Annotated in this window: 50 protein-coding genes and 2 pseudogenes (2 of these 52 running past the window's edge); 30 read left to right on the top strand and 22 right to left on the bottom strand. The window is 73.2% G+C overall.

Features of this window, described 5'->3' with window-relative positions:
• Together H4F90_RS00515 and H4F90_RS00510 are read left to right on the top strand one after the other, a co-directional pair.
• Positions 1-1,197: the 3' portion of a tryptophan--tRNA ligase gene (locus H4F90_RS00515; RefSeq protein WP_182660444.1), read on the top strand. 138 nt of this gene lie to the left of the window's left edge; 1,197 of the gene's 1,335 nt are visible here — the last part of the coding sequence; its start codon lies beyond the left edge, outside the window; its stop codon occupies positions 1,195-1,197.
• Positions 1,198-1,210: 13 nt separating this feature from the next.
• Complete coding sequence (locus tag H4F90_RS00510) at positions 1,211-1,690, top strand: DUF3717 domain-containing protein (protein ID WP_182660442.1); 480 nt, start codon at positions 1,211-1,213, stop codon at positions 1,688-1,690.
• A 10-nt stretch (positions 1,691-1,700) separates the two neighbouring features.
• On the opposite strand, the gene H4F90_RS00505 is transcribed toward H4F90_RS00510, so the two are convergent.
• The 3 genes from H4F90_RS00505 to H4F90_RS00495 all read right to left on the bottom strand — a co-directional run bounded on the left by H4F90_RS00505 (position 1,701) and on the right by H4F90_RS00495 (position 4,629).
• Complete coding sequence (locus H4F90_RS00505) at positions 1,701-3,149, bottom strand: HAMP domain-containing sensor histidine kinase (RefSeq protein ID WP_182660440.1); 1,449 nt, start codon at positions 3,147-3,149, stop codon at positions 1,701-1,703.
• A gap of 13 nt (positions 3,150-3,162) precedes the next feature.
• Entirely contained in the window at positions 3,163-3,870 is a 708-nt protein-coding gene (locus tag H4F90_RS00500; RefSeq protein ID WP_182660438.1) for a response regulator, read from the bottom strand.
• Positions 3,871-4,032: 162 nt separating this feature from the next.
• Complete coding sequence (locus H4F90_RS00495; protein WP_182660436.1) at positions 4,033-4,629, bottom strand: Spy/CpxP family protein refolding chaperone; 597 nt, start codon at positions 4,627-4,629, stop codon at positions 4,033-4,035.
• Between the two features lie 208 nt (positions 4,630-4,837).
• Here H4F90_RS00495 and H4F90_RS00490 point away from each other — a divergent pair, with 208 nt between their 5' ends.
• From H4F90_RS00490 to H4F90_RS00470, 5 genes are all read left to right on the top strand, one after another.
• Complete coding sequence (locus H4F90_RS00490; RefSeq protein WP_182660435.1) at positions 4,838-5,323, top strand: four-helix bundle copper-binding protein; 486 nt, start codon at positions 4,838-4,840, stop codon at positions 5,321-5,323.
• A gap of 25 nt (positions 5,324-5,348) precedes the next feature.
• Positions 5,349-5,822, top strand: a complete 474-nt coding sequence (locus tag H4F90_RS00485) for a cupin domain-containing protein (protein ID WP_182660433.1) — start codon at positions 5,349-5,351, stop codon at positions 5,820-5,822.
• 119 nt (positions 5,823-5,941) lie between these two features.
• Positions 5,942-6,625 (top strand): transporter, encoded by a 684-nt coding sequence (locus tag H4F90_RS00480; protein ID WP_182660431.1) that lies wholly within the window; start codon positions 5,942-5,944, stop codon positions 6,623-6,625.
• Positions 6,622-7,401, top strand: coding sequence for a DUF2189 domain-containing protein (locus H4F90_RS00475; protein WP_182660429.1), 780 nt, complete (start codon positions 6,622-6,624; stop codon positions 7,399-7,401). Before H4F90_RS00480 ends, H4F90_RS00475 begins: the two co-directional genes overlap by 4 nt.
• Entirely contained in the window at positions 7,398-7,829 is a 432-nt protein-coding gene (locus tag H4F90_RS00470) for a hypothetical protein (protein WP_182660426.1), read from the top strand. The genes H4F90_RS00475 and H4F90_RS00470 overlap by 4 nt, the downstream gene beginning before the upstream one ends.
• A 39-nt stretch (positions 7,830-7,868) precedes the next feature.
• On the opposite strand, the gene sbcB is transcribed toward H4F90_RS00470, so the two are convergent.
• On the bottom strand, positions 7,869-9,344 hold the full coding sequence (gene sbcB / locus H4F90_RS00465; protein ID WP_182660424.1) for an exodeoxyribonuclease I: 1,476 nt from the start codon (positions 9,342-9,344) through the stop codon (positions 7,869-7,871).
• 35 nt (positions 9,345-9,379) lie between these two features.
• Positions 9,380-10,960 carry a M48 family metalloprotease gene (locus tag H4F90_RS00460; protein ID WP_182660422.1) on the bottom strand — a complete coding sequence of 527 codons (1,581 nt, stop codon included), beginning with the start codon at positions 10,958-10,960 and terminating at the stop codon, positions 9,380-9,382.
• Positions 10,961-11,006: 46 nt separating this feature from the next.
• Here H4F90_RS00460 and H4F90_RS00455 point away from each other — a divergent pair, with 46 nt between their 5' ends.
• Together H4F90_RS00455 and H4F90_RS00450 are read left to right on the top strand one after the other, a co-directional pair.
• Positions 11,007-11,657, top strand: coding sequence for a DUF1415 domain-containing protein (locus tag H4F90_RS00455; RefSeq protein WP_182660420.1), 651 nt, complete (start codon positions 11,007-11,009; stop codon positions 11,655-11,657).
• A 276-nt stretch (positions 11,658-11,933) separates the two neighbouring features.
• Positions 11,934-13,199, top strand: a complete 1,266-nt coding sequence (locus H4F90_RS00450) for a glycoside hydrolase family protein (RefSeq protein ID WP_182660418.1) — start codon at positions 11,934-11,936, stop codon at positions 13,197-13,199.
• On the opposite strand, the gene H4F90_RS00445 is transcribed toward H4F90_RS00450, so the two are convergent.
• Positions 13,166-14,134 (bottom strand): tRNA dihydrouridine synthase, encoded by a 969-nt coding sequence (locus H4F90_RS00445; protein WP_182662921.1) that lies wholly within the window; start codon positions 14,132-14,134, stop codon positions 13,166-13,168. The two genes, H4F90_RS00450 and H4F90_RS00445, sit on opposite strands and share 34 nt — an antisense overlap.
• Positions 14,135-14,265: 131 nt before the next feature.
• Here H4F90_RS00445 and H4F90_RS00440 point away from each other — a divergent pair, with 131 nt between their 5' ends.
• The 4 genes from H4F90_RS00440 to H4F90_RS00425 all read left to right on the top strand — a co-directional run bounded on the left by H4F90_RS00440 (position 14,266) and on the right by H4F90_RS00425 (position 18,234).
• Positions 14,266-14,748 (top strand): FKBP-type peptidyl-prolyl cis-trans isomerase, encoded by a 483-nt coding sequence (locus H4F90_RS00440; RefSeq protein ID WP_407926149.1) that lies wholly within the window; start codon positions 14,266-14,268, stop codon positions 14,746-14,748.
• A gap of 355 nt (positions 14,749-15,103) precedes the next feature.
• Positions 15,104-16,594 (top strand): ricin-type beta-trefoil lectin domain protein, encoded by a 1,491-nt coding sequence (locus H4F90_RS00435; RefSeq protein WP_182660414.1) that lies wholly within the window; start codon positions 15,104-15,106, stop codon positions 16,592-16,594.
• Positions 16,595-16,664: 70 nt separating this feature from the next.
• On the top strand, positions 16,665-17,735 hold the full coding sequence (locus H4F90_RS00430; protein WP_182660412.1) for an endonuclease/exonuclease/phosphatase family protein: 1,071 nt from the start codon (positions 16,665-16,667) through the stop codon (positions 17,733-17,735).
• Positions 17,736-17,847: 112 nt separating this feature from the next.
• The gene (locus H4F90_RS00425) at positions 17,848-18,234 is read left to right on the top strand and encodes a hypothetical protein (RefSeq protein WP_220486026.1); all 387 of its coding nucleotides are present in this window, start codon (positions 17,848-17,850) and stop codon (positions 18,232-18,234) included.
• Positions 18,235-18,259: 25 nt separating this feature from the next.
• Here the strand turns inward: H4F90_RS00425 and H4F90_RS00420 are convergent, their stop codons facing one another.
• The 5 genes from H4F90_RS00420 to H4F90_RS00400 form a co-directional block, all read right to left on the bottom strand.
• Positions 18,260-18,661, bottom strand: a complete 402-nt coding sequence (locus H4F90_RS00420; protein WP_182660408.1) for a hypothetical protein — start codon at positions 18,659-18,661, stop codon at positions 18,260-18,262.
• Between the two features lie 66 nt (positions 18,662-18,727).
• Positions 18,728-20,677, bottom strand: coding sequence for an ABC transporter ATP-binding protein (locus tag H4F90_RS00415; RefSeq protein ID WP_235971890.1), 1,950 nt, complete (start codon positions 20,675-20,677; stop codon positions 18,728-18,730).
• Between the two features lie 70 nt (positions 20,678-20,747).
• Entirely contained in the window at positions 20,748-21,311 is a 564-nt protein-coding gene (locus H4F90_RS00410) for a thioredoxin family protein (protein WP_235971889.1), read from the bottom strand.
• Between the two features lie 50 nt (positions 21,312-21,361).
• Positions 21,362-22,222, bottom strand: a complete 861-nt coding sequence (locus tag H4F90_RS00405; protein WP_182660406.1) for a quinoprotein dehydrogenase-associated SoxYZ-like carrier — start codon at positions 22,220-22,222, stop codon at positions 21,362-21,364.
• 29 nt (positions 22,223-22,251) lie between these two features.
• Positions 22,252-23,136: an MBL fold metallo-hydrolase gene (locus H4F90_RS00400; protein ID WP_328700782.1), complete on the bottom strand. Its 885-nt coding sequence runs from the start codon at positions 23,134-23,136 to the stop codon at positions 22,252-22,254.
• 468 nt (positions 23,137-23,604) lie between these two features.
• Here H4F90_RS00400 and H4F90_RS00395 point away from each other — a divergent pair, with 468 nt between their 5' ends.
• The 10 genes and pseudogenes from H4F90_RS00395 to H4F90_RS00355 all read left to right on the top strand — a co-directional run bounded on the left by H4F90_RS00395 (position 23,605) and on the right by H4F90_RS00355 (position 34,122).
• On the top strand, positions 23,605-24,138 hold the full coding sequence (locus H4F90_RS00395; RefSeq protein ID WP_182660402.1) for a PepSY domain-containing protein: 534 nt from the start codon (positions 23,605-23,607) through the stop codon (positions 24,136-24,138).
• Positions 24,139-24,358: 220 nt separating this feature from the next.
• A pseudogene (locus tag H4F90_RS15445) lies at positions 24,359-25,117 on the top strand (DUF4394 domain-containing protein); the annotation flags it as partial.
• 24 nt (positions 25,118-25,141) lie between these two features.
• A pseudogene (locus H4F90_RS15825) lies at positions 25,142-25,246 on the top strand (PEP-CTERM sorting domain-containing protein); the annotation flags it as partial.
• A gap of 224 nt (positions 25,247-25,470) precedes the next feature.
• Entirely contained in the window at positions 25,471-26,451 is a 981-nt protein-coding gene (locus H4F90_RS00385) for a Tim44 domain-containing protein (RefSeq protein ID WP_220486025.1), read from the top strand.
• A 91-nt stretch (positions 26,452-26,542) separates the two neighbouring features.
• Entirely contained in the window at positions 26,543-27,136 is a 594-nt protein-coding gene (locus H4F90_RS00380) for an RluA family pseudouridine synthase (protein WP_182662913.1), read from the top strand.
• Positions 27,137-27,310: 174 nt separating this feature from the next.
• Positions 27,311-28,675 carry an NAD(P)/FAD-dependent oxidoreductase gene (locus H4F90_RS00375; protein ID WP_182660398.1) on the top strand — a complete coding sequence of 455 codons (1,365 nt, stop codon included), beginning with the start codon at positions 27,311-27,313 and terminating at the stop codon, positions 28,673-28,675.
• Between the two features lie 31 nt (positions 28,676-28,706).
• On the top strand, positions 28,707-29,975 hold the full coding sequence (locus tag H4F90_RS00370) for an MFS transporter (RefSeq protein WP_235971888.1): 1,269 nt from the start codon (positions 28,707-28,709) through the stop codon (positions 29,973-29,975).
• A 108-nt stretch (positions 29,976-30,083) separates the two neighbouring features.
• Positions 30,084-30,893: an SDR family NAD(P)-dependent oxidoreductase gene (locus H4F90_RS00365; RefSeq protein ID WP_182660394.1), complete on the top strand. Its 810-nt coding sequence runs from the start codon at positions 30,084-30,086 to the stop codon at positions 30,891-30,893.
• A 179-nt stretch (positions 30,894-31,072) separates the two neighbouring features.
• Positions 31,073-32,671, top strand: coding sequence for a sensor histidine kinase (locus H4F90_RS00360; RefSeq protein WP_182660392.1), 1,599 nt, complete (start codon positions 31,073-31,075; stop codon positions 32,669-32,671).
• Complete coding sequence (locus tag H4F90_RS00355; RefSeq protein WP_182660391.1) at positions 32,668-34,122, top strand: sigma-54-dependent transcriptional regulator; 1,455 nt, start codon at positions 32,668-32,670, stop codon at positions 34,120-34,122. Before H4F90_RS00360 ends, H4F90_RS00355 begins: the two co-directional genes overlap by 4 nt.
• Positions 34,123-34,224: 102 nt before the next feature.
• Here the strand turns inward: H4F90_RS00355 and H4F90_RS00350 are convergent, their stop codons facing one another.
• Positions 34,225-35,541 carry a hypothetical protein gene (locus H4F90_RS00350; RefSeq protein WP_182660389.1) on the bottom strand — a complete coding sequence of 439 codons (1,317 nt, stop codon included), beginning with the start codon at positions 35,539-35,541 and terminating at the stop codon, positions 34,225-34,227.
• Positions 35,542-36,040: 499 nt separating this feature from the next.
• On the opposite strand from H4F90_RS00350, the gene H4F90_RS00345 reads away from it, so the two are divergent.
• The 5 genes from H4F90_RS00345 (at position 36,041) to H4F90_RS00325 (ending at position 41,213) form a co-directional block, all read left to right on the top strand.
• A complete protein-coding gene (locus tag H4F90_RS00345; protein WP_182660387.1) occupies positions 36,041-36,403 on the top strand; it encodes a Flp family type IVb pilin in 363 nt (120 codons plus the stop codon).
• Between the two features lie 124 nt (positions 36,404-36,527).
• Complete coding sequence (locus tag H4F90_RS00340) at positions 36,528-37,145, top strand: prepilin peptidase (protein ID WP_182660385.1); 618 nt, start codon at positions 36,528-36,530, stop codon at positions 37,143-37,145.
• 4 nt (positions 37,146-37,149) lie between these two features.
• On the top strand, positions 37,150-38,412 hold the full coding sequence (locus H4F90_RS00335; RefSeq protein ID WP_182660383.1) for a TadE/TadG family type IV pilus assembly protein: 1,263 nt from the start codon (positions 37,150-37,152) through the stop codon (positions 38,410-38,412).
• A 39-nt stretch (positions 38,413-38,451) separates the two neighbouring features.
• On the top strand, positions 38,452-39,378 hold the full coding sequence (gene cpaB, locus H4F90_RS00330) for a Flp pilus assembly protein CpaB (protein WP_182660381.1): 927 nt from the start codon (positions 38,452-38,454) through the stop codon (positions 39,376-39,378).
• Positions 39,378-41,213 (top strand): O-antigen ligase family protein, encoded by a 1,836-nt coding sequence (locus tag H4F90_RS00325; protein ID WP_182660379.1) that lies wholly within the window; start codon positions 39,378-39,380, stop codon positions 41,211-41,213. The genes cpaB and H4F90_RS00325 overlap by 1 nt, the downstream gene beginning before the upstream one ends.
• A 102-nt stretch (positions 41,214-41,315) precedes the next feature.
• On the opposite strand, the gene H4F90_RS00320 is transcribed toward H4F90_RS00325, so the two are convergent.
• From H4F90_RS00320 to H4F90_RS00275, 10 genes are all read right to left on the bottom strand, one after another.
• On the bottom strand, positions 41,316-43,124 hold the full coding sequence (locus H4F90_RS00320) for an O-antigen ligase family protein (RefSeq protein WP_182660377.1): 1,809 nt from the start codon (positions 43,122-43,124) through the stop codon (positions 41,316-41,318).
• Complete coding sequence (locus H4F90_RS00315; protein WP_182660375.1) at positions 43,121-43,471, bottom strand: DUF192 domain-containing protein; 351 nt, start codon at positions 43,469-43,471, stop codon at positions 43,121-43,123. Before H4F90_RS00315 ends, H4F90_RS00320 begins: the two co-directional genes overlap by 4 nt.
• A gap of 14 nt (positions 43,472-43,485) precedes the next feature.
• The gene (locus tag H4F90_RS00310) at positions 43,486-45,063 is read right to left on the bottom strand and encodes a type II secretion system F family protein (protein WP_182660373.1); all 1,578 of its coding nucleotides are present in this window, start codon (positions 45,061-45,063) and stop codon (positions 43,486-43,488) included.
• Between the two features lie 22 nt (positions 45,064-45,085).
• A complete protein-coding gene (locus tag H4F90_RS00305; RefSeq protein ID WP_182660371.1) occupies positions 45,086-46,495 on the bottom strand; it encodes a CpaF family protein in 1,410 nt (469 codons plus the stop codon).
• A 13-nt stretch (positions 46,496-46,508) separates the two neighbouring features.
• Entirely contained in the window at positions 46,509-47,702 is a 1,194-nt protein-coding gene (locus H4F90_RS00300; RefSeq protein ID WP_182660369.1) for an AAA family ATPase, read from the bottom strand.
• 7 nt (positions 47,703-47,709) lie between these two features.
• On the bottom strand, positions 47,710-48,387 hold the full coding sequence (locus H4F90_RS00295; protein WP_182660367.1) for a FlgO family outer membrane protein: 678 nt from the start codon (positions 48,385-48,387) through the stop codon (positions 47,710-47,712).
• 15 nt (positions 48,388-48,402) lie between these two features.
• On the bottom strand, positions 48,403-48,975 hold the full coding sequence (locus H4F90_RS00290; protein ID WP_182660365.1) for a hypothetical protein: 573 nt from the start codon (positions 48,973-48,975) through the stop codon (positions 48,403-48,405).
• Positions 48,972-49,673, bottom strand: coding sequence for a tetratricopeptide repeat protein (locus tag H4F90_RS00285; RefSeq protein ID WP_182660363.1), 702 nt, complete (start codon positions 49,671-49,673; stop codon positions 48,972-48,974). The genes H4F90_RS00290 and H4F90_RS00285 overlap by 4 nt, the downstream gene beginning before the upstream one ends.
• The gene (locus H4F90_RS00280) at positions 49,670-52,129 is read right to left on the bottom strand and encodes a pilus assembly protein N-terminal domain-containing protein (RefSeq protein ID WP_182660361.1); all 2,460 of its coding nucleotides are present in this window, start codon (positions 52,127-52,129) and stop codon (positions 49,670-49,672) included. Before H4F90_RS00280 ends, H4F90_RS00285 begins: the two co-directional genes overlap by 4 nt.
• 212 nt (positions 52,130-52,341) lie before the next feature.
• Complete coding sequence (locus H4F90_RS00275; protein ID WP_182660359.1) at positions 52,342-52,722, bottom strand: ArsR/SmtB family transcription factor; 381 nt, start codon at positions 52,720-52,722, stop codon at positions 52,342-52,344.
• Positions 52,723-52,973: 251 nt separating this feature from the next.
• On the opposite strand from H4F90_RS00275, the gene soxC reads away from it, so the two are divergent.
• Both soxC and H4F90_RS00265 read left to right on the top strand, forming a co-directional pair.
• Positions 52,974-54,353 (top strand): sulfite dehydrogenase, encoded by a 1,380-nt coding sequence (gene soxC / locus H4F90_RS00270; protein ID WP_182660357.1) that lies wholly within the window; start codon positions 52,974-52,976, stop codon positions 54,351-54,353.
• 7 nt (positions 54,354-54,360) lie between these two features.
• Positions 54,361-55,067: the 5' portion of a c-type cytochrome gene (locus H4F90_RS00265; protein WP_182662911.1), read on the top strand. 391 nt of this gene lie beyond the right edge of the window; 707 of the gene's 1,098 nt are visible here — the first part of the coding sequence; the start codon lies at positions 54,361-54,363; the stop codon falls past the right edge of the window.

Genomic DNA, 55,067 nt, shown 5'->3' with positions numbered 1-55,067 from the left:
GCGCTGATCAAGTGCGAGGACCCGGCGCGCATCGAGCGCTCGCGGCGCGAGATCGCCGCCACCTGGCTGGCCGCCGGGCTCGACCCGGCGCGGGTGGTCTTCTACCGCCAGAGCGACGTGCCCGAGATTCCCGAGCTGTCCTGGCTGCTGACCTGCGTCACCGGCAAGGGCCAGATGAACCGCGCCCACGCCTACAAGGCCGCGCTGGATGCCAACGTCGCCGCGGGCGAGGACGCGGATGCCGGCATCACCATGGGCCTCTACAGCTACCCCATCCTGATGGCGGCCGACATCCTGCTGTTCGGCGCCCAGCGCGTGCCGGTGGGCCGCGACCAGGTGCAGCACATCGAGATGGCGCGCGACGTGGCCGCGCGCTTCAACCACCTCTTCGGCGCGGGCCGCGAGCTGCTGGTGCTGCCCGAGGCGGCGGTGGACGACGAGGTCGCCACCCTGCCCGGCCTGGACGGCCGCAAGATGAGCAAGAGCTACGACAACACCGTGCCCCTGTTCGAAGGCGGCCCCGAGGCGCTGCGTGCCGCGGTGGCGCGCATCGTCACCGACTCGCGCGGCCCGGGCGAGCCCAAGCCGACCGAGGACGTGGCCCTGGTCACCCTCTTCGACGCCTTCGCCACCCCGCCCGAACGGGCGGACTTCCGCGCCGCGCTGCAGGCCGGCCTGGCCTGGGGCGAGGCCAAGGCCCGGCTGGTCGCGCAGATCGAGGCCCAGGTCGGCCCGATGCGGGCGCGCTATGCCGAGCTGATGGCCCGGCCCGATGAGCTGGAGGCGGTGCTGCAGGCCGGCGCCACCAAGGCCCGCGCGCTGGCCGCGCCCCTGATGGCCACGCTGCGCCAGGCCGTGGGCCTGCGCGCCATGGTGGCCGCGGCCGCACCGGCCGCCGCCGCTGCGGCCGCCAAGGCCGCGCTGCCGGTCTTCAAGCAATACCGCGAGAGCGACGGCCGCTTCCGTTTCAAGCTGGTCGCCGCCGACGGCCAGCAGGTGCTGCTGATCAGCGAGGGCTTCGACGAGGGCCGCGAAGCCGGTGCCTGGGTCAAGCGCCTGAAGACCGAGGGCGCAGCCGCCCTGCCCGGCGCGCCCCTGACCCTGGGCGAGGGCATGGACACGGCCCGCGTGGCGGCGGCCCTGCAGGCCCTGGTCGATGCGGCGGCGGCCGAGGCCGCCGACAAGCTCAAGCCCTGAGCCTGGAGCCGGCATGGCTGCGATCCACATCACCGACATCGAGGCCGCGATCAACTGGTGGCGGCAGCGCTCGCCCTCGCCCGACGGCATCAGCGCCTGCCCGGAGGTGCGTGCGCTGGCCGAGGTCTACGCCCTGATGGTCTATTACCGCGAGGCGCTGTGCGACGAGACCAGCATGCCGGCACGCGCCCGCGAGGCCTGGCTGGGCTGGTATGCCAGCACACCGGACTCGCCCTGCATCGCGATCTGCTCGACCAGCCAGGGCGATGCCGTCTGCAAGGGCTGCGGCCGCAGCTTCGACGAGGTGCAGCACTGGACGGCGATGGGGCCGGCCGAGAAGCGCGCGACCTGGCGCCGCATCACGCAGGAGGCCAGCGCCTGGCGCTTCAACCGCTATGCCGAGCGCGCCCAGGGCGACGGCCCCAGCGAGCGGCCGGCGCCACCGCCGGACGATGCCGCCGCGGGCGGCCCGGCACCGGCGGCCGCCGGCTGATCCGCCGGGCTCAGCCGGCCACCGGCAGACGCAGCACGAAGCGGCTGCCGCCGCCCTCGCGCGCCTCGCAGTCCACGCGGCCGCCGTGCAGGCGGGCGATCTGCCGCACCAGGCTCAGCCCCAGGCCGACGCCGCCGGCCCGCTCGGCATGGCCGGGCAGACGGTAGAAGGGCTCGAAGATGCGCTCGCGCTCGGCCGCCGGCACGCCGGGGCCGCGGTCGTCGACGCAGAAGCAGATCCACGACCCCTCGCGGTGCAGGCGCAGTTCGGGGGCCGACTGGCCCCCGTAGCGGCGGGCGTTCTCCAGCAGATTGCGCAGCGCGCGCCGCAGCAGGCGCTCGTCGCCGTGCAGCGGGGCTTCGGTGCCGGCCGGGACCAGATCCCAGGCGCTGTCGTCGAGCACGGCATCCGTCTCGGCAGCGATCTCGGTGGCCAGGGCCAGCGGGTCCAGCGCTTCGCGCTGCGGCTCGGGGCGGGCGTCGAGGCGGCTGGCGAGTAGCACCTCCTCGACCAGGGCATCAAGCTCCGCGATGTTGCGGCGGGCCTCCTCGCGCAAGGGCAGGGCGCGCTCGGGGCCCGCCTCCTCGGCCAGGGCCAGGGCCATCTTCAGCCGGGCCAGCGGCGAGCGCAGCTCGTGGCTGGCATTGGCCAGGAGGCTGCGGTGGGCGTCGATCAGGCCCTCGATGCGCTCGGCCGCCTCGTTGAAGCTGCGCGCCAGCGCGGCCACTTCGTCCTTGCCCTGGGCATCGACCCGGCGGCGCAGCTGGCCCGCGCCGAAGGCTTCCACCCCCGCCTGCAGCGCCTCCAGCCGCCGCGTGAGGCGACGCACCACCGGATAGGCGCCGGCCGCGACGGCAACGAAGAGCAGGGCCAGCGCGATCAGCAGGCCGCGGCCGTCCAGCCACGGCAGGCCGCCGAACAAGCGCGGTGGCGGCGGGCCGAAGCCGGGCCCGCCGCCCGGGCCGCGATCGGCCCCGGACGCTCCCTCGCGCGGGCCCCCGCCGGGCAGGCCCAGCGCCTCGCGCAGCAGCCGCGGCGGACGCCAGATCCACAGGCCGCGGCCGTCGCGCAGGTTCAGGCGCACCGGGCCGCGGTCCTCGCGCAGCGGCCGCTCGGCGCGGTGGCGCAGGTCCTCGAGCCGGTCGTAGAGCGGGCTGGTGACCACGCGCACGCCATCGGCCCGGTCCAGCGCCATCGGCAGCCGCAGGCGCTCGGACCAGCTGACCAGGGCCGCGGCCTGCTCCAGCTCGGGCGCTTCGTCGGGCGGCAGCACGGCCTCGATCAGCTCGGCCCAGGCCAGGGTGCGGTCGCTGGCGTTCTGCTCGTAGCGGCTGCGCTCCTGGTCGAAGCGCTCGCGCTCCTCGTCGAGCTTGAGCTTGGCCAGGCCACCGCCGACCAGGGCGAAGGCCGCCAGCACGGCCAGCACCGTCAGGTAGATGCGCAGGTAGAGGGTCTTCATCGCGCGGCGGGCTTCAGGCTTCGTCCTGCTTGCGCGCGAAGAGGTAGCCGGCGCCGCGCACGGTGAGGATGCGGCGTGGCGCCTTGGGATCGTCCTCGATGGCCGCGCGGATGCGCGAGACATGCACGTCGATCGAGCGGTCGAAGGCCTCCAGGGCGTGGCCGCGCAGCGCGTCCATGATCTGGTCGCGGCTCAGCACGCGGCCGGCGGCGCGAGCCAGCACCAGCAGCAGGTCGAACTGGTAGCTGGTCAGCTCGCAGGGGCGCCCGGCGACGCGGGCCTGGCGGGCGCCGAGGTCGATCTCCAGGCGGCCGAAGCGCAGCAGCTCGCTGGCCGGCTCACCGGGCGCGGCACGGCGCAGCAAGGCCTTCAGGCGGGCCAGCAGCTCGCGCGGCTCGAAGGGTTTGGGCAGGTAGTCGTCGGCCCCGAGTTCCAGGCCGACGACGCGGTCCATGGGTTCGCCACGCGCGGTCAGCATCAGCAGGGGCAGGCCGCGGGTGCGCGGCTCGGCGCGCAGCTCGCGGGTCAGGTCCAGGCCGTTGCCGTCGGGCAGCATCAGGTCGAGGATGAGCGCATCCCAGCGCGCGCGGGCCAGCTGGCTGCGGCCCTCGGCCAGGCTGGCGGCCACGGTCACGTCCAGCCCGGCCTGGCGCAGGTAGTCGCCCAGCATCTCGGCCAGGCGAGCGTCGTCGTCGATCAACAGCAAGTGGGTGGCGCTCATCGCAGGCAGCATTCCACAAAAAGAGGGCCGCCCCGGGCGCAGGCCGCGCGGGCGGCCTGCCGGGACGGCCGAAGTCCGCCGACCCGGCGGGAGGGAGGGGCCGGCGGCCCCCCCGCGGACCGCAGGTCCCGGGAGGCCAGGCTCAGGACGAGCGCCTGCCGTTCACAGCAGGGGCGCGGCCCGATCCGCCGCCTGCCCGTGGCGCTCGGGGCGCGGCCCTTCGCCGCGACCCTCGCCCCGCGGCCCGCCGCGCAAGCCCTCGTGACGCGCCTCCAGCCGGCGGGCGATCTGGGCCCGCTGCCCGGGGTTCAGCACCCGGCTGGCCTCGACCAGGGCCTGGGTGCTGCGACGCGACATCTGTTCATGCTGGACCAGCATCTGCTGACGCAGCTGCTCGATGGCGGCGGCATCCACCGTCGGCTGGGCGAGCAGCTGGCGCTGGCGCTCGCGCAGCTTGTGAGCGGCCTCGCGCTGGCCGGCCAGATCGCGCAGGGCCTCGCGGCCGATGCTGACCAGCTGGCTGCGCTGCTGGGCCGTGACGTCGTCGACGCCCATCAGCAGCCGGTCGACCATGCGCTCGGCATGCTCGGGCTGGGGCAGCTGCGCCGGCCCGTGGCGATGCGCCCCGCGCTCGGCCGGGCTGGCCTGGGCGGCCGGCAGGTTCAGCAAGGCGACGCTGCCGGCCACCGCCAGCAGCAGCGCGGGCAGCCAGGCCTGGCGGGCCAGGCGGCGGGAGGACACCGGGGAGAGGGAAGACATCGCGAACTCCTTGGGGGGTAAGGCAGCGGGCTGCGGAGGCCTTCACTGTGGTCGCCGGGCATGTCGGGTCCGCCCGCATCCGGTAAAGAAACTTGAAGCCTGCGGAGTGGCCCGCATGTCCGGACCGGCGCGGCTGTGCGAAGCTCAGCCGCAAGGTGCCGCCCTCGCCGGCGGCTTTGCATCCCGTCAAGCCTCTCGGAGCCCCTCGATGAACCCGCTCACCCCGCCCTCCCGCCGCCGGCTGATCGGCCTGGGCCTGGCCGGCCTGGCCGCCAGCCTTCCCGGCCTGGCCGCGGCGACCGACGGCCAGGCCCACGCCGGCCATGGCGGCCATGGTGGCGACAGCGGCCGCGATGCCGCCCCGGCCGGCCGCTACCGCGGACTGATCAAGTCCTACCAGGCCTGCACCAGCGCCATCTCGGCCTGCATCGCGCACTGCCAGGTGCTGCTGGCCCAGGGCGACAAGTCGGTGGGGGACTGCCTTCGCACCGCCCTCGACTGCGATGTGACCTGCGGCGCGACGCTGAAGGCCGCAGGCCTGAACTCGGCCTACACCCCGGCGCTGGCACGCACCGCCGTGCAGTCGATGCAGGCCTGCGTCGAGGCCTGCAAGCCGCACCTCGAGCACCACGCCGAGTGCAAGGCCTGCCATGACGCCTGCCTGGCCGCGATCCGCGCCAGCAAGCGCGCCTGAGCCCCGTCGTCGCCGGATCCGGCCCATGAGCACCCCCTCCGATCACAGCCCCCACTGGAAGCACGACGGCGTGCGGGTCGTGCCCGGCGATCGCCTGGACGCGAACACGGCCCAGACCCCCGGCATGGACCGCAAGGCGGCCATCAACTTCGCGCGGGTCGGTGCCCAGAAACTCTGGGCGGGCACCGTGCACATCCACCCGAACGCCAAGACCGGCGCCCACCACCACGGGCCGCTGGAGAGCGTGATCTACATCGTCAAGGGCCGGGCGCGGATGCGCTGGGGCGAACGGCTGGAGTTCACGGCCGAAGCCGGTCCGGGCGACTTCATCTACGTGCCGCCCTTCGTCCCTCACCAGGAAATCAACGCCAGCCCGACCGAGGTGCTGGAGTGCGTGCTGGTGCGAAGTGACGGCGAGGCGGTGGCGGTCAATCTCGACATCGCCCCCGCGGAAGCGCCGGAGGATGTCGCATGGATCGATCCTACGCACCCAGGCTGAGGCCGAACGATCACTGGGTTCACCCTGGGGGCAGAACAGCCCTCGGCTGGCTGCTCGCACTCGTCGGAGGAGCCGGCCTCGCGCAGGAGGGGCCCTCGGTCACGCCCTACCGGCCGACGGTGTCGGCACCGGCCGCCCTGTCCGCCCCGGGCTGGGTGGAGATCGAGACCGGCCTGCAGCGCAGCCGGGCCGGCGGGGCCAGCCAGCGGGACAACCTGAACTACGCACTGAAGTACGCCTTCAGCGAGGACTGGGGCCTGCGTCTGCAGGGCGAAGGCTGGGTACACGAGCAACCCGGCCCTGGCCACCGAGGGCTGGGCGACAGCAGCCTCGTGCTGAAGCACCGGCACAGCCTGGACGAGGACGCTGCCCTTGGCCTCGAACTCAGCCTCAAGCTGCCGACGGCCCGTCGCGGACTGGGCAGCGGCCGGCGCGATGCCGGACTGCTCGGCATCTACAGCCTGGACTTCGGCGAGGGTCGGGTCTGGCACACCGACGTCAATCTCGGCCTGACCCAGCTGGGCCGGCTCGAGACCAAGCAGGGCCACTGGCAGCGGGCCTGGGCCGTGGACCTGGCCCGCCAGCTGGGTCCCGACTGGACGGTGGCGGCCGAGCTCTCGGGCCTGGGGCAACGCGGCACCCGCTCCACGCATCGCGGCCTGCTGGCCGCCAGCTACGCGCTTTCGCCGAGCGTGGTGATCGACTTCGGCAGCAGCCGGGGCCTGAATCGCATTTCCGGCGGATGGGCGGTCTTCGCGGGGCTCACCTTCCTGGCCGGCCGAATCGACACGCCCTCGCCATGAGCTCCGCCCCCACCCCGCCGACCGGGGCCTTCGACCTGCCCCTGCGCCCGCTGGGCCTGGCCGCGCCCTTTCACTGGCTCGTCCTGGGCCTGGGCGACTTCCGGCGCGCACCCGGCATCGGCCTGTTCTACGGGGCCTGCTTCGCCGGCATGGGCTGGGCCCTGCTGCGGGTCTTCGAGCAGGCGCCGGCCTGGGTGCTGGCCCTGTCGGCCGGCTTCCTGCTGATGGGCCCCTTCCTCTGCATGGGCCTGTACCGCGTCAGCCAGCAGCTGGAGGCCGGTCGCCGGCCGGACTTCGGCGATTCACTCTTCGCCTGGGACCGCCGCACCGGGGCACTGGCCCTGTTCGGCCTGGTGCTGCTCGCGCTGGAGCTGCTGTGGGGCCGCGCGGCGCTGGTGATCTTCGCCGTGAGCTTCCAGGGCATGCCGGACTTCAAGGGCTCGCTGCTGAAGCTGCTGGACCCCAGCCACCTCGGCTTCATCACCGCCTACCTGGCGGTGGGCGCGGTGTTCGCGGGGCTGATCTACGCGATCAGCGTGATCTCGATCCCCATGATCCTGGATCGCCCGGTCGATGCCGTCACCGCCGGCCTGTGCAGCCTGCGGCTGGTGCTGACGCAGGGGCCGGTGATGCTGCTGTGGGGCGGGCTCATCACCGGCCTGGTCGTGCTGGCCATGCTGCCGGGCTTCCTCGGCCTGCTGCTGGTCGGGCCGGTGCTCGGCCATGCCAGCTGGCATGCCTACCGGGCCGCACTCGGCCCGGCCCCTGCGGCATGAGCGGGGCGCTGGAGCTTCAGCTGGCCGAGGCCGAGGTGGCCGGCCTGCAGGCGGAGGCCGACGGATGGCAGCTGCGCCTGTCGACCGCCTGGGTTCGCCCTGGACCGGATGCACCCGAGGGCGGCTGGGCCCGGCCGCTGCTGCTGCGCCTGCAGCAGGTGCGGCGCCTGGCGCCGGACGACGGCCGGCCCCGGCCGCTGGGCGATGGCGACTGGCTGGGCCGTTTGCGCGAGGCGCGGCTCGGCCGGCCGGCGGCCGCGGCCGGAGGCTGGCAGTGGCAGGCCTGCCTGCCCCTGCCGGGGCGCCTGGCCGGCCCGCTGCGGCTGGAGCTGGACTTCGCGCATGGCAGCGTGCTGCATCTGCACCTGGCCGGCTTGGCCTGCGACTGGGCCGGCGAAGCGGGCCTGCGCCCGGCCTGGCAGTGCTGAGCCGGCCGCCCTCCGGCTGAGTCCGGTGACCGTGCCGGCTCAGTCCGCGTCCGGCGCGATCTCGGTGGCCCAGTCGACCAGGGCTTCCAGCAGGCCTTGCGCGCGCTCGTCGCCGGCGGTCTCGGCGGCCTCGGCCAGGCCGTCGATCTCGGCGAGGAAGGCCTCCAGCGTCAGCGCGCCAGCCGCGCCATGGTGCAGGCGGGCGGCGCGGTGGGCCTCCCAGCGGGCCTGGGCCTCGGCATCCAGGGTGTCGGGGAAGTTGCGCGCACGGTAGCGGAACAGCAGCTCGTCGAGCCGGCCGTCGTGGAAGGCCGGCTGGCGGCCGCCGGCCAGGCGCCCGGCGCGTTCGTCCGCCGGCAGCGCCAGCAGGCGGGCCAGGCTGCGGCGGTCCTCCTCGGCCAGGAAGCCGCCGTAGAGGTCTTCATCGACATCGGTGTCGGCAGCGGCTTCGGGCCGTCGGTAGACCTCGGGCCAGAGCCCGGCCAGGCGGGGCGCCAGCGTGGCGGCGGCCTCGGCATGGCGCTGGGCGGCGTCGAGGTCGATGCCCCAGCGCGCGGCCTGGGCGGCGCCCAGCGCGCCGAGGTGGCTGACGACGATGGGCGACTTGTTCAGGTGCACGCCCTTGATCGGCAGGCGACTGAGGCCCTCGGGCAGCGCCTCGCGGCGGGTGAAGAGGCGCTGGCGCAGGCCCTCCACGTCGAGCGTGCCGAGCACGGCCGGGTCCTCCGCACAGTCCCAGACCAGCACCTCGTTGCCATTCGTCGGGTGCGGCGCCAGCGGCCAGACCAGGGCCAGGCCGCCACGCTCGGCACCGTACATGCCGGAGATGTGCAGCAGCGGCCGGCCGGCACGTTCGGCCGCGGCGAACTCGTCCTTCACCGCCTGCTTGCTGCGCAGCTTGAGGCAGAAGGCCCAGAGCCGCGGCTGGGCGGCGTGCAGCTTGCGGGCCAGGGCCAGGGTGGCGCGCACGTCGGACAGTGCGTCGTGCGCGCTGGCGTGGGCGATGCCGTTGGCAGCCGTCAGGTCCTCCAGCCGGAAGGAGGTGTGGCCGTCCTCGCGCCGGGGCCAGACCAGGCCTTCGGGCCGCAGGGCATGGCAGGCCCGCATCACGTCGAGCAGGTCCCAGCGGCCGCAGCGGTTCTGCCACTCGCGGGCATAGGGATCCATCAGGTTGCGCCAGAACAGGAAGCGGGTGACCTCGTCGTCGTAGCGGATCGAGTTGTAGCCCACGCCCACCGTGCCGGGCCGGGCGAGCTGGGCCTCGATGGCAGCTGCGAAGGCGTGCTCGGGCAGGCCGCGGGCCGCGCAGAGCTGGGGCGTGATGCCGGTCAGCAGCACCGCGCCGGGTTCGGGCAGCAGGTCGGTGGGCGGCTGGCAGTGGATCGAGACCGGCTCGTCGATCTCGTTCAGGTCGGCATCGGTGCGGACGCCGGCGAACTGGGCCGGTCGGGTGCGGCGCGGGTCGCGGCCCCAGGCCTCGTAGTCGTGCCAGAAGAAGCTGAAGTCGTCGTGCATGCGGGCACGATAACCGGCGCGGCGGGCCGCTGGCTTCAGTCGGCGCGCACGGTCTTCACGCGGTCGCCGGGCCGCGGCGCGGGCCGGGTGTCGCCGTCGACCGGGTCGGCCCCGTTCAACAGGCGCAGCAGGGCCTCGGCTTCACCCGGCGGCAGCGGGGTGTCGGCTGCCAGCCGGGCCCAGCCGCCCGGCGGCAGCACGGCCGCACGCAGCTTCCAGGGCCGGGCCAGCTGGCGGTCGGCCTCACTCATCGGCCGGAAGCTGGCCGCCGCCTCGCGCAGTGCAGCCTGCTCGCGGCGCACGGCTTCGGCGGCCCCGGCCTGCTGCAGCAGGTAGAGCTTGTCCTGAGGCCCGTCGACCACCAGCAGCTCGAAGGGCTGGCTGCCACCGTTCGGCAGCTTGCGGCGGCCCTGCACCAGGGTCGCGTCCAGGCCGTGCAGGGTGCGTGCCTCGGTGTGCAGCTCGACAGGCTCGTAGAGCTTGCGCGCCAGCGCGCGCGGGTCGCGGCCGGCCTGTGGCGGCACCGGGCGCAGCAGCAGGCCGACCTGGCCGTCGGGATGGGCGGCGAGCAGGGTGGAGGGGGTGTTGCGCAGCTGCCAGCCGGCAGGGGCGGTCAGCGCGATGCCAAGACCGCCGTGCACGAAGACGCGGCCCCGCACCAGGCCCTGGGCCGGGCTGTCGCCGAAGTCCAGGCCGTCGATCGCGGCCAGGTAGGCGCTGCGGCCTTCGACCGGCTTGTCGGGCGTCGGGTAGCCGTCGGCGATGCGGCGGATCTGGTCCAGGCGCTGCGCATTGCTGGGATGCGAGGCCAGCCAGTTGCCCCCGCTGGCGGGCTCGCGGCCGGCCGCACGGGCCTGGGCCGCGGCGTACTGCTCCTGACGCTTGAGGGCGGCGATGACATCGATCATGCGCTGCGGCGCATAGTCGTTGCGGGCCAGGTATTCGGCGCCGAGCTGGTCGGCCTGCAGTTCCTGCTCGCGGCCGTAGGAAGCCACCACGCCGGCCGCCGCGGCCGAGGACAGCTGCTGCGCGACATCGCCCAGGCCGAAGGCCGCGCCGAAGACGGTGGCCGCCAGCACGCCGAGGCCGGCCGTCTGCTGGCGGGTGGCGCGCTGCGCGCCGTGGCGTGCGGTGACATGGCCGATCTCGTGGCCGAGCACGCCGGCCAGTTCGGCCTCGTCGCGCAGCACGGCCAGGATGCCGCGGGTCACATAGACATAGCCGCCCGGCAGCGCGAAGGCATTGACCTCGGGGCTGTCGAGCACGGTGAAGGTCCAGCGCAGCTGGGCGCGGTGCGACTGCGCAGCCAGGCGTTGGCCGACCCGGTCCACATAGGCCGCCAGGGCCGGATCGTCGACCACGCCCTGCTGGGCCAGGATCTGCCGGTGCTCCTTCGCACCGAGCGCGACCTCGTCCGCCTCGCTCATCACCGTCAGCTCGCTGCGGCCACTGACCGGGTTGACGACGCTCGCACAGCCGGCGGCCAGCAGGCCCGCCAGCAACAGCGGCGTCAGGCGGACACGGAGGCCGCGCAGGGCGGACGGACGGCGCGGGGCGGGGCCAGGATCGGCCGGGTCGGTCGAGGGCAGCGGGGCAGGGGCAGGCGGGCGGTGCATGGCGACAACGATAGCGCGGCCGGCCGGCATCGATACTGCGTGCGCCATGGTCCGTCCCCGCCCGCTCCCCCGCCCCGGCCCGCGCTTCCGGCGCGCCGTCGGCCTGGACACGCCGGAAGCCCCGGCCGGCGGCCCCGAGGACGAAGCCACCCGCGCCCGCGTGCTGGCCCAGAGCCAGGCCTGGATGGAGGCGGCGGTGATCGGCCTGAACCTCTGTCCCTTCGCCAAGGCGGTGGCCGCACGCGGCCAGATCCGCTGGCAGCTCAGCCCGGCGCGCCAGCCCGAGGCCTTGCTGGCGGAGCTGGTCGAGGCCCTGCAGACCCTGGCCGCCGCCGACCCGGCCCAGCACGACACCACGCTGATCGTGCATCCCTGGGTGCTCGGCCGCTTCGACGACTTCAATGCCTTCCTCGGGGTGGCCGAGACGGCGATCGAGGCCGCCGGCCTGCGCGGCGTGCTGCAGCTCGCCGCCTTCCACCCGCGCTGGCGCTTTGCCGAGCATGCACCCGGCGACCCGGCCCATGCGAGCAACCGCGCGCCCTGGCCCACCCTGCATCTGCTGCGCGAGGCCAGCGTGGCCCGCGCGGTGGCGGCCGTGCCCGAGGCCGCGACCATCTTCGAGCGCAACATCGCGACGCTGCGCCGCCTGGGAACGGCGGGCTGGGACGCGCTCCGCGAGCGCTGGCAGGCCGACTGAGCCGACGCGCGCCCACCCGGGCACCCGCCGCGGACCGAGGCCTGCGGCCGACACCGCGCCGGGGGACGCGCGCATCGCGATACATCCGACGTGTTTTGTTACATCGAACCGGCGCGGCAAGAACGTGACCCCCGGGTAAGCCAGTACACCTCGGCCCCCAAGAAGTCCCGTTCAAGGACCAACCAGCTCGTCGACCGCCCTGTGGCGGCCCATGAACTGCGTACGCACCTGGCCGATGGGAGGTCAGGCCGGGCAGCGCGCCCCGTCCCCTCCTCCATGAACCGACCGTCCCGCCTGCATGTCCTGGGCACTGCCGCCCTGCTGAGCACCCTGTTCGTCGCCCACGAGAGTCGCGCCGACCTTGGCAGCTTCCTCGCGTCGCTGTTTGCTCCGGCGCCCGCACCGGCTCCCGCCCCGGCTCCTTCGCCGGCTCCTGCTCCTGCGCCGGCTCCTGCTCCCGCCCCGGCGCCTGCGCCGGCCCCTGCACCGGCCCCTGCACCGGCCCCAACGCCGGCTCCGGCGCCCGCTCCCGCACCGGCCCCTGGCGACCCCCTGCCCGCGCCGCCGGCACCGGGGGGCCGCAGCACGACGGTCTCGACGCCCGGCTGGGCCCCCTGGACGAAGTGGCTGGACCCCGTCTTCAGCGGCCCCTACTCGGTGATCGGCGATCCCAGCGTGCGGCTGGAGAACGGCCTCTTCCAGATGGTCTACAACTGCTACGACACGACCCGGCAGCGCGGGGCGATTTGTCTGGCGACGTCGCCGGACGGCATCGGCTGGACCGATGCCGCCACGGGCGACACCCAGGTGCCCGGCCGCATCCTCAAGACCCGTGCCGGCCAGTTCGACGACGCCCACGAGACGCCGACCATCGTCCGCTTCCGCGGCGAATACCTGCTGTACTTCACGGCCTACCGGGACCGCGGCGGCTTCTTCAACTCGATGCCGGCGTCCTTCGGACTGGCCACCTCCACCGACGGCCTGCGCTTCACGCTGGCCAACGGCGGCCAGCCGGTGATGCAGGTCAGCCCGGGCAACTACGACAACGACACGATGAGCAGCCCGAGCCTGATCGAGTACCAGGGCAAGCTGCTGATGTTCTACACGGCCTACTGCTTCACGAACTGTCCGAAGGGCTACGGAGTGACGGTGCTGGCGGCCAGCTCCAGCGACGGTCGCAGCTGGACCAAGATCCCCACACCGGTGCTGACCCGGGCCGATGTGCCGCACGCCAAGGACGGCGCGGGCGAGGTGGAGATCGTGCAGGGGCCGGACGGGCTGTACTACCTCTTCCACACCCTGCTGCAGGGCGACCAGGGACACGAGATCGGCATCGCCCAGGCACCGACGCCCTACGGGCCGTGGACGATCAACCCGCAGTCCATCGTCCGCAAATCGGCCAGCGGCTTCGACGACATCGGGCCGATCGCGCCGACCGTGGTCTTCGCCAATGGCAAGGCGCGGATGTGGTTCCACGGCTTCAGCCGGGCCCGCACCATCCGCATCGGCTATGCGGAGGCGCCGCTGCCGCTGCGCCGCTGAGCGGCCTCGCCCAGCACCCGCGCGGCCACGGCCGCCGGATCGTTGAGGGTGCGGACGGCGTCGTAGAGCCCCTGCGCCGCCGGATGCACGCGGCGCAGGTAGTTCAGCCACTGCTTGAGCCGGCCGGCGCGGTGGCGCGCCTCGATGCGCGCGTTCACGCACTGCCAGAAGTGCGCGATCTGCGGCTGCAGGGCATCCCAGCCCAGGGCGGGGGCGGGCAGGCCGGCCTCGGCGGCACGCAGCGCGCGGGCCAGGCCGGGGTCGGCCACCAGGCCGCGGCCGAGCATCAGGTCCAGGCCGCCGGCCTCGGCGCGGCAGCGCAGCGCGTCGTCGACCGTCCAGATCTCGCCGTTGGCGACCACCGGCACGGCCACCGCGGCGCGCACCTCGGCGACCCGCGTCCACCAGGCCGGCGGCCGGTAGCCCTGGGCACGGGTGCGGGCGTGGATGACGATCTCGGCCGCACCGCCGTCGGCCAGGGCCTGGGCGCAGGCCTCGGCATCGCGGTCGTCGTCATAGCCCAGGCGCATCTTGGCCGAGACCGGACGGTCGGCCGGCACCGCACGCCGCACCGCGGCGACGATGGCCCGCAGGCGCTCGGGCTCGCGCAACAGCATGGCGCCGCCACCATGGCGGTTGACCACCTTGGCCGGGCAGCCGAAGTTCAGGTCGATGCCCTCGGCGCCAAGCTCGATCAGCCGGGCCGCGTTCTCGGCCAGGCAGGCCGGGTCGGAGCCCAGCAGCTGAGGCCGCACGGTCACGCCGGCCGGCGTGCGCGAGCCCTGGGCCAGCTCGGGCACGATGCGCAGGAAGGCCTTGGGCGGCAGCAGGGTGCCGGTGACGCGAATGAATTCGCTGACGCAGCGGTCGAGGCCGGCCGGGCCGTCGAGACGGGTCAGGGTGTCGCGCAGGGTCGCGTCGAGCAGGCCCTCCATCGGGGCGAGCAGCAGGCGCGGGCGGGGGCAGGGGGTGGCATCGGGCACGGGCCGGATTGGACCCGATGCAAGGGCTTGGCCGAGCGACGATGATCCAGCCCTTTTTCGTCCATCCCGTCCGGAGACTGTTCGTGAACCTCTTGTCCCTCTGCCGCCCTGCCCTGACCGGCCTCGCCCTGCTGGGCAGCCTGGCCCCCGCCTTCGCCCAGGCACCGATCGCCTCGGCCGCCGCCGTCGAGGCCGCCAAGGAAGCGGGCGCCGTGGTCCGCGAGAGCGGCCTGGTCTTCCTCTCGCTGCAGGAAGGCAAGGGGGCCAAGCCCACGGCGCGCGATGTCGTGACCGTGCATTACCGCGGCGTGCTGGCCGACGCCGGCCCGCGCAAGGGCGAGGAGTTCGACAGCAGCTACAGCCGCGGCCAGCCGGCCTCCTTCCCGCTGCAGGGCGTGATCCCCTGCTGGACCGAGGGCCTGCAGGGCATGGCCGTGGGCGGCAAGGCCCGCCTGACCTGCCCGCCGCACATCGCCTACGGCGCGCGGGGCGCCGGCCGCGGCGTGATCCCGCCGAACGCGACGCTGACCTTCGAAGTGGAACTGCTGGCCATCGGCGGACGCTGAGGCTGCGGCCGGGCGACCGGCCCCACCCCCTTGCCCACCCAGCCCGTCCGGCGCCTGCGCGTCGGACGGGCTGTTCTTTTTGCGGACGGCGACACGATCGACCGCGGGTCCTGGCGGTCGCGAGGCTCAGTCGGTCGCTTCGGGGGCCGATGTCCAGCTCGGGCCCAGGAAGCGGCATGCACTGTCGTCGCGGGCCGGTGAATTGCTGAAGCCTGAAAAGCCGACATCGGCCTCAGTAAGTGTCTGTAAAAGCCGTCAAGCCCGCCGCGTGGTGACCGAAAGCAGAAACAGGCTTGAACCATCCTCCTGCCCGCCCCCCTTGCCGAGCGCAAGCCAGCCCCGCGACCTCTACGTCATGAAACATCTCGCCCTTTCGCGGCCCCTGCGCTGCACCACCCTGGGCCTGCTGCTGCTGAGCGGCGGTGCGCAGGCCGCCGACATCACGGGCCTGGAGGTCTACAACCTGCAGCGCAGCGACCTCTGCCTGCAGAGCCAGGCCGCCACCCCGGTGGCCGGGGCCGGCGTGCAGGCCGGCCTGTGCCATGGCGGTCTGGCCAGCCAGAACCTGGTCGTCGTGCCCAACGCGAATGGCAGCTACCAGCTCAAGCTCGGCGGCTACTGCCTGGGCGCGACGGCGAATCCGGTCGTCAGCGGGACGACCCTGCAACTTCAGGCCTGCAATGGCAGCGCGCTGCAGTCGATCTACATCGACGGCAACACCGGCCGCTTCATCCCGGCCGCCGCGCTCAGCCTGGTGCTCGACCTGCATGGCGGCAATTTCACCGATGTGCGCTTCTGGACCGATGGCGGCGGCGCCAACCAGCGCTGGAGCCTGCGTCCCCGCAGCCCGGCCAGCAACAGCAGCGTCAGCAGCGACGGCACCTGGCAGACCGTCACGACGGCCGGCTGGGCGACCTGGTCGAAGCGGCTGGCACCCGTGTTCAGCGGGCCCTATGCGGCGGTCGGCGACCCGAGCGTGATGCGCGTCGGCAGCGAGCTGCGCATGACCTACAACTGCTACGACATCGTCCGCCAGCGCGGCGCGATCTGCCTGGCCCGCTCGACCGACGGCCTGAGCTGGAGCGATGTGAACACCGGCGACACCACGCTGCCCAGCCGCCTGATCGCCACCCGGCCGGGGCAGTGGGACGACGCCCATGAATCCGCGGCCATGGTGAAGTTCAAGAACGAGTACCTGCTGTACTACGTCGGCTACCTGGACCGCGGCGGCTTCTTCGCGTCCTTCCCGGCCGAGGTCGGCCTGGCCACCTCGAGCGATGGCATCCACTTCACGCGCGCCAATGGCGGCAAGCCGGTGCTGAAGACCAGCCCGGCCGGCTACGACAACGACGCGATCAGCAGCCCGAGCTTCGTCGTCTACAACAACGAGCTGGTCATGCTGTATTCGGCCTACTGCTTCTACAACTGTCCGAAGGGGGCGGGCGTCACGCTGCTGGCCGCCACTTCGAAGGACGGCCGGACCTGGACCAAGCGCAGCACGCCGGTGCTGACCGCCGCCGATTTCCCGGGCGTGAAGGACGGCATCGCGGAAGTCGACATCACCCAGGGCCCGGACGGCCGCTACTACCTCTTCCACACCCGGCTCAACGGGGAGGCCGGGCACGAGATCGGCGTGGCCCAGGCCAGCAGCCCCTTCGGCCCCTGGACGATCAACCCGGAGCCCATCGTGCGCAAGTCCGCCACCGGCTTCGACAACATCGGCCCGATCGCGCCCAGCGTGGTGTTCGAAAACGGCAAGGCGCGCATGTGGTTTCACGGCTTCGCCACCAACCGCACCGCGCAGATCGGCTACGCCGAGGCCACGCTGCCGATGCTGCGGCCCTGAGGTCTCCCCGGGGTCCGCGCGAAGGGGGGCCGGCCAGAATGGCCGGCCCCCCTTCGCATGAGCCGACCCGATGGCCACCCTCCCGCGTCCGCGCCGCAACACGCCGCTCCGCTTCGCGAGCTGCAACCTCTACAACCTGAACCTGCCGGGCCGTGCGCTCTACGGCCGGCCGGGCTGGACCGAGGCCCAGTACGCCGCCAAGATCGCCTGGCTGGCCCAGGCCCTGCGCGGCGTGGAGGCCGAAGTCTGGGGCTTCCAGGAGCTGTGGCATCCCGAGCCGCTGCAAGCCGCCTTCCGCGCGGCCGGCCTCGACGGCGACTACCAGCTCCTCACCCGCCCCGGGCTGAACGGCCAGGGCATCGCCTGCGCCGCCGCCGTGCACCGCAGCCTGGCGATCGACCCGGTGGCCGAGCCGGCCCTGGCCCCGGTCTGGATCGAGCGCTTCCCCCCGCAGCTGCAGCTGCGCAGCGGCGGGGGCGAGGACCCGCAGAGCCCGGCGATCGCCGTGACGATCAAGGGCTTCTCGCGCCCGGTGCTGCGCCTGGCCCTGCGCGTGGCGCCGGGGCTGCCGCTGGTGGAGGTGCACGTGGCGCACCTCAAGTCCAAGGGACCGACGGAGGTCGGCGGCGAAGCCTGGTTCCGGGCCGATCCGTCCGCCTTCGCGCCGCATCGCGAGGCCCTGGGCAGCGCGATCTCCACCGTCCGCCGCACCGCCGAGGCCGCCGCGCTGCGCGTGCTGCTGACCGAACGCATGAAGGCCGAGGGCCGGCCGACGGTGGTGATGGGCGACCTGAACGACGACCGGCTCAGCAACACCCAGGCCCTGATCACCGGCCAGCCCGACCTGCTGCTGCGCGCCGACCGCAAGGGCGGCAGCGCCACCGGCCTCTATGCCACCGAGCTGATGGAGGGCCAGCGCAGCCTGCGCGATGTCAGCTACACCTACATCCACCAGGGCGAACACGGTTCGCTGGACCACATCCTCGTCTCCCAGGCCTTCTACGACCGCTCGCGCCAGCGCCTGTGGCGCTTCGAGGGCCTGCGGATCTACAACGACCACCTGAACCTCGAAGACCCTGCCGCGACCGGCACCCCCGATCACGGCATCGTGCAGGCCTGCTTCGCCTACGACCCGGCCTGAGCCGCGACCCCACGGGCCGCGGGTAAGTCTGGAGCAACGCCGGGCTGCGCGCCGGGGTCCGAAGAGATGCTCTGCACACTGGCCCGGCCAGGAAGGTTGATCCGCGATGCCCATGCTGCCCCGCCCCCGCCTGCACCCTGCCCTCCTCCTCGCGGCCCTGCTGCTGCCCCACGGCCTGAGGGCTCCGGCCGAGGCGGCCGAAACCGCCCCGCAGCTGATCGGCCGCCTCGGCAAGGTCGCCTACTACCTGGTGCCGGAGGCCCAGGCCCGCGAGCGGAGCTGGTACGACCAGGCGATTCCGGCCGTCTGCGGCGACCAGGAGAGCTGTTTCGTCCGCTTCTACACGAACAGCCAGGGCGTGGCGCCGGGGCTGCCCCTGCCCGAAGCCATCGAGCGCGAGCCGACGGTGATGTTCCAGCGCTCGGCCAAGCACGGCGCCCAGCTCTTCCGCTGGAGCTGCCGCCTGCAGGTGGCGAACAACCCGTCCGAGTGCTTCTGAACCAGGCCGCGGACGCGACGGGCGCTCAGTCGAGGAACTGCGCCTTGACCACGCGCCAGGCCTGCGGCTGATCGCTGCTGACCGAGCAGCCCAGCGGCTCGGCTTCGGCCCCCGGCTTGAGCTCGGAGCGCGAGCGGTCGCCCGTCGGCCGACCCGCCAGCGTGCGTTCCAGCCAGACCCGCACGGTCCGGGTCGGGTGGGTGTTGCGGATCAGCAGCTGCACGCCATTGCGGATGACGCAGTTCGAGGTGAAGTCCTTCTCGACGCTCAGGTAGTGCTCGGGCGCGGCCGGATCGGAGGCCGCCGCCTCGGGCGCCGGCTGTGCGGCCAGCGGCCAGGCCGCGGCAGCCAGCAAGGCGAAGGCCAGACCCCGGGCGGCGGGCCTGCGGCAGGGCGGCGGGTTCAGGGGGACGGTTGGGCGGGCCATGCGGGAGCTCCGGGTCGGGCGGAGGAGGTGGCGGAGAGACAGCCGGTCGGAGCAAGGGTTCCGGCTTCAGGAGTGCGCGGTGGCCGTCGGGGCCGCAGGCGGGGCGGAAGAGACTGTCCCGGGCGCCTCGTCATCGTCCTCGCCGAGGAAGCCGCCGCTCTGGTGGGCCCAGAGCCGCGCATAGAGTCCGCCGCGTGCCAGCAGGCTGCGGTGGTCGCCGGACTCGACGATGCGGCCCTGGTCCATCACCACCAGGCGGTCCATCGCGGCGATGGTCGACAGGCGGTGCGCAATGGCGACCACGGTCTTGCCGGCCATCAGCTCGCCGAGGCTGGCCTGGATGGCCTGCTCGACCTCGCTGTCGAGCGCACTGGTGGCCTCGTCGAGCAGCAGGATGGGCGCATCCTTCAGCATCACCCGCGCGATGGCGATGCGCTGGCGCTGGCCGCCGCTGAGCTTGACGCCGCGTTCGCCCACCTGGGCCTCGTAGCCGCTGCGGCCCTTGGCATCGCGCAGCTGGGCGATGAAGCCGGCCGCCTGCGCACGCTCGGCGGCGGCATGCAGGGCGGCCTCGTCGGCGTCGGGGCGGCCGTAGAGGATGTTCTCGCGCACCGAGCGGTGCAGCAGGGCGGTGTCCTGGGTGACCATGCCGATCTGCGCGCGCAGGCTGTCCTGACGGACGCCGGCGATGTCCTGGCCGTCGATCAGGATGCGGCCGCCCTCCAGGTCGTAGAAGCGCAGCAGCAGGTGCACCAGCGTGCTCTTGCCGGCGCCGGAACGGCCGACCAGGCCGATCTTCTCGCCGGGACGGATGTGCAGGTTGAAGTCCTGCATGCGCAGGCCACGACCGGCGGCAGCCGGATCGGCTGCGCGGCCGTAGCTGAAGGCCACGCGCTCGAAGACGATCTCGCCGCGCTGCACCTGCAGGGCCGGGGCGCCGGGCCGGTCCACCACGCTGTGCGGCCGCGACAGGGTGTTCATCGCATCCTGGGCGGTGCCGATGTGCTCGAAGAGCGAGGCCGTCTCCCACATGATCCAGTGCGACATGCCGTTGAGCCGCAGCGCCATCGCGGTGGCCGCGGCCACCGCGCCCAGGCCGACCGCCTGCTGCGTCCACAACCAGAGCGCGGTGCCGGCGGTGCCGCCGATCAGCAGCATGCTCAGGCCGTGATTGACGATCTCGAAGCCGGTCACCAGGCGCATTTGCCGGTGCACGGTGACGAGGAAGTCCTGCATCGCGCCGCGCGCGTGGCCGGCCTCGCGCTGGCCGTGCGAGAAGAGTTTGACGGTGGCGATGTTGGTGTAGGCATCGGTGATGCGGCCGGTCATCAGTGAACGCGCATCGGCCTGGGCCTGGGCGGCGCGGCCGAGCCGCGGCACGAAGTGGCGCACCGCCAGCAGGTAGGCCGCCAACCACAGCGCGAAAGGCAGCAGCAGCCACAGGGCCAGGCCACCGAGCACGCCGACGATGGTGGCGAAATAGAGGGTCACGAAGACCAGGATGTCGCCGACGATGAAGACCGTGTCGCGCACCGCCAGCGCGCCCTGCATCACCTTGGTCGCGATGCGGCCGGCGAACTCGTCGCTGTAGAAGGCCAGGCTCTGGCCCAGCATGCGGCGGTGGAACTGCCAGCGCAGCCGCATCGGGAAGCTGCCGGCCAGGGTCTGGTGCTTGATCGCGACCTGCAGGGCCACCACGGCCGTGCTGGCCAGCAGCAGGCCCGCCAGGCCCAGCAGCAGTTCGCCGTGGGCGGACCAGAGCTGGCTGCGATCGACCGCGGCCAGCAGGTCCACCACCTGGCCCATGAGGCCGAAGAGCCAGGCCTCGAAGGCCCCGATGCAGGCCGTCAGCAGCACCATGCCGGCCAGCCAGGGCCGCATGCCCTCCGTGCCGGCCCAGAGGAAGGCCGCCAGCGTGGCCGGGGGCTGCGGGGGGGGACTGTCGGGGTAGGGGTCGACTCGGGTCTCGAAGGCCTGCATCAGGCGCGTCGTCCAGCGGGGTCCAGTCTCAGGCATCCCGCCTTTGTAGCCGGCTTTGACGACGCGGCGGCGGGCACGGGCATGCGCAGGCCGACGCAGACCGCCTTCACTGCACCAGCTGCAGCACCTCGATCTGCTCGGGCACGGTCTCGAAGGTGCCGGCACCGGCCGGCATCTGCATCAGCGGCTGGCCCTGGGCGTCGAGTAGCCAGACGCTGGGGTAGACGAGCTGGCGTGCGCGCTCGTCGCCGATGGCCTTCTGGTACTCCATGTAGGGCAGGCTGCCGAGGGCCGGCGTCTTGAATCGCAGTTCGCGCACCGGCACGCGCAGCGAGCTGCGCAGATCGACGAGCAGGTAGGGCGCGAAGTGCGACTTCAGCGCCGCGTGATGGGCCGCGAGGAAGGCCTCGTAGCGCCGGCAGTAGGCACAGTCGTCGGCGTTCAGGTAGACGTAGAGGCGCTTGCCCTCGGCGCGGGCACGGGCCAGGGCGGGGCCGAGGTCGAACTCGGCACTGCGCGGCAGGGTGGCCGGCTGCAGCACCATCGCGCCATAGGCCGGCGGCAGGCCGTGCGGGCCGGCGACCGGGGCGGCGTGCGCGGCCCCCAGGCCCAACGCAGCGGCGGCGGCCAGCAGCTGGCGGCGACGGGGGGAAGGGGCATCGCTCGGCATCGTGGGCTCCTGCGCAGGGGGACGGATGGACGCGGTCCCGGGGGCGCGGTTCAGGCCAGGGCCAGCTGACCGCGGAAACGGCCTTCCTTGGTGTCCTCGACCTCGGCGTTCAGCCGGCCGCCGGGCCGGGCCAGCAGCTTGAAGCGCAGGCTGGGGTTCTCGCTGAGCGAGAAGCCGACTTCGGCATTGAAGAGCGGTTCGCCGTCGTAGCTGACCTTGATCAGGCGCACGTAGTGCGGCGGGATGTACATCACGGTGATGTGATTGAGCTCGAAGCCGGTGTCGTTGGGATGCACGACCGAGACCTCGGCGGGCGTCGGCCCGTCGGCCTTCAGGCCCTCGGGCAGGCGGAAGACGGTCTTGCCGATGTTGTGGAGCTGGTCGCGGTTCGGCGGGGCCGAGCAGCCCCCCGATACCTTGCAGTAGCGCGAATCCATGTGCAGGCTGCCGTCGGACAGCTCGGTGACCACACGCACATGACCGTACTCGTCGACGCGCAGCCGGGTTTCCAGGTCGGCCTGACCCATGCGCGGGCTCAGGTCCAGCACGGCGGCAAGGGGCGCGGGGTTCTTGTCGACCAGGATGGTCATGCGCCGCACGTGCAGGGCCTCGGTCTGCGGCAGCTTGGACACCACCTTGACCGGCACCGAGGCACCGAAGGCCGCGCGCAGTGGCACGATGAGCTGCACCTGGCTGGCCTCGCCGGTGGCGATGGGCTCGCGGCCCCAGAGCCTGGCGCGCAGGTCTTCCCATTGCGGCGAGCTGTCGCCGTGGCCCACATGGCTCGGCAGGCCGCCGGGCGCGGCACGCACGGCGGGCGTCGGACTCAGGCCCAGCGCACCCAGGCCGGCGAGGGCGAGGCGACGCGAGAGGCCAGCGGGTCGGGACGATGGGGGCAGCTCAGGGTTCATGAGGCGTTCTCGGAAGCGCGGGGACCGGCTCAGCGCAGCAGCTGCGCATGCTCAAGCCGCAGAAACAGCAGGGCCGCGTTGCGGCGGTGGATGACGTCGTACTGGTCCCAGCCGGCATAGGCGGGCAGCTCCGCTCGTTCGGCGACTTCGCTGAGCGGTGCCCCCGCATCGAGCAGCTGGCTCAGGCGTTGTTCGAGCGCGCGCAGGTAATCGTCGACCGCGTCGATCACCGCCGCGTCGCCCGCCGGACCGTGACCCGGGACCACGCGGCGGGGGCGCAGCTCGCGCAGCGCCGCCAGGGCATCCCGCCACCCCTGGAGCCGGGCATCCTGCAGGTCGGGCACGCGCAGGTGATCGCAGAGGCCCCCGGTGAAGACGATGTGGCTGGTTTCGTCCAGCACGGCCGAGTCGCCCGGCCCGCTGGCATGGCCCCAGCTCAGCAGGCGCACCGGCCTGCCGATCTCGTCCTGCAGGGGCCCCGAGCCGTCGAGCAGCTGGTCGGGGCGGAACATCTGGGTGCCGGCCATGTGGTCCTCGCCCAGCAGCACGCGCAGGGTGTCGAGACAGCCCTCGCAGCGCGAGGCCATCAGGCCGGCGGTGGCGCGCTGCATGCTCACCGGAATGCCGCGGGCACGGAAAGCCGCCGCCCCGAACAGGAATTCCTGCCGCGCATGCGTGATCAGCAGGCGACGGACGGGCCGGTCGGTGACCCGGGCGATGCAGGCCAGCAGGGCCTCACCATGCCGGCGCGATACCCCGGCATCGAGGGCCAGGACCCCCTGCGGCCCGACGATGAACCCGGTGTTGCCGGTGCGTCCGACGTTGCGGCCGTCGACCTCGCCGGGCAGGCCCGGCACCCAGTAGACCCCGGGCGCGAGCTCTCGCGCCTCGGGCTGCGGCAGCGGATCGAGCACGAGCGCTTCCAGCTCGGTACGAGCTGCCCGGACCGCCGACCCCCCGGTCCAGGCGATCAGCCCCGTCAGCAGGCTGCGGCGGCTGCAGCCCCTCGGGGACGGGCGGCGGAATGGGGTGACAGGGCTGGAGACGTGCATCGTGGCGGGGGGCCGGGGCGGCGCCTCCGGCGGTCCGGCGCTTGGCCGGGGCGCCGGGCGTTACCGGTGACTTCAGCGCTCGATGGTTTCAGCCCAGCCCGCCTCCGGCAATATGCCGGATGGCCTAGGGCTTGACCCGGGGACGGGCAAGGGTCGGAGGGCTCCCCCATGACGGCGGCACACCCGATGACCCCTGTGTCAAGCGTGACCTGGGCGGATTGGGTCGGGAATTATTCCCTTTTCCATCGATTTTCAATGGGATTCATTCCCTTCTATGATGGTCTCAGGGTCTTCCCGGATCCACCTCCCACACAAACTTTCGGAGTCATCATGACCAAGACCCCTCTGATCCTCGCCCTCGGCGCTGCCGCCCTGCTGTCCGCCAACCTGGTGCAAGCCGATGCCACGGCCAAGACGCCGAAAGTCAAGTTCGGCCTCGAAGCCTGCCTGCCGACCGTGCTCGCCAAGCATCCGGGTGAGGCCCTGCAGGCGGTGCTGAAGGCTGAAGGCAAGGAAGCCGTGTGGGAGATCGAAGTCGAAGCGGCCGGCGGCAAGCTCTACGACATCGAGTGCAGCGGCAAGACCGGCAAGATCATCGAAGTCGAAGAGCGGGTCGGCAGCGCCGACGCGGCCGGCTTCAAGGAGAAGGCCAAGGTCAGCGAAGCGACCGCCCGCGCGACCGTGCTGGCGAAGTTCCCCGGCGACGTCGAGCGGGTCGAGTTCGAGATCGAGTCCGACGGCAAGGTGTCCTATGAATACGACATCAAGACGAAGGCGGGCGACATGCGTGTCGAAGTCGACGCGACCAGCGGCGAGATCGTCGAAGCCAGCAAGGAAGTGCTGGAAGTCGGTCGTCTGAAGTGAGTCGGCGCGGCGGGCCATGCGTCGCGTGTCTGCCCTCTTGCGGTTGCGGGGCTCACCCTCACCGAGGGTGAGCCTGGTTTTTGACTCAGGTTAAACCCGACCCCGCAACCAAAGGGTCGCGAACGAAACCAATCAGTCACTCCGGTCGTAGTACAGGTGAGTCCGGGACAGATGGCAGGAAAGCCAAGTTTCGGAACGTCCTCAACCTCCAGGAGTGAAGATGAAGCACTACGCCGTCAAAGCTGCCGTCATGGCTTCCATGGCCGCAATCAGTCTGGGTGCGCAAGCCCAGACCCTGATCGGACTGACCACAAGTAATGAGCTGGTCAGCCTGTCCGGTACGACGTTCTCGATGCCCGTGGCCATCACCGGCTTGGCCAGCGGCGAGAAGCTGCTGGGTATCGATCTCCGTCCTTCAAACGGTCTGACATACGCCATCAGCGACCAGAACCGGCTCTACACCGTCAACACCACGACTGGTGTCGCCACCTTGGCAGCCAATCTGACGGGTGCGAGCTTCGCGGCGACCGGCGGGATCGGCATTGACTTCAATCCGCAGGCTGACCTCAACGGTGCTGCTTCACTGCGGGTGACGACGGGAACCGGCAAGAACTATGCGGTCAATGTCGCCACCGGGGCAGTCGGAAACACCAGCAACAACATCAGCGCCGGCAACACAGGCGTCGCGTACACCAATTCGGCTCCTGGTCTGGACCCGCGGATGGGCGCCGCCGACGTCACTGACCTCTATTACATCAACACAGCAACCGACAGCCTGAATCTCGCACTAGATAGCTTCAACACCCCGACGATCACGCAAGTGGGCACGGGGCTTGGCATCGGCATTGATGTCCTCAGTGCCAACGGATTCGAGATCTTCGGCTTTACCGGCAAGGCATTCGCTGCACTGAACATCGACGACGGTACCGGTCGGACGGGCATCTATTCGATCGATCTGGTGACGGGCAAAGCCGTTTCCGTGACGACATACAACGGGACGCTGGTGGGTCTGACGGCTGCCGTTCCGGAACCCGAGACCTATGCCTTGATGCTTGCCGGTCTTGGTGCGCTTGGCGTTGTCGCTCGCCGCCGGCGCAAGCAGGCCTGAGCCACTTCAAACTCGAAAGCGCCGGTACCCTGCTGGGTTCCGTGCCGGCGGTCGGTGTTGCGGACACAGGAAAGTCTGTCCTCAAAGATCCCATCCGACCTCGACAACCGCCCCCCGGGGCGGTTTTTTCATGGGCGCGACCCAGGGAACCTTGGGCGGTCCGTATGGTCCACTCGGGCCCGTGCAGCCCCTGCTGCCTGGCCCGTATGCAACGAGAGGAACTGATGAACGCCACCCTGCCCCATCCGAACCGATGGATCCATGCACTGAGCCGCCTGCGGACGGCCGTGCAGACCGGTCTGCTGAGCCTGGCCCTGCTGCTCGCCGGCGGCCTGAGCCTGCTGCCGGGGGAGGCCGAGGCCAAGCGGTTGGGGGGTAAGCGTTCGGTCGGCATGCAGCGCGAGGCCAGCCCGACCCCGCCGCCGGCCACGCCGCCGAAGCAGGCCGATGCAAGCCCGGGTGCGGCCGCCCCCGCAACCGCGGCGCCGGCCGCCGCCGCCGGCAAGCGCTCGTGGATGGGACCGCTGGCCGGCCTGGCCGCCGGCCTCGGCCTGGCCGCACTGCTCAGCCACTTCGGCCTCGGCGAAGGCTTCGCCGACCTGATGATGATGGTGCTGCTCGCCGTGGCGGTTTTCTTTGTCGTGCGCCTGATCCTGCGCCGTTTCGCAGGCGGTTCGCCGCGGATGCAGCCGGCCGGAGCCGGTGCGGGCCTGGGATCGGTGGCCATGCCGCGCCAGGCCAGCCCCCAGCCGGACGCAGCCAGCCCCTACGCCCGCGAAGCTTCGCAAGCCTTCGGCAGCCCAGCGGTCGCGGCCGCAGCCCCCGCCGCCTTGCCGGCTGACTTCGATGCCGACGGTTTCGTGCGCCTGGCGAAGATGATCTTCATCCGGATGCAGGCGGCCAATGACGCGGGACAGGTCGACGATCTGCGCCGCTTCACCACCCCCGAGCTGTTCGCGGCACTGCGCCTGGACCTGCACGAACGCGGCAACGCCAGCCAGCAGACGGACGTCGTGCAACTCGATGCCGAGGTCCTCGAAGTGGGCCAGGACGCTTTGCAGCGTGTCGTCAGCGTGCGTTTCCACGGCCTGATCCGCGAAGAAGCCGAGCACGGTGCCGAGCGCTTCGACGAGGTCTGGCACCTCGTGCGTCCGCTGGACGAAAGCCGGGACTGGGCGATTGCTGGCATCCAGCAACGCAGCTGAAGCCGCGACAGCCGCCACGGGATGCGATCGCGTCCCGTGCGGCCCGGCCCAGGAAAGCGAGCGGGTACTCGCTTTCGATGAGCACTGGATCCTGGTCCGCAAGCCCGCCGGCCTGCTGGCCGTGCCGGGCCGGGGCGAGGACAAGGCCGACTGCCTGATCCGCCGCCTGCAGCAGCACTGGCCCGACGCACTGACCGTGCACCGGCTCGACCAGCCGACCTCCGGGCTGATGGTCTACGCCCGGGGGGCGCAAGCGCAGCGCCGTCTCAGTCAGGCTTTCGCCGAGCGCCGGGTGGCCAAGCGCTATGAGGCCGTGGTGGCGGGCCGGCTGGACGGCCCGGGTCCGGGCGAGGCACCGGCCTGCATCGACTGGCCGCTGAGTGCCGACTGGCCGCGGCGGCCGCGCCAGAAGGTGGATCCGGTGCAGGGCAAGCCGGCCCTGACCCGCTGGCGGCAGCTCGGGCCAGCCCCCGGGGGCGGCACCCGGGTCGAGCTGCTACCGGAGACCGGCCGCAGCCACCAGCTGCGCGTGCATCTGGCCGCCCTCGGCCATCCCATCCTTGGCGACGCCCTCTACGGCGATCCGGCCGGCGCGCCGCGCCTGCTGTTGCATGCGACACGGCTCGAACTGGAGCACCCGCAGCGCGGAGAACGCTGCATCTGGGACGACCCGGCCCCCTTCTGAGCCTCGACCGGGCGGGAACGGCTTTTGCAGTGGTTAGCATGCGAACCTGACGCCGCAGTGAAGGCCTGCCGATCCAGCAGGCCTTTGCGCCGCGGCCGGACCGCAACGCCCGACCCCGACGACGAAGAAACCGGCGGCCACGACCGACCGGATGCGCGCTCCCCGAGGACCTCCATGGATCCCACCCCCCTGCAGCCAGGCCGCCGGCCGCATGTCCTGATCATCGGCGGCGGCTTTGGTGGCATCTGGGCCGCCAAGGCCCTGCACAAGACGCCCGTCGACATCACGGTCGTCGACCGCACCAACCACCACCTCTTCCAGCCCCTGCTCTACCAGGTGGCCACGGCCGGTCTGCCGGCGCCCTCGATCGCCGCGCCGATCCGCCAGATGTTCCGCGGCGACGAGCAGGTCACCACACTGATGGCCGAGGTCAGCGGCTTCGACCTGGCAGCCCGCCAGGTGCGGCTGGCCGATGGCGGCCGGATCGACTACGACCACCTGATCGTGGCGGCCGGGGCCACCCACAGCTATTTCGGCAACGATGCGTGGGCCGAGCATGCCCCCGGCCTGAAGACCCTGAGCGACGCCTTCAGCATCCGCCGCCGCGCCCTGCTGGCTTTCGAAGCCGCCGAGCGTGCAGACGACCCGGTGCGCCAGCGCGACCTGATGACCTTCGTCGTGATCGGCGCCGGCCCCACCGGCGTCGAGATGGCCGGCACCCTGGTCGAGATCGCCCGCCACACCCTGCCCGGCGAGTTCCGCCGCATCCAGCCGGCCCAGGCCCGGGTGCTGCTGGTCGAAGGCGGCGGCCGCGTGCTGCAGGCCATGCCGCCGGGCCTGAGCGAGAAGGCCCGCCAGCAGCTCGAACGCCTTGGCGTCGAGGTGCTGCTCGACACCAAGGTCACCGCGATCGACGCCGATGGCCTGTGGGTGGAACGCGGCGGCCAGCGCGAGCGCATCGACAGCCACAGCATCATCTGGGCGGCCGGCGTCGCCGCCTCGCCGCTGGCCCGCATGCTCGGCGAGGCCGCCGGCGTGGCCTGCGACCGCGCCGGCCGCGTGCCGGTGGAGCCCGACCTCAGCCTGCGGGGCCACCCCGAAGTCAGCGTCATCGGCGACATGGCCGCAGCCCGCAGCCACCCGAAGAAGGGCGCACCGACGGCCGTGCCCGGCGTGTCGCCGGCCGCCAAGCAAATGGGCCAGTGCGCGGCGCGCAATCTGCAACGGCGCCTGGCCGGCCAGCCGACCGAGGCCTTCGTCTACCGGGACTATGGCAACCTCGCGACCATCGGCCGCCGTGCGGCCGTGGTCGACCTCAGCTCGCCGCTGGGCCCGATCCGCTTCTCCGGCTTCTTCGCCTGGCTTTTCTGGCTGATCGCCCACGTCTACTTCCTGATCGGTTTCCGCAACCGCATTGCCGTGCTGATGGACTGGGCCTGGGCCTACTTCACCTACGAGCGGCATGCGCGCGTGGTGGCCGGCGAGGCAGGGGCCGGGGGGCCGATCGGCCCGGTGCGGGATCCGGCCGTCGAAGGCTAGTCCCTCACACCCTGCCCCGGACCCTGCCGCCTTGAGCCCTGTTCCCCTGCCCGCCGATGCGGGTCGTCCCGCCGACGGCGGGCTGCGTGCGCTGCTGGCCGAGCGCGCCTTCGTCCGCTTCTGGTGTGCCCGGGTCGCCGGCACCTCGGGCAACCAGATGATGATGGTGGCCATCGGCTGGCAGATGTACGAGCTGACCGGCAGCGCCTGGGACCTGGGTCTCGTCGGCCTGCTGCAGTTCCTGCCCTCGCTGGTGCTGATGCTGGTGGCAGGCCACCTGGCCGACCGCCACCACCGCGGCCGCATCCTGGCCGCCGCGCTGACGGTGCAGACGGGCATCAGCGCCGTGCTGATGCTGGGCAGCGCCGGGGGCTGGGCGGGCCGCGAGACCCTGCTCGGCCTCTCCCTGCTGATCGGCGCCGCCAAGGCCTTCCAGATGCCGGTGCAGCAGTCGCTGCTGCCGCTGCTGGTGCCGGCCGCCAAGCTGCCGCGGGCCATCGCGCTGAGCTCGGCCGGCATGCAGACCGCGATCATCGGCGGGCCGGCGCTGGGTGGCTTCGTCTACGTGGCCGGGCCCGAGGCGGTCTACGGCCTCTGCGGCCTGCTGTTCCTGCTCGGTGTGGGGCTGACCCTGGGCCTGCGCTACGTGCAGCCGCCGGTGCCCAAGGAAGCCGTGAGCTTCAAGACCGTCTTCGCCGGGCTGGCCTTCATCCGCAGCCGGCCGGCCGTGCTGGGGGCGATCTCGATGGACCTGTTCGCCGTGCTTCTGGGCGGCGCCACCGCGCTGCTGCCGATCTTCGCCAAGGACATCCTGCACGTCGGCCCCTGGGGCCTGGGCCTGCTGCGGGCTGCGCCGGCGGTGGGCGCGCTGACGCTGTCGGTCTGGCTCAGCCGCCGGCCGATCGAGCGGCAGGTCGGGCCCAAGATGTTCCGCGCGGTCGCCGTCTACGGCCTGGCCACCCTGGTCTTCGGCCTGTCGACCAGCTTCTGGCTGTCGCTGGCCGCGCTCTTCGTGGCTGGCGCGGCGGACATGGTCAGCGTCGTCATCCGCCAGTCGCTCGTGCAGCTGGAAACGCCGGATGCCATGCGCGGCCGGGTCAGCGCCGTCAACGGCATCTTCATCGGCGCGAGCAACCAGCTGGGCGAGTTCGAGTCGGGCGCCACCGCCGCCGCGCTGGGCCCGGTGGGTTCGGTGCTGCTCGGCGGCTTCGGCACCCTGGCCGTGGTCGCCCTCTGGCGCCGGCACTTCCCTGCCCTGGCCCGGCGCGACCGCATGCGCGAAGCGGCCACGAACGGCTGAGGACCAGGGCGCCACGGCGGCTTGCGCCCCGCCGTCTTGCCGGCAGGCGGCGTCCCCCGCCGCGCAGGATGCCTGCACGAGGCGCCGCAGGCTGGCAGCATCCACGCCATGCCTGCCCTCCCCACCCCCACCGAGCTGCTGTGCAGCGGCCCCGGCGCACGCGCCGCCTCGACCCTGATCGTGCTGACCGGTGCCTCGCGCGGGCTCGGCGCCGCCATGGCCCGCCAGCTGCTGCGGCCCGGCCATGCCCTGCTGACCCTCTCCCGCCGGCCCGACCCGGGCCTGGACACCGCGGCCCAGGCCGCCGGCTGCCCCTGCACGCAGTGGTCGGTCGACCTGGCCGAGCCCGATGCGGCCGTCGAACGCCTGCACGCGCTGCTGCTGACCCTGGCTGCCGCGCCGCCCGCCCGACTGGTGCTGCTGCACAACGCCGCCCTGCTGCCCGAGCCGGCCGGGCTGCACGCCCAGGCCGACGAGGAACTGCGCGCCGCGCTGCGCCTGGGCCTGGAAGCCCCGCTGCGCCTGAGCGCCGCGGCGCTGGCCGCCAGTGCCGGCTGGGGCGCACAGCGCCAGCTGCTCTTCATCTCCTCCGGCCTCGGCCGCCACGCCATGGCGGGCAGCACCGTCTACTGCGCCGTCAAGGCGGGTCTGGACCATGCCGCACGCGCCCTCGCGCTGGAGCATGCCGACGATCCGCGCACCCGCGTCGTCTCGCTGGCCCCTGGCGTGATCGCGACCGACATGCAGCGCCAGCTGCGCGAGGCCGATCCGGCCCACTTCGCCGCCCAGGCCCGCTTCGACGCACTGCACCGCGAAGGCCTGCTGGACACCCCCGACCAGGCCGCCGGCAAGGTGCTGGCCTGGCTGGACCGAGCTGACTTCGGCGCGCCCCCCGTGGCCGACGTGCGGGCGGCCTGAGGCCCAGGCAGGCCCCGGCCCCGCAGCACGACGGCCCGGCGGGCGTCCAGGCCCCGCAAGACCCGGCCCCGGGACTTGCCCGAGGCCCGGGCCGATCGGGCAAAAGTCCCAGCCGGAGGCGCCGGAGGGCGGGGGATCATGCGCGGCTTTCCGCCGCCCTGCCCTCCCGCCCTGCGCCGATGAATGTCGAATGGTTCGGTCCGGCCCGGTCGCTGCGGCGCTTCCAGAGCCGCATCTCGCTGGGCTATGTGCTGTTGATCGTCTTCAGCGGCGTGCTCGGCCTGCTCGGCACCCGCCCCTGGGAGGCGGTCTCGCACGAGATCAGCCGCCTGGCCGCGCTGGAATCCGAGGTCTACGCCATCCGCGGCACCCTCTACCGCCAGGTCAAGGAAGTCTTCGACGACATCCTGCTGGGCGATCCCAGCGCACGCAGCGAGTACGGCGTCTTCACGCGGCGCATCGGCGAACGCTTCGATGTGCTCGAAAGCCGGCTGCGCCAGCCGGAGGAAGAACGCCTGGCCCGCGAGCTGCGCGATGCCTATGGCGAGGTGCTGCGCATCAGCGAGACCCTGATGCGCAACGCCCGCCCCGGCGCCGAGCGCCCGAACCCGGCCGAGACCGAGGCCGTGCTGCGGCTGATGCACACCGAGATCGAGTCCGGCGCCTTCCAGCGCTACGAGGACGTGCTGGCCCGTTTCGAAGCCCTGCTGCAGCAGGAGCATGTCGAGCAGACCGCGCAGCTCACCTTCCTCACCCGCTGGGTTCCGGTGGTGCTGGCCCTCACCGTCAGCCTGGCGGCGCTGCTGATGGTCTACGCCAGCGCCCATCTGCGGCGCCACTTCAGCCGGCCGCTGGGCGACGTGCTCGACGCGACCCGCCGCATCCGCGAAGGGGACCTGAGCCACCGCGTGCCCGACCGCGGCACCACCGAGCTGCGCAGCCTGGCCCAGGGCATCAATGCCATGGCCGCCGAGCTCGATGCCAGCCGCAAGGCCCTGGTGCAGTCGGAACGGCAGGCCGTGCTGGGCGCGCTGATCCCGGTCGTCGCGCACAACATCCGCAATCCGCTGGCGAGCATCCGCGCGACCGCGCAGATCGCCGATGCGCCCGAACTGCCGGCCGACACCCGCGAAGCCCTGGCCGACATCATCGGCGCCAGCGACCGGCTGGCCGCCTGGACGCATGCCCTGCTGTCCTACCTTCACCCCCTGCAGCCACGCCTGGCGGCACTGGACCTGCGGCAGGTCGTCGACCAGGCCCTGGCCCTGCATGGCACGGTGCTCGACGCGCGCGGGCTGGCGATCGAACGCCAGGGCTGGAGCCAGGCCCTGCCGCTGCAGGCCGACCCGGAGCTGCTGGAGCAGGCCGTCAGCGCCCTGCTCGTCAATGCCGCCGAGGCCTCGCCGCAGGGCGGCCGCCTGACCCTCTCGCTGGGCGCCAGCGCGGGGGAAGCCTGGCTCAGCGTGCGCGATCGAGGCCCCGGCTGGCGCGGCCCGCCCGCCCTGCACGGCCTGCCGCCGCTGCCCAGCAGCAAGCCCGGCGGCAGCGGCCTGGGCCTGCCCTTCTGCACCAAGGTCTGCGAAAGCCACGGCGGCCGGCTTGAATTCCTCAGCCCGCCCAGCGGCGGCACCGAGGCCCGCATCCGACTGCCGCGTGCGCCCGGCGGACCGCTGTCCGGCGGCCAGGCGGCGTTCGCCGGCGACAGCCCGGTGCAGACGGCCTTTCACGCCTGGGCCCAGCGCTACGCCAGCAGCTTCGACCGTCCCCGTCGCCCATGAACAGCAGCCCCCCTCCGCCCCCCGAAGCCAGCGGCCCGGCCCTGCTCATCGTGGACGACGAAGCCCTCTTCGCCCGCGCCGCGGCGCGCCACCTGGGCCGCGCCGGCTACGCCTGCCAGGTTGCGGGCAGCCTGCAGGAAGCCCGCGCCCAGCTCCAACGCCAGCCCCCCGCCCTGGTGCTGCTCGACATGCGCCTGCCCGACGGCCACGGCTTCGAGCTGCTCGCCGCCCACCCGCCCGGCGAATCGCCCGAGCGACCCACCTTCATCATGCTGACCGCCTACGGCGAGCTGGAAGACGCCGTCGAGGCCATGAAGCTCGGCGCCGCCGACTACGTGAAAAAGCCGGTCGACCTCGACGAACTCCGCCTCGTCGTCGAGAAGACCCTCTCCACCGCCCAGCTTCGCCGGCGGGTGGACTACTCGCGCGAGCGCAGCGTCCACGCGCTGGATGAAGTGCAGATGCTCGGCGACAGCCCGGCCCTGCGTGCCGCCCGCGAGCAGCTCGAAGCCCTGGGCCGGCTCGCCCCGCGCAGCGGCATCGCGCCGCCCACCGTGCTGCTGCTCGGCGAGACCGGCACCGGCAAGGACGTCGCCGCCCGCGTGCTGCATCGCAGCGGCCCGCTGCGCGAACGGCCCTTCGTACAGATCGACTGCGCCTCGCTGCCGCGCGAGCTGATCGAGGCCGAACTCTTCGGTCACGAGAAGGGCGCCTACACCGGCGCGCAGGGCCGCCGTGTCGGTCTCATCGAAGCCGCCGAGGACGGCACGGTCTTCCTCGACGAACTCGGCGAGCTCGGCCTCGAACTCCAGGCCAAGCTGCTCAATGTGCTGGAGCGACGCGTGGTGCGCCGCGTCGGCAGCGTGCGCGAGCAGCCGGTCAGCGCCCGCTTCGTCGCCGGCACCAACCGGGACCTCGCGGCCATGGTGGCTGCCGGCCAGTTCCGGGCCGACCTGTACTACCGCCTGAACGTCATCCACGTGACCCTGCCGCCGCTGCGCGAACGCGCCGGCGACAGCCTGCTGCTGGCCCGTCATTTCGCGCTGCAGACGGCGCGGCGCTACGGCCTGCCCGATCCGGTGCTCGTGCCGGAGGCCGAAGCCGCGCTGCAGCGCTACCCCTGGCCCGGCAATGTGCGCGAGCTGCGCCACCTGATCGAGCGCGCGGTGCTGCTGGGCGGCGGTGCGCCGCTGGGGGCGGCATGCCTCGGGCTGCCGCCCGCCGATCCCGCCGCGGACCTCCCCGCCCCGGCGGCCACCGGGCCGGCCAGCGAGCGCAGCCTCGACGCGATGACCCTGGACGAGGCCGAACGCCACCTGATCGAACGCGCGCTGGCCCGCTGCCGCGGCAACGTCTCGGAAGCCGCGCGCCAGCTGGGCGTGACCCGCATGGCCCTGCGCTACCGCATCGACAAGCTGCGCCTGGGCGGCGCACTCCCCGCCCCGCCCTGAAAGCCCCGCGCAGCCGGGGCGAAAAAAAGCCGCCCGGCTTGCGCCGGACGGCCCAGGGGTGCCGGCCCCCCTTCGGAGCCAGCCCACGATCACCGGTTGAAATCAGATCAGCGGCAGCTGCAGCGCGATGTCGGCGGTGGCGACCGCGTCCAGGCTCACGCCAACGCTGGTGCTGTTGAGGGACAGCAGGGGGTCGAGCGCCGCATCGAGCTCGGCCACCACGCCGGCCAGCGGCGCCGGCAGATCCGGCAGCGCAGGCAGGCCGCCCAGCAGATCGTTGGCGGCACCGACCGCCGTGTCGACCAGGGCGACCAGGGCCGACGCGTCCACGCCCGCCAGGGCCGGCAGACCGCTGAGGTCCAGGTTCGGCAGCGCGGGCAGACCGCTGAGGTCCAGGGCCGGCAGCGCGGGCAGACCTGCGCCGGTGGGCAGCAGGCCCAGCACATCGTCCAGCGACGGGGCCGCCGGCAGGGTCGGCAGCGCGGGCAGGCCGGCACCGGTGGGCAGCAGGCCCAGCACATCGTCCAGCGACGGGGCCGCCGGCAGGGCCGGCAGCGTGGGCAGGCCGGCCGCAAGACCATCCAAGGTGTTCAGCAGGGGGTCCACGGCAATCAGCGTGGCATCCACCAGGGCAACCGCGTCATTGGCCAGCACCAGGCCGCCGACGACCAGGGGCGCCGCGGCTTCGTTCAAACCGGCAACCGCAGCCGAGGCCACGCCGAGGAGCTGATCGACCGAGGCCGCCACGGGCGCCAGCTGCGGGGCTTCGACCAGGACCGGCGCCAGGGCCGCACCCAGGGTGTCGGCGACGAAGTCGATCTCGCCGGCCGCCAGATCCAGCAGCGGGTCGAAGGCTTCGAGGTCCAGCAGCACCAGGGCGCCACCGGTGGCGGCCGTCGCGGCGTGCAGCAGGTCGCTGGCCCCGGCGGCCAGGGCGTTCAGGCTGGGGTTGGCGAGCAGGGCCTGCACGCCATCCACCACGTCCTGGAGCAGGTCCACGCCGCCGGCCACCAGCGGCACGACGGTCGCGTCGACGATGGCCTGGATCTCGTCGATCAGCGCGTTCAGGTCGCCGAGGCCGGGCAGGTCGACGGGCAGGTCGGCCGGCAGCGCGCCGAGCAGGGACTCGAGCTGGGCGCTCAGGTCGATCACGGCCGCTTCAAGCTGGGCGATCAGGGCATCCGGGGCCGGCAGCGTGTTCAGGCTGAGCGGCAGGTCGACCGGCAGGTCCACCGGCAGCGAGGGCAGGCTCGGCGCAGCCGGCAGGCTGGGCAGCGCAACCGGCAGCGACAGCGCGGGCAGCGTGGCCGGCAGCGCGGCCTCAAGCTCATCGACCACGCTGGTCACGGCGGTGGGCAGCACCGGCAGGCTCAGGGGCAGCGGGGTGGTCAGGCTGGTCAGGGTGGAGGTGAGGCTCATGGACGCTCCGGATGCTTGTTTTGGGATCGGTGCGCATCGATCGCTCGTTGCACCTCCCGGATACCGGCGAGCCCTGTTACCGGATTCACACATTTGCTTGCCTGGCTGACAAAAAGCTGCGGCCGCCGGGCCTCAGGCCGCCGATGGCTGCTGACAGCCATCTGGCTGCCGCGCTGGTTGCAGGGCAACCAGCGCCCAGGTTGAGGGTTTCCCAGCAAGCCCGGGAAGAACTCCGGGAGGAACTCCCGCGAAACAAGGACTTGCAGACCAGCGCCTGGGGCAAACCCGGGCACTCCTCCCGGCAGGCACGCCACCTGCCTTATCACAGCACGCAAGTCGGGGCGGACCCCTCCTAAGGGTGGGTGTCATGCGTCGGGCCTCACGGCCTCCCCACCGCGGCGGCCCGTGCTGCCGCCTGCGTGGCCGGCGCCCCGGCGGCCACGCAGTGCACCCATCGGATCCCCGGGGGCGATTCAACCCAAAAAATCTGGAGACACCCATGCTGCAATCCATCAAGAAGTTCCTGAAGGACGAAGAAGGCCAGTCGATGGTCGAGTACGGCATCACCCTCGGCGGCATCGCCGCGGTGTCCTACCTCGCCGTCGTCGTGCTGGGCGACAAGACCGGCGACCTCTACGCCTGGATGGCCAACCACCTGCCGGGCGGTGAGGCGGGCGAAACCGGCCAGGTTCGTCTGGACCGTGATGGTCTGGTGGGCACTGAGCAGAACGCGAATGGCGAGGAGGTCTTCGCGTCGCGTGACGCTGTGTCGGGTGCAGATGCGGAGAACTACACCCTGAACAGCACGCTGGGTACTTCGTCGTACTACAGCGCGGAAGAAGGCGGCTGGAACGCCCAGTAATCGGGCATTTCTCCCGAGGGCTAGCCCGGGGCGGCTTCCGCCGCCCGGTGCCTAGCATGCGCAGCCCGCTCGGTTCCCGCCGGGCGGGTTGCTTCGCTTCCGGGGCCCGACGCGGCCGACCCCCATGCCTGACAGCGCAACCGTCTCCCACCTGCTCACCACCGGCCTGGCCTTCTGGATGTTCGGCGGCCTGGCCGTGATGAGCCTGCTGGTGGCCTGGTCCGACCACCGCAGCCAGCGCATCCCCAACGACTGGCTGCTCGCCGGCCTGCTCTACGCCTGCGGCGTGATCGTCATGCATGCCGCCCCCGGCGGCCTGCTGCTGGTGGCCAAGGCCCTGGGCTTCGGCCTGCTGGGCATGCTGATCGGCTTCGTGCTGACCGCGCCCGCCATGCTGCTGCGCCAGCTGGCCCCGGGCGATGTGAAGTTCATGATGGTCATCGGCTTCTTCCTCGGGCCCATCGGCGCGGTCTTCGCGCTGCTGAATGCGGCCCTGTTCGGCGGCCTGTGGGCCCTGGCGCTGGCCTGGCGGGCCGGTGGCCTGGCCAAGGTGCTGGGCAATCTGCGCTTCATGGCGCGCAGCCTGTGGCTGAGCGGCTTCCGCACCCTGGGCTGGGACCTGGGCAGCCAGGGCGCGCTGCGCATGCCCTATGGCGTGGCCCTGGCGGCCGGCACCCTGATGGTCATCGTCTGGCAGCTGGGCCGCCAGCCTGCGGTGCGGGGCGCGCTGGGCCTGGCCTGAGGCCATGCCGCCGCGCCGCCTGCCCTCGGCCCGTGCGCGCCGCGACCTGCGCGGTCAGGCGCTGATCGAGTTCGCCATCGTGCTGCTGGTGCTGATGGCGCTGATCGTCGGCGGCATCGAGCTGGGCACCGCGGCCCTGGCCTCCCGCGGGCTGCGCGACGGCGTGCAGACGGCGGGCGATGGCTGGGCCCAGGCGATCCAGCGCTTCGCGCAGACCGAGGCGGCCAGCAGCCCCTTGCGGCCGGTGCTGCACGAGATCTGCGCAGCCAGCGCGGCCGTCACGGCCGGCAGCGCACCCGGCAGCGCGGCCTGCGACGAAGCCGGCGCCTACCCGCCGAGCGGCACGGCCACGGTGCCCGGCTACTGCGGGCTCGGCAGCCACGAGGTGGACGGCTTCAGCATGCCGAGCTGCGACGATGCCGACTGCACGACGCCGGACCCCGGCCTGCCCGACCACGAGGCCGGCGACGCCGATTACCCCGCGCGCTGCGACCCGCTGCTCAGCGACCCCAGCCAGGCCAGCCACCGGCTCGACGCCGACCACTACCTCTTCAACCCCAAGCCGCTGGACATCACCGCCTGCGCCCCGGGCGGGGTGCTGCAGGCCCGCTGCGTGGACCGTCTGTTCTCGGCCCTGCCCCCGCTGCACAACGCGGTGCGCAACCTCTACCAGACGCGCTGCACGGACGCCGCGCTGAACGAGGTGGTCTGCGATGCCGCGGCGGTCCGCTGGCTGCTGCGCCTGCCCGGCCGGCTGGACCCGGGCACGGGAGATGTCCGGCTCGCCCAGGTGGCCGAGGGCGGGGCGAACGGCCTGGTCAGCGCCGGCCCGCCGCTGGCCACCTTCCAGCTGCAATGCGTGGCGGCCGGCGAAGGCTTCGCCGCCTGCACGGACGCGGAAGACTGCCCCTGCGACCGCCGCAGCGCCCCGGCCGACCGCTGCTGGAGCCAGGCCACCAGCCGCCCCTACCCGCTGGCCTGCGACATCCGGGTGGTGATGCGCTACCGGCACAGCTTCTTCAGCGCCTTCCCGACGGGCCGCTTCGACGAGCGGGCCGTCGTCGATCCCACGCTGCTCGACCAGCTGGACCTGGGCATCGGCGGCGCGGGCGGCCTGGGCGCCGAGGTCGTCAGCCAGGGCGCAGCCACCGGCAACCCGAGCTACTTCAAGGTGCCGTGGAAGACCTTCCGCGGCTGCACCGAGACCCGCAGCCTGTTCAGCCCGGCCGCCAGCGCGGTCGGCGTGTCGCGCCAGGCCTGTTCCTGAGCCCCCGGCGGCTGCCCCTTTCCCCCCACCGAGCGCCCCATGGCCACCACGCCCCAGCGCCGCCGCCGCGGCCCCAACCCCCTCCTCCTGCCGCTGGCCGGCGCGGCAGTGCTGGCCCTGGGGGCGGCGCTGTGGTTCTTCACCCGCAACACCGCGCCGCCCGCCCCGGCGACGCCGCCGCGCCCGCCCGGCACGATCGCCGTGCCGGTGGCGGCGCGGGCGATCAGCAAGGGCACGGAGATGGAGGGCAATGGCCTGATCCGCCCGATGTACCTGCGGCCCGAGGCGGTGCCGGAGGACGCGATCCTGCAGCCCAACGGCATCCTCAGCCGGGTGACGCGCCAGGCGCTGCGGCCGGGCGAGTACTTCAGCGAGGGCAAGCTGGCGCCGCCCGGGGCGCCGCGCGGCTTCTCGGGCCTGCTGGCGCCGGGCCATCGCATGGTGGTGATGGACATGGGCGCGCTGACCGGCGTGGCCGGCCAGATGCGCGAGGGCGACGTGGTGGACATCTACGCCCTGTCGGCGCCGGCCGCCCCGGGGGGCCGGGGCAGCGGCTCGCTGAACGCAGTGGGCAACAGCGTCCAGCCGGGGGCGGGGGGCGCGATCAACCGCGGCGGCGCGGCCGCGGGCGGGCCGCCGCCGACGATGTCGGCGGTGCTGATCGCGCAGAACGTGCGGGTGGTGAATGCGCCCCCCGCCCCGCCACGCACGCCGCCGAACCGGCGCAATCCGCCCCCGGCGCCGCTGGCCGCGCTGGAGGTGCATGAGGAGGACGCGCCGCAGCTGCAGATCGCGATCAACGCGGGCCAGCGGCTGCAGGTGGTCTACAAGCCCTTTGCCGAGGCACGGCGGGTCAGCGAGAGCACGCCAGCCGACGACCGCGTGGTGCGCGCGCTGCGCGACCCGAAGCTGGTCGAGGTCATCGAGGGCACGGAGCGCCGGATGACGACGGCGGTGATGGACTGATGCCGACCGCCGTCCTGCCGGCCCCGTCGGGTCCCGCCGGGCGCCTGGGGCCGGCCCTGCTGCTGGGCCTGCTGAGCCTGCCGCTGCTGCAGCCGCTGCATGGCGCGCCGATGCAGTTCTTCGAGAGCGAGTGGCTGGCGATGGCCCTGGGCCTGGGCGGCGCGCTGGCCCTGCTGCTGGGGCCGGCCGGGCGCTGGCCGGCGCTGGCGGGCCTGCCGCTGCAGGGTGCGGCCTGGGTCGCGCTGCAGCCGCTGGGGGTGCCGCAGGTCTACCCCCTGAACCATGCCGCGCCCACGGCCATGCTGGCCTGGGCCGGCCTGCTGCTGGCCGCCGGCCATGCCTGGCGCCATGCGGTGGCCGAGCGTGGCGCCCTGTGGGATGCGGTGGCCGCCGCCCTGCTGCTGGCCGGCCTGCTGAATGCGGCGCTGGGCGCGGTGCAGGTGCTGGCCCCCGAGGCCCTGCCGGGCTGGCTGCTCTACAGCGACCGCAAGAGCGCCCAGGCCGCCACCGGCCAGCTGCGCCATCAGGGTCACTACGTGCTGACGCTGGGCTGGGCCCTGGCCGCCCTGCTCTGGCTGGACGCCCGCGGGCGGCTGGGCGGCCGGGCCGGCGCCTGGATCAGCGGCCGCGGCCTGGCCGCGCTGGCCCTGCTGGTGCTGGGCCTGGCCCTCTCCACCCAGCGGGCGGCACTGGTCTATGCCGGCCTGCCACTGGGGGTGGCGCTGGGCCTGTCGGCCGGGCCGGACGGGCTGCGGCGCGCGCTGCGCCGGCGCGGCCTGCTGGCCCTGGCGCTGATGCTGGCGGCCACCTGGGCGCTGCCGCCGCTGACCCAGGCCCTGGCGGGCGAGGGGCCGGGCCTGGGCACGGCCAGCGCGCGCGGGGCCGAAAGCGCCTGGGCGCTGCGCCTGCCGATGTGGGCCAGCGCCTGGGCGGCCTGGCAGAGCGCGCCATGGACCGGCCTGGGCTTCGACGCCTACACCGCCTTCCATGCCGAGCGGGCCCATGCCCTGCCGAACTTCCGCTACACGACCCACGCCCACCAGCTGCCGCTGCATCTGCTGGCCACGCTGGGCCTGGGCGCGGGCCTGGGCCTGCTGGGGCTGCTGGCGGTCTGGCTGCGCCGGCTCGGCCGGGCCGGCCGGCAGCCGGCCGAGGCCCTGCCCCTGCTGCTGCTGGCGCCGGCGGCTGCGGCCTGCCTGATCGAGCTGCCGACGCATGTGGCCCACCTGCTGGGCCCGATCGCCCTGCTGCTGGGCCTGGGCCTGGGCGGGCCGGCGGCACCGGACCTGTCCGTGCCCGCACGCCGGCTGCTGGCGGTCGGCGGCCTGCTCGGCGCGCTGCTGCTGGCCTGGACGCTGGCGGCCTTCCTCGCCCTGAACCGGCCCTGGCGCGAGGCGCTGCCACCCGCGGAGCAGGCGCGGGTGCTGCACGCCGGGCGGGCCCATCCGGTCTTCCAGGCGGTGGCGGACTCGGTGCTCGACGACCTGCTGCCGCTGGATGCGCGCGGCCTGGATCCGACGACGCTGGACGCCCACCTGGCCCGCAATGCGCGCAGCCTGGCCTGGCGGCCGGGCTCGCGCGGGCTCTACCGGCGCGCCGCGCTGCTGCAGCGCGCCGGGCAGGCGGAAGCGGCACGGGCGGCGCTGGACCGGGCCCAGGCCTTCTACCCGGCGCATCGCCAGGCCTTCCTGGCCCGGCTGTGCCGCGGCGCACGGCAGGAGGGGGCGGCCTTGCAGCCCCTCATCGACCACGCCCGGCGCACGCCGGGCCTCCCCCTGCCCTCGGCCTGCGCGGGCGATGGCGACCTTCCCCCCACCCCCCAAGGAGAAACGTGATGAAGACCGTGCTGCGCATCGTGCAGGTGCTGCTGGGCCTGGCCGTGATCGGCCTGGTGATCGTGTCGGTCCAGGGCGGCTGAGCGGCCGCGGCCTCCGGCCTCAGGGCCGCAGGCCGGGCAGCGTGCGCCAGTCCAGCACCACCGGCTCGCGCTGGCAGCGGAAGGCGGCCGGCGGGTCGGGCAGGTCGCAGTCCCGGAACTGCGCCTGGACGGCCGGATCGCGAAACTGCCGCAGGCGCTGGGCGACGAAGCGGGCCGCCGGCTCCTGCCCGCTGCGCTGCAGGGCCAGGGCATAGGCCCGCAGCAGGGCCGGGTTCAGGCCGCTGGCCAGGGCGGGGCCGAAGGCCTCGGGCGCCGGCCGGGCGCCGCGGGCGGTGAGCTCCAGCCGGCTGAGGTGATGCGGGTAGAGGCTGCCCTGGGCCCGGAGCGCGCGGGCGGCCTCGACGCGCTGCGCCGGCGGCAGGCGAAGCAAGGCCTCGATCTGGCGATGCTGCGGCACGGCCAGACCCAGACCGAGCAGGGCCAGGCCGCCGGCCAGGCCGCAGCCCAGGCGGCTGAGGCCGGCCGGGGGCGGATCGGCCCCGGGCGCGGGCCCGGGCGCCTCGTCCGGCGCGAGGGCCAGGCCCAGCAAGGCGGCAAAGGGCAGCAGGAAGAAGGCGTGCCAGAGCGGGTACTCCAGCAGGCTGTGCAGCAGCAGCACGCCCAGCATGAGCCCGGCGGCGGTGGCGGGCAGGCCCCGACGCGCCGCCCGGGCCACGCCCCACAGGCTCAGGCCGAGCAGGCCCAGCACCGCCAGGGCACGCGGCCAGCCGAGCTCGACGGCCAGTTGCAGCGGCAGGCTGTGGGCATGGGTCAGCACGCCCACGCGGCGGACCATGCCCTCCTCGAAGAACCAGGCCAGGTTCAGCCGGCCCCAGCCGACGCCGGTCCAGGGGTGGCGGGCGGCCAGGGTCCAGCTGTCCTGCCAGATGGCGAGGCGGCCGCTGCTGAGATCGCCGCCGGCCTGCAGGCGCCGCAGGCCGCGGTAGGTGGGTGCGGGGGGCTCGGGGGCTTCTTCCTCGGCGGAGGCGGGCGCGGCGGGCCGCCCCTCGGCCGCGGCCCGGCAGGCGGCCGGCGCATCGGCCGGCAGGGCGGGCGGCGGCGGCAGGGCCAGCAGGCCGAAGGCCAGCAGGTATTGCAGCGGCAGGCTGAGCAGCAGGCCGCGCAGGCGGCGCGGCAGGCGGGGGTCGAACAGGCCCCAGGCCGCGGGCAGCAGCAAGGCCAGCAGGCCGGTGCGCGAGGCGGTGAGGGCCAGGCCCAGCACCAGCAGCAGGCTGCCGGCCAGCAGCCCGGCCCCGGACGGCGCGACCGGCCGGCGTGCCGCCAGCAGGACGCCGGCCAGCAGGCCCAGCAGCAGGTAGCTGGCCATCAGATTGGGCTGGCGCAGGTTGCCGTAGGGCCGGCCGGGCGGGGCCTGGGCGATCAGCAGGCCATCGGCCGCGCAGGGCAGCAGGAACTGATGCAGCAGCACGGCGACGCTGGCCAGGCTGCCGATCAGCAGGCCCCAGGCCAGGGGCTGCAGCAAGGCGGCCGGATCGCGCTGGCGGCTGGCGGCCAACAGCAGGGCCAGGGCCAGCAGCAGGGAGCCGGCGGCGCTGGCCGCGCCCTCGCCGAGGGCCGGCAGGGTGGCGAGCAGCAGGATCAGCCCGGCCAGCAGAGCCGGCACCAGGCCCGGGACCCGGCCGCCCGGCGGCCGCCAGCCCCCGCGCCGCAGGGCCAGGGCCAGCAGCAGCAGGCCGGCGGCGAGGCAGGCCAGCGCCTCGCGCGGGAAGGAGGGGTCAGGCCGCATCGGCAGGCCGGTCAGCACCGGCGCCAGGCCCAGGAAGACCAGGGCCGCCGCCGGCAGGCGCTGCAGCCCGACGGGGCTCATGCCAGGGGCTGGAAGACCAGGCGGTCGCCCGGCTGCAGACCGTCGGCCTCGCCAGCGGCCAGCTCCAGCACCTCGCGCGCGGCGCGCAGGAAGGGCGAGACGCGCCAGGGCCGCATCGCCGGCAGCACCCGCAGCACACGGCCTTCGGCGTCGAGGAAGACCACGTCGATCGCTGCGCGCATGAACTGGGTGTGGACCTGCTGGCAGGGCCGGATCCACAGGCCCTGCCCGGGCTGCAGCGGGGGGCGGCCCATCAGGCCGCGCAGCCGGCTCCACCAGCCGTCGGCCAGGCCCACGGCGGTGGCCAGCGGGCGCGGCCGGGCCTCGCGCGCGGCGGGGTGCAGCATGACCCGGCCCAGCCTCATGCCCGCCCCGCGAAGATGGATTCCAGCACCCGGTAGAGGCGCAGGAAGCTGGGAAAGCCGGTGACGATCAGCATGGCCGGCATGATGGTGAACATCATCGGGAACATCATCTTGATGGGCAGGCGCTCGGCGCGGCGCTGCACCTCGGCCTCGTACTCGCGGAACAGCATCTTGGCGTGGTGGCGCAGCACGTCGGCGGTGGAGGAGCCGGTCTGGTCGGCCTGGGTCAGGCCGGCGACGATCTCGGCGACCTGGGGCAGGTTCACGCGCGCAGCCAGCAGGCGCAGGGCCTCGTGGCGGCGGCGGCCGCGGCGCATGGCCTCCAGCGTGATCGACAGCTCCAGGTAGAGCGGATGGCTGAGGTCGGCCTCGCGCACGATGTGCTGCAGGGCGGCGTCGAAGGCCGTGCCCCCTTCCATGATGGCGGCCAGCATTTCGAGCACATCGGGCAGGGCCTTGCGGATGGCGCGCTCGCGGCGCTGCCGGCGGCGCGTGAGGCTGAGGTAGCTCAGGCCGACGCTGGCCACGGCCGAGGCCAGCACGACGCCGATCGAGGCATTGAGCGTGCGGCCGGTCAGGCGGCTGATGCCGTAGCCGATCAGACCGCCGAGCACGGACAGGCCGAGCCGGCCGGAGGTGCTGTTGATCCACTGGGTGACGCGGTACTCGACCAGGCCGGCACCGATCCACAGCGCGGCCCGGCCGATCGGATCGGCCAGCATGAAGTCGAAGATGCGCGGGTTGACCTTCCAGCTGAAGAGCATGAAGGCCAGCGGCAGCAGGCTCAGCACATAGCTGCCCATCTTGGCCTGGGCGGTCAGCGTGCCCACGCGCAGCAGCATGCGCTCGCGGGCGACCATGGATTCGAGGATGTGTTCGAGCATGGAGCTCATCTGCCCGCCGGCCTCCCATTTCAGCCGGATGCCGGTGGCGAGCACGCGGGCATGGTCGCCGCCGCAGCGCTGGGCCCAGTCGCGCCAGGCGCTGGCCGGCTGCACGCCGAGCTGCAGTGCATCGATCAGCTCGCGCAGGCTGCGGCCGAGGGGCTCGGGCGCGGTGCGTGCGGCCGCCTGCAGGGCCGACAGCGGCGTGGAGCCGGTGCGCAGCGCGGACAGCATCTGCGTGCAGAAGGACGGCAGCTGGCGTTCGCGGCGGGCGATGCGACGCTCGGCGCGCAGCATCAGGCCGACCCACAGCAGCAGCGGCAGCACGAGGCCGCCCGCCAGGCCGAAGCCCAGGTGGCGCCCCAGGCCATAGCCGAGACCGGCCCCGGCCCCGGCCAGGCCGAGCAGCAGCGAAAGCACCTGCCCGAAGCCCAGGGCGACGTTGCCGCGGATCAGCGCCTCCGAGAGCCGCCGCATGACCGGCGACTGCGCGAGCAGGGCCTGCATGCGCGCGACCTGCAGCAGGTCGGCTGCATCGCGCCATAACGAATCGTCCTCGCCGGTGGCGGTGTCGAGGATGCGGTCGGCCAGGCGCTCGCGCAGGCGCTGCTCGCGGCGACGGTCGATCCCCACCAGGGCCAGCAGGGCCAGGGCCAGCAGCAGGAGCAGGCCGATCAGCAGCTCGATCATCGCGGCGGCGGGCCGGCAGGCCTCAGGGCTGGAAGAGCGCGGGGTCGAGCTCGACCCCGCGTTCGTGGAACTCGCGTGCGGCGGCCGGCACGATGCCCTGGCCGCGCATCACGATGTGCTCGCCCTCGCGCCGCGTGAGGAAGAGGTCCTGCGTCAGCACGGTGCCGTTGTCGACGTCGACCACCTCGGTGATGTGGGTCACGCGGCGCGAGCCGTCGGCAAAGCGGCCGAGGTGGACGATGAGGTCCAGGGCCGAGCCGACCTGCTCGCGCAGCACGCGCTGCGGCAGCTCGACCTCGGCCATCAGCATCATGGTCTCCAGGCGCGCGAGGGTGTCGCGCGGGCTGTTGCTGTGCAGCGTGGCCAGGCTGCCGTCGTGACCGGTGTTCATGGCCTGCAGTATGTCGAGCGCCTCGCCGCCGCGGACTTCGCCGACGATGATGCGGTCGGGCCGCATCCGCAGCGCATTGCGGACGATGTCGCGGATGCTGACGTGGCCGCGGCCCTCGGCATTGGCCGGACGCGCCTCCAGCGTGACGATGTGGCGGTGGTTCAGGCGCAGCTCGGCGGTATCTTCGACGGTCAGGATGCGCTCGCCCTCGGGAATGTGGTTGCTGAGGCAGTTCAGCATCGTCGTCTTGCCCGAGCCGGTGCCGCCGCTGACGATGATGTTGAGCCGGGCCTTGACGGCCAGGCGCAGGAACTCGGCCGCCTTGGCGGTGAGCGAGCCGCCGGCCACCAGCTCCTTCATGCCGTAGACCTCGCGCATGAAGCGCCGGATCGACATGCTGGGCCCGTGCACCGCGATCGGCGGGACGATCACATTGACGCGGCTGCCGTCGGGCAGGCGGGCATCGGCCATGGGCTGCGACTCGTCGACCCGCCGGCCGACCCGCGCGAGGATGCGCTCGATGGTCAGCATCAGGTGCTCGTTGTCGTGGAAGCGGACCTCGCTCAGCTCCAGCAGGCCGTGGCGCTCGACATAGACCTGGTGCGGGCCGTTGATCAGGATGTCGGCCACGGTCGGATCGGTCATCAGCGGCGACAGCGGACCGAGGCCGATGACCTCGTAGAGCAGGTCCTCGCCCAGCTGATCGCGCTCGGCACGGGACAGCGGCAGGCTTTCGCGGGCCAGCGCGTCGTCGAGGTAGGCCTCGATGGCCGCCTGGATCTGCGGCATGCCGGCCTGGGCCACCGCCTGCGGGTTCAGCACCTCCAGCAGGCCCCGGTGCAGGCGATGCCGCACCTGGCTGTAGCTGCTGTGCGAGGGGCCGACCCCCGGCAGCATGCCCGCGCCGTCCGCGATGACCCGGCTGTCGCGCTGGGTCTGGGCCAGGGAGCGCAGGCGCTCGCCCAGGAAGTCGCTGCCGCCGCTGGCGCTGCGACGCAGCGCATCGCGGAGGCTGGGCAGGGCTTCATCGGAGGGATTCATCGCGGGCCCGGGCTCAGTAGCCGCGCAGGAAGCGGCGGATGCGGTCGCCCAGGCCGGCACGGGGGCCGGGTCCGGCGGGCGAGGCCCCGACCAGCGTGTCGACCAGCTGGCCGATGTCGCGGGCGATCAGCGACTCGGGGAACATGTCGACCACCGGCCGGCCGTTGTTGGCGGCGATGGTCGCGTTCACGTCGTAGTTCAGCACGGCCTCGACCGGCCATTCCAGGGTGTCGGCCACCAGGTCGATCGGCACATTGCCGCTGAAGCGCGAGAAGCGGTTGACGACCAGGCGGATGCGCTCGGGCCCGTAGCCGGCCTGGCGCAGCACCTGCAGGTTGTAGCGCGCGCTGCGCAGCGCCGGGACCACCGGCTCGGTGACCAGCAGGATGTCGTCGGCCAGGTCCATCACCGCCAGGTTCAGGCTGGACAGCACCGGGAAGGTGTCGACCACGACATGGTCGAAGTGGCTCTTGGCCACCAGCAGGATCTTGCCGAGCTGGTCCTCCTCGAAATCGAGGCCCAGCGGGTTGTCCGAGGAGTGCGCCAGCACCAGGGCGCCGCTGTCGTGCGGCGTCATCATCTGGCGCAGCATGTCGCCGTCGAGGCGGCGGTACTGCTCGACGGCGTCGCGCAGCCAGCGCTCGGGCCGGAGGTCGAGCATGGGGGCCACGTTCGGCGCCTGGGTGTTGGCGTCGATCATCGCGACCCGGCCCTCGCCGAGGCGCTGCGCCAGGCGCACCGTGATGTTGCAGGCCAGGGTGGTCTTGCCGACACCGCCCTTGCTGGAGAACACCACCAGGATGCGGCCACGGCGGGCCGGCGGGGCCTCGACCCCGGCCGGCGTGACCAGGCGCAGGCCCTTGCGCAGCACGGCATGCACCTCGTCGTCCTGCACCGGCTGGGCCAGGAACTCGCGGGCGCCGGCCCGCACGGCCCGGGCCATCACGTCGGTGCTGGCCTTGTCGATGCTGGCCACCACCAGGCGGCTCGGGTGGGCGGCGAGCTGGGCGAGGGCCAGCATGCCGGCCTCGACGTTGCGGGTCAGGTCGAGGGCGACCAGCTCGGCCTGGAACTGCTCGGCCAGCTCCAGGCCCTGGCCCAGGCTGTCGGTCGTCCGCAGGCTGATCATCGATTCGCCGAAGCGCAGGCAGGCGGCCTGGACGGTCTGGCGGAACAGCTCCTGGGCACTGACGATGAGGACGCGCATGCGGGCTTCAGCGCAGCGGCGGCTGCCGGCGGTCGTAGTCGCGGATCGCGTCGTAGAGCGTGCCGCGCCCGGCCGGGGTCGTGGCAGGCCCGTCGGGCACGCGGCGCAGCGTCTCGGTGCGCTCGTCGACGGCCACCGCGTACTGGCTGGCGGCCAGCACGCGGGCATCGTCGAGCCGCACCAGGCGCAGGTTGATGCGGGTGGCCTCGCGCGAGCGGGTGTAGGTGCCGATCAGGACCACCTGGGCGAGGTGCTGGCGCGCCAGCTCGGCGGCGTCGCGGGAGAGCATGAGCTCGCCCTGGTCGGCCCGGATCACCAGGCCTTCGCGCAGCCGCAGCTCCTTGACGCCCAGGCCGTGCTGGGCCAGCCGGCCGGCCACCTGCTCGGCCACGAGGCGGCCGAGGGGCGAGGAGGTCCTGAGGTCGTCCAGCGCGACCAGGCTGCTGACCAGCAGGGTCTCGCCGCGGCCGAGGCCGGCCTGGCGCCAGGCGGCGGCGAGCTCGTCCCCGGCCTGCTCGCTGCTGCGGGTCAGCGGATCGGGGCTCAGCGGCAGGGCCGGCGTGGCCCGCAGGTCGACGCCAGCGGCCTGCGGCGGCAGGACGCAGCCGGCCAGCGCGAGGCCCAGGCCCAGCAGGACGGCCAGGCCGGCACGCCGGCCGGGAAGGGAAGCAGGGGCGGAAGGCATGGCCGGTTCCTAGGTTCAGCGCGCGAGGACGGGCACCGTGCGGGCGGGCGCCACGCCGGGCGCGGCGCGGTAGAGCGCCAGGTCCTCGTCGCGCAGGTAGACGGCCTGGCTGCGATGCAGCAGCCAGGGGCCGCTGCCCTCGCGCAGACGGGTGTGCAGCAGGGCCTCGTGCTGCGGAATCGGGCGGTTCAGCAGATCGTCCGGCGCGGCGACCGGCCCCTGGTTGGCGCGGCCGGGGGCGAAGCCGAAGAGCTGGATCTCGGTCTGCACCTGCAGCGTCGCCTCGGGCTGTACGCGCAGGCCGGCGCGGTGCAGCTCGGTCTGCAGGAGCCCCTGCCAGGCGCGGGCCAGCGGGCTGTCGGGCTGCGCCGCCGCGACGGCGAGCGGCCGGCCGGCCAGCCCGGCCTGCTGCAGGGCCTGCGCGATCTCGGCGGCCTGGCGCGCCGCACCCAGCTGCCAGTGCTGGACGGCCAGCCATTCGGGCTGGGCCTGGGGCGGCGCGTCCAGCGGGACGGGCAGGCGGGCGCGCGGCCCGGCACAGCCTTGCAGCAGCAGGACGAGGGCGAGACAGGGCAGCGTGGCGTTCATCGGGGGGCTCCTCGGGCGTCGGCGTCCGCCGCCGGTGCGGCCAGGCCGTGGCGCTGGCGCATGCGGCCGACTTCATCCTCCAGGGGGCGGATCTGGTCGGGCGGCGCCAGGCGCAGGGCCTCGTCGTAGGCGCGCAGCGCGGGCAGCGGGCTGCTGGCGGCGTCGAGCACGCGGGCCTGCAGGCGATGGGCCTGCCAGACCTGCGGGTCCAGCTGCACGGCCAGCCGGGCGGTGCGCTGGGCCGGCAGGTGCTGACCGTTGCGGGACTGGGCGAGCGCGAGGTCGCCATAGAGCGGGGCGTACTCGGGCCGCAGCTCGATGGCGGCGCGCAGCTCGGTGATGGCCTCGGCGTAGCGCTTGAGCTTGGCCAGGCACTGGCCCTGGGCACGCCGCGCGCGGCCGAGCTCGGCCTGGGCCTGGGGGTCGGCCGCGTGGTGGGCGATGGCTTCCGGCAGCTGCTGGACCACGGCCTGGCAGGCGGCCAGCACGCTGGGGCCGTCGGCCGACTGGGCCGCGACCTTCTCGGCCTCGGCCAGCAGCGTGCTGCGGCGGGTGGTTTCGCGCTGTTCGCGCAGCAAGAGCAGGCCGGCAGCCACCAGCAGCAGCAGGGCCAGCAGGCCGAGCAGCATGGGCCGCCCGCGGATCCCGAGGCGGGCTTCGTCCGCGGCAGCCGCCCGGCGCAGGCTGAAGCGCTTCATGGCCGGCCCCCGGGCGCCGAAGCCGCCCCGAGGGCCCGGGCGCGAACGGCCTCCAGGGCCTCGGGCGCCAGGCCCTCGAGCGTGCGGGCGGTGGGGCGGAGCTCACGCCGGGCCGCAGGCGCAGCGGCAGGCGGCGCGACGGCAGGCGGCGCGGCGACCGGGGGCGCGGGCGTTGCCGGCGGGGACGGGGCCCGGGCTTCCGGGGCCGGAACCGGCTCGAGCCGCGGCGCGGCCGACACCGGGGCGGCGGGGTCCGGTCCTGCGGGCGGGGCGAGGGCAGGTGCCGGGGCACCCGGCGTGGGCCGCGGCTCGAGGCGTTCGCCCGGCGCCAGGGTCTCGGCCGCGTCCGGGGCGGACGGAGGCAGCGCGCCGCCCAGGACCGGGGCGTCCTCTTCCTGCGGCGGCACCTTGCGCGCGGTGATCGTGATGATCAGCTCGTTGCGCGCCTTGCGGCCGGTCTTGGACTGGAACAGGCGGCCCAGCACCGGGAGGTCGCCGATGAAGGGGACCTTGCTCAGCTCCTGGCTGTCCTCGGAGCTGATCAGGCCGGCGACGGCCCAGGTTTCGCCGTCGGCGGTCTCGGTCAGGGTCTGGACGGTGCGCTGGCTGAAGGAGGGCACCGGGTTGCCGCCGATGGTGATGGTGCGGGCGAAGTCGGGGGTGGAGATGCGCTGGTCCAGCACCAGGCTGATGCGGCCGTCTTCCAGCACCGTGGGGCGCAGGAAGAGCTGCACGCCGAAGGGCCGGAAGAAGACGCTGGTGGCGTTGGTGGTGGTCGTGCCGCCGAGGGCCGAGTTGGTCGTGATCGCCGTGTTGGAGTCGGGCAGGGGAATCTCGCCGCCGACCTGGAAGGTGACCAGCTCGCCGCTGACGGCGGTCAGCAGGGGCTCGGACAGCGAGGTGGCCGCGCCCTTCTGCTCCACGGCCTGCAGGAAGGCGGAGATGGAAATCTTGCTGCCGATCTGCAGCAGGCCGACGAGGTTGGCCGCCCCGACATTGATGCTGTTGGCGACGGTGTTGTTGCTCGTGGTGCTGCTGCCGGTGGTGAAGTTGTTGCCCGTCGGGGCGCCTCCGGGCAGCGTGGACACGACCCCGCCGGTCAGGTTGCCGACGGCCACGCGCGAGCCGTCGATGCGCCAGTTGATGCCCATCTGGTCGGTCAGGTCGCGGTCCACCGCGACGAGCCGGATCTTGACCTCGACCCGCGGCTGGCTGCGGACCTTGATGAGGGCCAGGGCCTTGCCCTCGGCAATGAGCACGCTGTCCGCCCGGGACAGGTTCTGGTTGATGTTGCCCTTGGGCGGCGAGGGGCGGAAGAGGCCCAGGCGGGCGGCCGCGCCGCCAACACCGCCCACGCCCGCCGCGCCGCCGAGCCCCGCCACGCCGCCCACGCCGACGCCGCCGGCCGTGCCGAGGCTGCGGTTCGACCCGCCCGCGCCGCCGGCGCCCCCCACCCCGCCGACCCCGGCGGTGTAGGGGTCGCGGCCCGCGACCAGGATGCCGCCGCGGTCGGCGATCGGGCGCAGGCCGTTGGGGCGGTAGGCCCCGTCGGAGACGAAGCTCTCGATCAGCGAGAGCGCCCGGGCGTGGACGGTGGGGTTGGCCACCGTGCCCTTGATGTGGAGCACGGTGTTGACTTCGCTGACCTTCAGGCTCGGGTCGAGCGCGGCGAGCAGGCCTTCGAGCTGGAGGGCTCGGGTGGCCAGCACTTCCTCGGAATGCAGCAGGTCGATGATCTGCGGCGCGCCCTCGCCCAGCTCGCGCACGCGGGTGATGGTGGTGCTGAGGTCGCGGCCGGCCTCGCCGGCGGCCGGCCGCGGCGTGACGGGCTGCGGGGCGATGCCGCCCGCCCCGGCCTCGGCGGCCCCCTCCTCGTCCTCGTCATCGAGCTGGGGCAGGCCGGGTTCGGCGGCCGAGGCCGCCGCCGCAGCGCCGGGCGTGGCGGTGCTGCGGCTGAGGACCTGGCGGCTTTCGCGGATCTGGTAGCTCGCGTCACCGACGAAGCTGAGCGCGGCATCGAGCGCACGGCGGCGCAGCTGCTCGGTGCGGACGGTGCCCGTCAGGACCAGGGCGTTGCGGTTCGGGTCGGTGTCGATGCGGATGCGCGGGTCCAGGCGCAGCAGCTGCTCGCGCAGCGCGCTGACGTCGTGGGTGACGAAGACCCGGTGCTCCTCGAACTGGCCCTGCTTGCCGAAGAACATCAGCGAGGTGGCGCCGGTGCGGCCGCCGTTGATCAGCACGCGGCGCGGCGTGATGGCGGTGGCCCGCAGCACGCCGGGGCTGCCCACGGCGATGCTCGCCACATCGAAGGGCACTTCGACGAGGCGCGAATGCGAGCGGTGCACCTCCAGGCGCTGCGCCCAGGCCAGGGCCGCGGGCAGGGCCAGCAACAGCAGGGCGAGGGAGCGGCCGGCGCGAAGCCGGGCCGGCTGGACTCGCGTCAGGCGTGAGGTCATGGAAGGCAGGGGATCAGGGTCTGAGCCTGGCGGACCGACCGGGCGCAGGCATGCGCCCCGCACGGCCGGCTCCGTTCAGCGGCCGCCGATCTTCGCGGAGCCCCCACCGGGAAATCCACCCGAAGGGTGGTAGACGATGCCCGTGAAAACGCCTAGGCCATCGCGGCACGCGCCCGGCGTCCGGCGCAGCCCCTGCCGGACGGGGCGCCCACTCAGGCCTTGCGGCGGCTGCGCCGGACCGGCTCGGCAGGCACCGCCACCGGGACCGGGGCCGGAGCCGGCGGCTGCTCGGCGAGGTCCATCGCGATCTGCGTGCAGACCGCACGGCAGAGCGTGGCGGCCTGCTCATTGACCAGGCGGTAGAAGACCTGGGTGCCCTCACGGCGCCGGCCGAGGATGCCGGTGCGGTAGAGCGTGGCGAGGTGCTGCGACAGATTGGGCTGGGTCGTCTCAATCTCGGCGAGCAGCTGGGAGACGTTCTTCTCCTCGCGGCACAGCGCACTGATCAGCTTGAGCCGGATCGGCGTGGCCAGCAGCGAGAACAGCTCGGCCGCGGACTCAAAGACTTGGTCGGCTTCCAGGGCTGTGCTCATCAAGGTCTCCGCGGCTCGGTCCAGGCGCCGGACGAGGGGCCGGACGCGCTGCGCAGGGCGGGGTGCCCTTCCATCGAATCATAACGATGCAGGCATGAAGCCCGCTGCCGGAGGGCGCTGACCTGCGCCTGACGCCCCCACGATCCCGGCGCCCGGGAACACCCGGGGCCACCCGCCATGCGCCTTTGGTTAATATTTGCGCGTGCTTATATTGTGATTTGCTGCTTCAAGCAGCCGCGAGGAGACCATCGATGGACAAGCCTGCCTCGGGCCGCCTGCTCAAGGCCCCCGAGAACTTCCTGGACGCGCAGGGCATCGAGCGCGTGAAGGCCGAGGCCCGCGATGGCCGACGTGATTTCATTCGCAGCGCCTTTGCCGCAGCCCTGGCCGGGGGCGGTGCCGCCGCGGCCTCATCGGCCCAGGCGGCGGCCAACCCGGTGCCGCCCGAGGGCGGGGATCCGAACATCCTGAACCTGCCGGCGCACACCACCGGCCTGGGGCAGCCGGTGGTCACCGACGGCTACGGCAAACCGTCGAAGTACGAGTCCAACGTCCAGCGCCGCCCCAGCCCGGGCCTGACGCAGACGGCCCAGGCCTCGGTGAGCTTCGCGCCGCTGCAGAGCCTGTTCGGCATCGTCACGCCCAGCGGCCTGCACTTCGAGCGCCACCACCAGGGCTGGTGGGACATCGATCCCTCCAAGCACCGGCTGATGGTCAATGGCTCGGACGAGACGATGCTCAAGCGTCCGATGGTCTTCACGCTCGACGAGCTGATGCGCCTGCCCAGCGTGAGCCGCTTCCATTTCATCGAGTGCGGCGCCAACACCGGCATGGAGTGGGGCAATGTCGCGGTGCCGACCTGCCAGTACAGCCACGGCATGATCAGCTGCAGCGAGTTCACCGGCGTGCCGCTGATCCATGTGCTGAACCTCTGCGGCGCCGACCTCAAGCGCGGCCGCTTCGTGCTGGCCGAGGGCGCCGACGGCTCCTCGATGACCCGCACCATCCCGATGTCGCTGATCGAGAGCGGCGAGGTGCTGCTGGCCTACGGCCAGAACGGCGAGATGCTGCGCCCGGAGAACGGCTACCCGCTGCGCCTGGTGGTGCCGGGCGTGCAGGGCGTGAGCTGGGTGAAGTACCTGCGCCGCATCGAGCTGGGGGACCAGCCCTATGGCGCCAAGGACGAGGTCATGCACTACATCGACCTGATGCCCGGCGGCGTCCACCGCCAGTACACCTCGCTGCAGGAGGTCAAGAGCGTGGTCACCACGCCCTCGGGCGGCCAGGTGCTGCTGGACAAGGGCTACTACAACGTCTCCGGCCTGGCCTGGTCGGGTCGCGGCCGGATCACCCAGGTCGACGTCTCGGTCGACGGCGGCCGCAACTGGCGGCCCGCCCGCCTGCAGGGCCCGGTGATGAGCAAGTGCCTGACGCGCTTCAACGCCGACTGGGTCTGGGACGGCAAGCCCGCGCTGGTGATGAGCCGCGCCACCGACGAGACCGGCCACGTGCAACCGACCTACACCGCGCTGCGCGCCGTGCGCGGCTCGCGCTCGATCTATCACAACAACGCCATCCAGACCTGGCATGTGCAGGAAAGCGGGGAGGTGAAGAATGTCCAGCTCGCTTGAGAAGGCGATGCGCCCGCTGCAGGCCGCCCTGCTCGCGGCGGCCCTGCTGGCCACCGCGCCGGCGCTGCATGCGCAGGCCGCCCCCAAGGCCCGGGCCGCCGCGGCCGCCCCGGCGGACTTCCCCGGCATCGGCCGCGGCGCGACCGCCAAGGAGATCCAGGCCTGGGACATCGACGTGCGCCCCGACTTCAAGGGCCTGCCGCCCGGCGAAGGCTCGGTCGCCCTCGGCATGGACGTCTGGGAGGGCAAGTGCGCCTCCTGCCACGGCATCTTCGGCGAGAGCAATGAAGTGTTCTCGCCGCTGATCGGCGGCACGACCGCCGAGGATGTGAAGACCGGCCGCGTCGCCCGCCTGACCGACCCCGGCTTCCCCGGCCGCACCACGCTGATGAAGGTCTCCAGTGTCTCGACGCTGTGGGACTACATCCACCGCGCCATGCCGTGGAACCAGCCGAAGTCCCTCAAGCCCAACGAGGTCTACGCCGTCACGGCCTACCTGCTGAACATGGGCGGCGTGCTGCCGGATGACTTCGTGCTGTCCGACCGCAACATCGCCGAGGTGCAGAAGCGCCTGCCCAACCGCGCCGGCGTCAACACCGTGCACGGCCTGTGGCCCGGCCCCGAATTCGGCGGCCACAGCAAGCCGGACGTCCAGGGCTCGGCCTGCATGAAGAACTGCCCGGCGGAGGCCAAGATCGCCTCCTTCCTGCCGGC

The organism is Aquariibacter albus, assembly GCF_014145335.1.
GTDB classification, from domain to species: Bacteria; Pseudomonadota; Gammaproteobacteria; order Burkholderiales; family Burkholderiaceae_C; genus Aquariibacter; species Aquariibacter albus.
Note: the sequence above shows the minus strand (reverse complement) of the source record. Positions and strands in the feature narration are given on the sequence as shown.

What these genes read in the sequence shown, in the direction of transcription:
- H4F90_RS00405 (WP_182660406.1), bottom strand. Translation starts at nt 22,222, where the DNA reads ATGAACCCTGAGCTGCCCCCATCGTCCCGACCCGCTGGCCTCTCGCGT.
- H4F90_RS00455 (WP_182660420.1), top strand. Translation starts at nt 11,007, where the DNA reads ATGGTCCGTCCCCGCCCGCTCCCCCGCCCCGGCCCGCGCTTCCGGCGC.
- H4F90_RS00385 (WP_220486025.1), top strand. Translation starts at nt 25,471, where the DNA reads ATGAACGCCACCCTGCCCCATCCGAACCGATGGATCCATGCACTGAGC.
- sbcB (WP_182660424.1), bottom strand. Translation starts at nt 9,344, where the DNA reads ATGCACGACGACTTCAGCTTCTTCTGGCACGACTACGAGGCCTGGGGC.
- H4F90_RS00450 (WP_182660418.1), top strand. Translation starts at nt 11,934, where the DNA reads ATGAACCGACCGTCCCGCCTGCATGTCCTGGGCACTGCCGCCCTGCTG.
- H4F90_RS00415 (WP_235971890.1), bottom strand. Translation starts at nt 20,677, where the DNA reads ATGCCTGAGACTGGACCCCGCTGGACGACGCGCCTGATGCAGGCCTTC.
- H4F90_RS00315 (WP_182660375.1), bottom strand. Translation starts at nt 43,471, where the DNA reads ATGCTGCACCCCGCCGCGCGCGAGGCCCGGCCGCGCCCGCTGGCCACC.
- H4F90_RS00320 (WP_182660377.1), bottom strand. Translation starts at nt 43,124, where the DNA reads ATGAGCCCCGTCGGGCTGCAGCGCCTGCCGGCGGCGGCCCTGGTCTTC.
- H4F90_RS00420 (WP_182660408.1), bottom strand. Translation starts at nt 18,661, where the DNA reads ATGGCCCGCCCAACCGTCCCCCTGAACCCGCCGCCCTGCCGCAGGCCC.
- H4F90_RS00410 (WP_235971889.1), bottom strand. Translation starts at nt 21,311, where the DNA reads ATGCCGAGCGATGCCCCTTCCCCCCGTCGCCGCCAGCTGCTGGCCGCC.
- H4F90_RS00505 (WP_182660440.1), bottom strand. Translation starts at nt 3,149, where the DNA reads ATGAAGACCCTCTACCTGCGCATCTACCTGACGGTGCTGGCCGTGCTG.
- H4F90_RS00300 (WP_182660369.1), bottom strand. Translation starts at nt 47,702, where the DNA reads ATGCGCGTCCTCATCGTCAGTGCCCAGGAGCTGTTCCGCCAGACCGTC.
- H4F90_RS00360 (WP_182660392.1), top strand. Translation starts at nt 31,073, where the DNA reads ATGAATGTCGAATGGTTCGGTCCGGCCCGGTCGCTGCGGCGCTTCCAG.
- H4F90_RS00475 (WP_182660429.1), top strand. Translation starts at nt 6,622, where the DNA reads ATGAGCTCCGCCCCCACCCCGCCGACCGGGGCCTTCGACCTGCCCCTG.
- H4F90_RS00430 (WP_182660412.1), top strand. Translation starts at nt 16,665, where the DNA reads ATGGCCACCCTCCCGCGTCCGCGCCGCAACACGCCGCTCCGCTTCGCG.
- H4F90_RS00490 (WP_182660435.1), top strand. Translation starts at nt 4,838, where the DNA reads ATGAACCCGCTCACCCCGCCCTCCCGCCGCCGGCTGATCGGCCTGGGC.
- H4F90_RS00375 (WP_182660398.1), top strand. Translation starts at nt 27,311, where the DNA reads ATGGATCCCACCCCCCTGCAGCCAGGCCGCCGGCCGCATGTCCTGATC.
- H4F90_RS00460 (WP_182660422.1), bottom strand. Translation starts at nt 10,960, where the DNA reads ATGCACCGCCCGCCTGCCCCTGCCCCGCTGCCCTCGACCGACCCGGCC.
- soxC (WP_182660357.1), top strand. Translation starts at nt 52,974, where the DNA reads ATGGACAAGCCTGCCTCGGGCCGCCTGCTCAAGGCCCCCGAGAACTTC.
- H4F90_RS00470 (WP_182660426.1), top strand. Translation starts at nt 7,398, where the DNA reads ATGAGCGGGGCGCTGGAGCTTCAGCTGGCCGAGGCCGAGGTGGCCGGC.
- H4F90_RS00355 (WP_182660391.1), top strand. Translation starts at nt 32,668, where the DNA reads ATGAACAGCAGCCCCCCTCCGCCCCCCGAAGCCAGCGGCCCGGCCCTG.
- H4F90_RS00345 (WP_182660387.1), top strand. Translation starts at nt 36,041, where the DNA reads ATGCTGCAATCCATCAAGAAGTTCCTGAAGGACGAAGAAGGCCAGTCG.
- cpaB (WP_182660381.1), top strand. Translation starts at nt 38,452, where the DNA reads ATGGCCACCACGCCCCAGCGCCGCCGCCGCGGCCCCAACCCCCTCCTC.
- H4F90_RS00365 (WP_182660394.1), top strand. Translation starts at nt 30,084, where the DNA reads ATGCCTGCCCTCCCCACCCCCACCGAGCTGCTGTGCAGCGGCCCCGGC.
- H4F90_RS00340 (WP_182660385.1), top strand. Translation starts at nt 36,528, where the DNA reads ATGCCTGACAGCGCAACCGTCTCCCACCTGCTCACCACCGGCCTGGCC.
- H4F90_RS00395 (WP_182660402.1), top strand. Translation starts at nt 23,605, where the DNA reads ATGACCAAGACCCCTCTGATCCTCGCCCTCGGCGCTGCCGCCCTGCTG.
- H4F90_RS00285 (WP_182660363.1), bottom strand. Translation starts at nt 49,673, where the DNA reads ATGAAGCGCTTCAGCCTGCGCCGGGCGGCTGCCGCGGACGAAGCCCGC.
- H4F90_RS00500 (WP_182660438.1), bottom strand. Translation starts at nt 3,870, where the DNA reads ATGAGCGCCACCCACTTGCTGTTGATCGACGACGACGCTCGCCTGGCC.
- H4F90_RS00350 (WP_182660389.1), bottom strand. Translation starts at nt 35,541, where the DNA reads ATGAGCCTCACCTCCACCCTGACCAGCCTGACCACCCCGCTGCCCCTG.
- H4F90_RS00280 (WP_182660361.1), bottom strand. Translation starts at nt 52,129, where the DNA reads ATGACCTCACGCCTGACGCGAGTCCAGCCGGCCCGGCTTCGCGCCGGC.
- H4F90_RS00335 (WP_182660383.1), top strand. Translation starts at nt 37,150, where the DNA reads ATGCCGCCGCGCCGCCTGCCCTCGGCCCGTGCGCGCCGCGACCTGCGC.
- H4F90_RS00510 (WP_182660442.1), top strand. Translation starts at nt 1,211, where the DNA reads ATGGCTGCGATCCACATCACCGACATCGAGGCCGCGATCAACTGGTGG.
- H4F90_RS00435 (WP_182660414.1), top strand. Translation starts at nt 15,104, where the DNA reads ATGAAACATCTCGCCCTTTCGCGGCCCCTGCGCTGCACCACCCTGGGC.
- H4F90_RS00310 (WP_182660373.1), bottom strand. Translation starts at nt 45,063, where the DNA reads ATGATCGAGCTGCTGATCGGCCTGCTCCTGCTGCTGGCCCTGGCCCTG.
- H4F90_RS00325 (WP_182660379.1), top strand. Translation starts at nt 39,378, where the DNA reads ATGCCGACCGCCGTCCTGCCGGCCCCGTCGGGTCCCGCCGGGCGCCTG.
- H4F90_RS00305 (WP_182660371.1), bottom strand. Translation starts at nt 46,495, where the DNA reads ATGAATCCCTCCGATGAAGCCCTGCCCAGCCTCCGCGATGCGCTGCGT.
- H4F90_RS00275 (WP_182660359.1), bottom strand. Translation starts at nt 52,722, where the DNA reads ATGAGCACAGCCCTGGAAGCCGACCAAGTCTTTGAGTCCGCGGCCGAG.
- H4F90_RS00290 (WP_182660365.1), bottom strand. Translation starts at nt 48,975, where the DNA reads ATGAACGCCACGCTGCCCTGTCTCGCCCTCGTCCTGCTGCTGCAAGGC.
- H4F90_RS00445 (WP_182662921.1), bottom strand. Translation starts at nt 14,134, where the DNA reads ATGGAGGGCCTGCTCGACGCGACCCTGCGCGACACCCTGACCCGTCTC.
- H4F90_RS00485 (WP_182660433.1), top strand. Translation starts at nt 5,349, where the DNA reads ATGAGCACCCCCTCCGATCACAGCCCCCACTGGAAGCACGACGGCGTG.
- H4F90_RS00425 (WP_220486026.1), top strand. Translation starts at nt 17,848, where the DNA reads ATGCTGCCCCGCCCCCGCCTGCACCCTGCCCTCCTCCTCGCGGCCCTG.
- H4F90_RS00495 (WP_182660436.1), bottom strand. Translation starts at nt 4,629, where the DNA reads ATGTCTTCCCTCTCCCCGGTGTCCTCCCGCCGCCTGGCCCGCCAGGCC.
- H4F90_RS00295 (WP_182660367.1), bottom strand. Translation starts at nt 48,387, where the DNA reads ATGCCTTCCGCCCCTGCTTCCCTTCCCGGCCGGCGTGCCGGCCTGGCC.